Source organism: Photobacterium sp., from assembly GCF_033720175.1.
In the GTDB taxonomy this organism is placed as follows: domain Bacteria; phylum Pseudomonadota; class Gammaproteobacteria; order Enterobacterales; family Vibrionaceae; genus Photobacterium.
In genome coordinates, this window is the sequence record NZ_JAWWDA010000024.1 from 1 (window position 1) to 51,628 (window position 51,628).

Annotated in this window: 48 protein-coding genes and 1 tRNA gene; 12 read left to right on the forward strand and 37 right to left on the reverse strand. The window is 47.7% G+C overall.

The window, feature by feature from the left end:
• Positions 1-721 precede the first annotated feature (721 nt).
• From cysQ to cysG, 6 genes are read right to left on the reverse strand one after another with little or no spacing between them, the layout of a single operon-like run.
• Positions 722-1,465: a 3'(2'),5'-bisphosphate nucleotidase CysQ gene (cysQ, locus tag R3289_RS19335; RefSeq protein WP_413466726.1), complete on the reverse strand. Its 744-nt coding sequence runs from the start codon at positions 1,463-1,465 to the stop codon at positions 722-724.
• A gap of 15 nt (positions 1,466-1,480) precedes the next feature.
• The gene (gene cysC, locus R3289_RS19340; RefSeq protein WP_318927517.1) at positions 1,481-2,101 is read right to left on the reverse strand and encodes an adenylyl-sulfate kinase; all 621 of its coding nucleotides are present in this window, start codon (positions 2,099-2,101) and stop codon (positions 1,481-1,483) included.
• 40 nt (positions 2,102-2,141) lie between these two features.
• Positions 2,142-3,869 (reverse strand): SLC13 family permease, encoded by a 1,728-nt coding sequence (locus tag R3289_RS19345; protein WP_318927590.1) that lies wholly within the window; start codon positions 3,867-3,869, stop codon positions 2,142-2,144.
• Between the two features lie 5 nt (positions 3,870-3,874).
• A complete protein-coding gene (cysN, locus tag R3289_RS19350; RefSeq protein WP_318927519.1) occupies positions 3,875-5,302 on the reverse strand; it encodes a sulfate adenylyltransferase subunit CysN in 1,428 nt (475 codons plus the stop codon).
• Between the two features lie 10 nt (positions 5,303-5,312).
• Positions 5,313-6,221 (reverse strand): sulfate adenylyltransferase subunit CysD, encoded by a 909-nt coding sequence (gene cysD / locus R3289_RS19355; RefSeq protein WP_318927521.1) that lies wholly within the window; start codon positions 6,219-6,221, stop codon positions 5,313-5,315.
• A gap of 13 nt (positions 6,222-6,234) precedes the next feature.
• Positions 6,235-7,644, reverse strand: a complete 1,410-nt coding sequence (gene cysG, locus R3289_RS19360; RefSeq protein ID WP_318927523.1) for a siroheme synthase CysG — start codon at positions 7,642-7,644, stop codon at positions 6,235-6,237.
• 403 nt (positions 7,645-8,047) lie between these two features.
• Here cysG and R3289_RS19365 point away from each other — a divergent pair, with 403 nt between their 5' ends.
• The 3 genes from R3289_RS19365 (at position 8,048) to R3289_RS19375 (ending at position 11,232) form a co-directional block, all read left to right on the forward strand.
• A complete protein-coding gene (locus R3289_RS19365; protein WP_318927525.1) occupies positions 8,048-10,012 on the forward strand; it encodes a bifunctional 2',3'-cyclic-nucleotide 2'-phosphodiesterase/3'-nucleotidase in 1,965 nt (654 codons plus the stop codon).
• Between the two features lie 102 nt (positions 10,013-10,114).
• The gene (locus tag R3289_RS19370; protein ID WP_318927527.1) at positions 10,115-10,681 is read left to right on the forward strand and encodes a Crp/Fnr family transcriptional regulator; all 567 of its coding nucleotides are present in this window, start codon (positions 10,115-10,117) and stop codon (positions 10,679-10,681) included.
• Positions 10,682-10,770: 89 nt separating this feature from the next.
• Positions 10,771-11,232, forward strand: coding sequence for a GNAT family N-acetyltransferase (locus tag R3289_RS19375; protein ID WP_318927591.1), 462 nt, complete (start codon positions 10,771-10,773; stop codon positions 11,230-11,232).
• An 85-nt stretch (positions 11,233-11,317) separates the two neighbouring features.
• Here R3289_RS19375 and R3289_RS19380 read toward each other — a convergent pair whose 3' ends face one another.
• Entirely contained in the window at positions 11,318-11,974 is a 657-nt protein-coding gene (locus R3289_RS19380; protein ID WP_318927529.1) for a LysM-like peptidoglycan-binding domain-containing protein, read from the reverse strand.
• Between the two features lie 125 nt (positions 11,975-12,099).
• On the opposite strand from R3289_RS19380, the gene R3289_RS19385 reads away from it, so the two are divergent.
• Complete coding sequence (locus tag R3289_RS19385) at positions 12,100-12,720, forward strand: FKBP-type peptidyl-prolyl cis-trans isomerase (protein WP_318927531.1); 621 nt, start codon at positions 12,100-12,102, stop codon at positions 12,718-12,720.
• Positions 12,721-12,884: 164 nt separating this feature from the next.
• The gene (locus tag R3289_RS19390; protein WP_318927533.1) at positions 12,885-13,382 is read left to right on the forward strand and encodes a DUF2780 domain-containing protein; all 498 of its coding nucleotides are present in this window, start codon (positions 12,885-12,887) and stop codon (positions 13,380-13,382) included.
• A 175-nt stretch (positions 13,383-13,557) separates the two neighbouring features.
• Here the strand turns inward: R3289_RS19390 and R3289_RS19395 are convergent, their stop codons facing one another.
• From R3289_RS19395 to dusA, 7 genes are all read right to left on the reverse strand, one after another.
• Positions 13,558-14,319: a phosphoadenylyl-sulfate reductase gene (locus R3289_RS19395; protein WP_318927535.1), complete on the reverse strand. Its 762-nt coding sequence runs from the start codon at positions 14,317-14,319 to the stop codon at positions 13,558-13,560.
• On the reverse strand, positions 14,312-16,003 hold the full coding sequence (gene cysI / locus R3289_RS19400) for an assimilatory sulfite reductase (NADPH) hemoprotein subunit (protein ID WP_318927537.1): 1,692 nt from the start codon (positions 16,001-16,003) through the stop codon (positions 14,312-14,314). Before cysI ends, R3289_RS19395 begins: the two co-directional genes overlap by 8 nt.
• Positions 16,003-17,814, reverse strand: a complete 1,812-nt coding sequence (locus R3289_RS19405; RefSeq protein ID WP_318927538.1) for an assimilatory sulfite reductase (NADPH) flavoprotein subunit — start codon at positions 17,812-17,814, stop codon at positions 16,003-16,005. The genes cysI and R3289_RS19405 overlap by 1 nt, the downstream gene beginning before the upstream one ends.
• Positions 17,815-17,979: 165 nt before the next feature.
• Positions 17,980-18,213, reverse strand: coding sequence for a thymidylate kinase (locus tag R3289_RS19410; RefSeq protein ID WP_318927539.1), 234 nt, complete (start codon positions 18,211-18,213; stop codon positions 17,980-17,982).
• 118 nt (positions 18,214-18,331) lie between these two features.
• Positions 18,332-18,961: a TIGR04219 family outer membrane beta-barrel protein gene (locus tag R3289_RS19415; RefSeq protein WP_318927541.1), complete on the reverse strand. Its 630-nt coding sequence runs from the start codon at positions 18,959-18,961 to the stop codon at positions 18,332-18,334.
• A gap of 146 nt (positions 18,962-19,107) precedes the next feature.
• On the reverse strand, positions 19,108-19,350 hold the full coding sequence (gene pspG / locus R3289_RS19420) for an envelope stress response protein PspG (protein ID WP_318927542.1): 243 nt from the start codon (positions 19,348-19,350) through the stop codon (positions 19,108-19,110).
• A 196-nt stretch (positions 19,351-19,546) separates the two neighbouring features.
• Positions 19,547-20,587 (reverse strand): tRNA dihydrouridine(20/20a) synthase DusA, encoded by a 1,041-nt coding sequence (dusA, locus tag R3289_RS19425; protein WP_318927544.1) that lies wholly within the window; start codon positions 20,585-20,587, stop codon positions 19,547-19,549.
• 819 nt (positions 20,588-21,406) lie between these two features.
• Here dusA and zur point away from each other — a divergent pair.
• The 3 genes from zur to R3289_RS19440 all read left to right on the forward strand — a co-directional run bounded on the left by zur (position 21,407) and on the right by R3289_RS19440 (position 22,870).
• Positions 21,407-21,853, forward strand: a complete 447-nt coding sequence (zur, locus tag R3289_RS19430; RefSeq protein WP_318927545.1) for a zinc uptake transcriptional repressor Zur — start codon at positions 21,407-21,409, stop codon at positions 21,851-21,853.
• Positions 21,854-21,891: 38 nt separating this feature from the next.
• Positions 21,892-22,353 (forward strand): chemotaxis protein CheX, encoded by a 462-nt coding sequence (locus R3289_RS19435; protein ID WP_318927547.1) that lies wholly within the window; start codon positions 21,892-21,894, stop codon positions 22,351-22,353.
• Positions 22,354-22,660: 307 nt separating this feature from the next.
• Positions 22,661-22,870: a cold-shock protein gene (locus tag R3289_RS19440; RefSeq protein ID WP_318927550.1), complete on the forward strand. Its 210-nt coding sequence runs from the start codon at positions 22,661-22,663 to the stop codon at positions 22,868-22,870.
• Positions 22,871-22,936: 66 nt separating this feature from the next.
• On the opposite strand, the gene pgi is transcribed toward R3289_RS19440, so the two are convergent.
• Entirely contained in the window at positions 22,937-24,589 is a 1,653-nt protein-coding gene (gene pgi, locus R3289_RS19445; protein WP_318927551.1) for a glucose-6-phosphate isomerase, read from the reverse strand.
• Positions 24,590-24,870: 281 nt separating this feature from the next.
• On the opposite strand from pgi, the gene R3289_RS19450 reads away from it, so the two are divergent.
• The gene (locus R3289_RS19450; RefSeq protein ID WP_318927553.1) at positions 24,871-25,290 is read left to right on the forward strand and encodes a secondary thiamine-phosphate synthase enzyme YjbQ; all 420 of its coding nucleotides are present in this window, start codon (positions 24,871-24,873) and stop codon (positions 25,288-25,290) included.
• Positions 25,291-25,368: 78 nt separating this feature from the next.
• On the opposite strand, the gene alr is transcribed toward R3289_RS19450, so the two are convergent.
• Positions 25,369-26,448, reverse strand: a complete 1,080-nt coding sequence (gene alr / locus R3289_RS19455) for an alanine racemase (protein ID WP_318927555.1) — start codon at positions 26,446-26,448, stop codon at positions 25,369-25,371.
• Positions 26,449-26,476: 28 nt separating this feature from the next.
• Positions 26,477-27,874 (reverse strand): replicative DNA helicase, encoded by a 1,398-nt coding sequence (locus R3289_RS19460; protein WP_318927557.1) that lies wholly within the window; start codon positions 27,872-27,874, stop codon positions 26,477-26,479.
• A 239-nt stretch (positions 27,875-28,113) separates the two neighbouring features.
• On the opposite strand from R3289_RS19460, the gene R3289_RS19465 reads away from it, so the two are divergent.
• A complete protein-coding gene (locus tag R3289_RS19465; protein ID WP_318927559.1) occupies positions 28,114-28,869 on the forward strand; it encodes a DUF481 domain-containing protein in 756 nt (251 codons plus the stop codon).
• Between the two features lie 77 nt (positions 28,870-28,946).
• On the opposite strand, the gene rplI is transcribed toward R3289_RS19465, so the two are convergent.
• From rplI to nsrR, 7 genes are all read right to left on the reverse strand, one after another.
• Positions 28,947-29,399: a 50S ribosomal protein L9 gene (gene rplI / locus R3289_RS19470; protein ID WP_318927560.1), complete on the reverse strand. Its 453-nt coding sequence runs from the start codon at positions 29,397-29,399 to the stop codon at positions 28,947-28,949.
• Between the two features lie 38 nt (positions 29,400-29,437).
• Positions 29,438-29,665 (reverse strand): 30S ribosomal protein S18, encoded by a 228-nt coding sequence (gene rpsR, locus R3289_RS19475; protein ID WP_006233798.1) that lies wholly within the window; start codon positions 29,663-29,665, stop codon positions 29,438-29,440.
• Positions 29,666-29,668: 3 nt separating this feature from the next.
• Positions 29,669-29,983 carry a primosomal replication protein N gene (priB, locus tag R3289_RS19480; RefSeq protein ID WP_318927568.1) on the reverse strand — a complete coding sequence of 105 codons (315 nt, stop codon included), beginning with the start codon at positions 29,981-29,983 and terminating at the stop codon, positions 29,669-29,671.
• Positions 29,984-29,992: 9 nt separating this feature from the next.
• Positions 29,993-30,412 carry a 30S ribosomal protein S6 gene (rpsF, locus tag R3289_RS19485; RefSeq protein ID WP_107285306.1) on the reverse strand — a complete coding sequence of 140 codons (420 nt, stop codon included), beginning with the start codon at positions 30,410-30,412 and terminating at the stop codon, positions 29,993-29,995.
• Between the two features lie 320 nt (positions 30,413-30,732).
• Positions 30,733-31,473: a 23S rRNA (guanosine(2251)-2'-O)-methyltransferase RlmB gene (gene rlmB, locus R3289_RS19490; RefSeq protein ID WP_318927570.1), complete on the reverse strand. Its 741-nt coding sequence runs from the start codon at positions 31,471-31,473 to the stop codon at positions 30,733-30,735.
• Entirely contained in the window at positions 31,473-34,025 is a 2,553-nt protein-coding gene (gene rnr, locus R3289_RS19495; RefSeq protein WP_318927571.1) for a ribonuclease R, read from the reverse strand. Before rnr ends, rlmB begins: the two co-directional genes overlap by 1 nt.
• Positions 34,026-34,159: 134 nt before the next feature.
• Complete coding sequence (gene nsrR / locus R3289_RS19500) at positions 34,160-34,594, reverse strand: nitric oxide-sensing transcriptional repressor NsrR (RefSeq protein WP_318927573.1); 435 nt, start codon at positions 34,592-34,594, stop codon at positions 34,160-34,162.
• Positions 34,595-34,695: 101 nt separating this feature from the next.
• On the opposite strand from nsrR, the gene hmpA reads away from it, so the two are divergent.
• Entirely contained in the window at positions 34,696-35,880 is a 1,185-nt protein-coding gene (hmpA, locus tag R3289_RS19505; RefSeq protein WP_318927575.1) for an NO-inducible flavohemoprotein, read from the forward strand.
• A gap of 99 nt (positions 35,881-35,979) precedes the next feature.
• On the opposite strand, the gene motX is transcribed toward hmpA, so the two are convergent.
• The 12 genes from motX to R3289_RS19565 form a co-directional block, all read right to left on the reverse strand.
• On the reverse strand, positions 35,980-36,606 hold the full coding sequence (gene motX, locus R3289_RS19510; RefSeq protein WP_318927576.1) for a flagellar protein MotX: 627 nt from the start codon (positions 36,604-36,606) through the stop codon (positions 35,980-35,982).
• 282 nt (positions 36,607-36,888) lie between these two features.
• On the reverse strand, positions 36,889-38,187 hold the full coding sequence (locus R3289_RS19515) for an adenylosuccinate synthase (protein WP_318927577.1): 1,299 nt from the start codon (positions 38,185-38,187) through the stop codon (positions 36,889-36,891).
• A gap of 122 nt (positions 38,188-38,309) precedes the next feature.
• On the reverse strand, positions 38,310-38,504 hold the full coding sequence (locus R3289_RS19520; protein WP_318927578.1) for a DUF2065 domain-containing protein: 195 nt from the start codon (positions 38,502-38,504) through the stop codon (positions 38,310-38,312).
• 113 nt (positions 38,505-38,617) lie between these two features.
• On the reverse strand, positions 38,618-39,613 hold the full coding sequence (hflC, locus tag R3289_RS19525; protein WP_318927579.1) for a protease modulator HflC: 996 nt from the start codon (positions 39,611-39,613) through the stop codon (positions 38,618-38,620).
• Positions 39,614-39,615: 2 nt separating this feature from the next.
• Positions 39,616-40,773 carry an FtsH protease activity modulator HflK gene (gene hflK / locus R3289_RS19530; protein ID WP_318927580.1) on the reverse strand — a complete coding sequence of 386 codons (1,158 nt, stop codon included), beginning with the start codon at positions 40,771-40,773 and terminating at the stop codon, positions 39,616-39,618.
• A 54-nt stretch (positions 40,774-40,827) separates the two neighbouring features.
• The gene (gene hflX / locus R3289_RS19535; RefSeq protein ID WP_318927581.1) at positions 40,828-42,117 is read right to left on the reverse strand and encodes a ribosome rescue GTPase HflX; all 1,290 of its coding nucleotides are present in this window, start codon (positions 42,115-42,117) and stop codon (positions 40,828-40,830) included.
• Positions 42,118-42,143: 26 nt separating this feature from the next.
• Complete coding sequence (gene hfq, locus R3289_RS19540; RefSeq protein ID WP_318927582.1) at positions 42,144-42,413, reverse strand: RNA chaperone Hfq; 270 nt, start codon at positions 42,411-42,413, stop codon at positions 42,144-42,146.
• 87 nt (positions 42,414-42,500) lie between these two features.
• On the reverse strand, positions 42,501-43,436 hold the full coding sequence (gene miaA, locus R3289_RS19545; RefSeq protein WP_318927583.1) for a tRNA (adenosine(37)-N6)-dimethylallyltransferase MiaA: 936 nt from the start codon (positions 43,434-43,436) through the stop codon (positions 42,501-42,503).
• Complete coding sequence (gene mutL / locus R3289_RS19550; protein ID WP_318927584.1) at positions 43,429-45,618, reverse strand: DNA mismatch repair endonuclease MutL; 2,190 nt, start codon at positions 45,616-45,618, stop codon at positions 43,429-43,431. The genes miaA and mutL overlap by 8 nt, the downstream gene beginning before the upstream one ends.
• Before the next feature lie 2 nt (positions 45,619-45,620).
• Positions 45,621-47,378 carry an N-acetylmuramoyl-L-alanine amidase gene (locus tag R3289_RS19555; protein ID WP_318927585.1) on the reverse strand — a complete coding sequence of 586 codons (1,758 nt, stop codon included), beginning with the start codon at positions 47,376-47,378 and terminating at the stop codon, positions 45,621-45,623.
• Positions 47,379-47,383: 5 nt separating this feature from the next.
• Complete coding sequence (gene tsaE, locus R3289_RS19560; RefSeq protein ID WP_318927586.1) at positions 47,384-47,848, reverse strand: tRNA (adenosine(37)-N6)-threonylcarbamoyltransferase complex ATPase subunit type 1 TsaE; 465 nt, start codon at positions 47,846-47,848, stop codon at positions 47,384-47,386.
• An 8-nt stretch (positions 47,849-47,856) separates the two neighbouring features.
• Positions 47,857-49,344 (reverse strand): NAD(P)H-hydrate dehydratase, encoded by a 1,488-nt coding sequence (locus tag R3289_RS19565; protein WP_318927587.1) that lies wholly within the window; start codon positions 49,342-49,344, stop codon positions 47,857-47,859.
• Positions 49,345-49,523: 179 nt separating this feature from the next.
• On the opposite strand from R3289_RS19565, the gene queG reads away from it, so the two are divergent.
• Positions 49,524-50,657: a tRNA epoxyqueuosine(34) reductase QueG gene (gene queG / locus R3289_RS19570; protein WP_318927588.1), complete on the forward strand. Its 1,134-nt coding sequence runs from the start codon at positions 49,524-49,526 to the stop codon at positions 50,655-50,657.
• Between the two features lie 851 nt (positions 50,658-51,508).
• On the opposite strand, the gene R3289_RS19575 is transcribed toward queG, so the two are convergent.
• Positions 51,509-51,585, reverse strand: a tRNA-Met gene (locus R3289_RS19575).
• Between the last annotated feature and the right edge of the window lie 43 nt (positions 51,586-51,628).

A 51,628-nucleotide genomic window follows, 5' to 3' on the forward strand; every position in this document is an offset into this window, starting at 1 on the left:
AAGTTGAAGCATAAATTGACTGTGCCAATATCATTCCTCTGCAGGAATCATACTGTTCGGTCACTCAGTTCATTGATAAATCTTTCGACTTAACTTTTTCACGAGTGCCCACACAGATTGCATGGTCAAATTGTTAAAGAACGTTGACTAACACATTGTGTCAGTCAGGCAGCGAATCTTACGCGCCTTTAATTTTAAGTCAAGAAGTTTTTTTAATTTACTGAAAAACCCTTCTTAACCTACCCCCGCGAACTTAAAGTTAAAACTTTAACGTTTTCACCTTCATCGCTGAGCAGGACGGCCATTCTAGACAAAAACAGTAGCGTGTCAAGCACCCATTTTAGCTGTTTTTGTTAACCTTCCTATTTACCTACAAGTTATACACAGCTTATAAATAACTTACTAAGCTCGCATACTCCCTGCTGGTGTGGCGGCATTATAGGGAACCATTCAAGCATGGCAACTCTTTTTTGTTGTTTATATCCCACTTGATGATATTTCCAGCCAAACAGGCCAAAACCAACAAAAAACCATCAAAGTTAGAGTCGGGTATTCTGGAGCTCAGGAGAATCGTCGTTAATACCCGATTTAACTACGTGGATTATGGTATCCAAGCTCAGAACAGCACTTAAGCTTAGTCTATTATCGGCAGGTTGTTTCTTAATAAAGAGACATACAAGAAAAAGTAGTAGTCAGAAAGCTCCTGACTACCTAAAGAAGATCAGTCAATGGCGACAATAAAGAAAGGATTCAGTAAATCTTCACGGTGATAATACAGCGGTTCACCCGTTAATTGATTAACAGTCGCTCCCGCACTTTCAGCCACGCATTGACCCGCAGCGGTATCCCACATCATTGTAGGACCTAAACGAGGGTAGTATTGAGCCCGACCTTCAGCAACCAGACAGAACTTCAATGATGAGCCGACTTCTGTCATTTTGTATTCCCCGAGCTGTTCCAGATAACTCGCCATATCCTGACTTGGGTGAGAGCGGCTACCCACAACGGTTGGCACTGTTGCTGGCCGCACTTTGATCTGATCTCGACCCGCTTTAGTTTGGAGCCATGCATTTTTTCCATCAGCCAACCAGCTTTTGTCTAGCGCTGGAGCATGAACAATCGCCAGAACCGGTTTACCTTCTTTTATTAGGGCAATATTAACGGTGAACTCACCATTCTGACGCAAGAACTCTTTTGTGCCATCTAATGGATCCACCAGCCAGAATGACGACCAGTGTTGCCGTTCCGGCCAAGGAGTATGAGCTGACTCTTCTGATAAGATAGGGATATCAGGGGTTAGCGACATGAGTCGCTCTACTATAATAGTATTTGCCGCAATATCAGCTTCAGTCACCGGACTGCTATCCGCTTTTTCTTCAACCTGAACATTTGCATGGTAACGATCCATGATCGCTTTTCCGGCATCTAAAGCAATGCCATAGATAGATTCGAGCAGTGCACTCACCAGCGGCTCCTTTTATTAGCGGATAATTTGACGTTCTTTCAATGAACACAAGGACAATTCAACCAACTCTGTTACCGACTTATCACCCGCCTGCAAATGAATTTCCGGATGTTCTGGTGCCTGATATTCAGAATCAATCCCCGTGAACTGCTTAATTTCACCTGCTCGGGCTTTTTTATACAACCCTTTGGGATCACGCTTCTCACATTCACCTAATGGAGTATCAACGAAGACTTCAAGAAACTCCCCTTCAGGGAGTAATTCACGCACTAACTGACGTTCTTCTCTATGAGGTGAAATGAAAGCTGTCAGTACAATCAATCCCGCATCAGCCATTAATTTAGCGACTTCGCCAATCCGGCGGATATTTTCACGGCGATCTTCTGATGAGAATCCGAGATCACGGCACAAACCATGACGTACATTATCACCGTCTAATAGATAGGTATGGTAACCCAGCTCAGCTAAACGGCTCTCTAACGCTCCGGCAACCGTTGACTTACCGGCACCGCTTAAACCGGTAAACCACATCACACAGGGTTTCTGTTTTTTCTGATCAGAACGATATGCTTTATCAATATTATGGCTGTGCCATACCACATTTTCATTGTCTTGAGGTTGAATAATGGCGGTCATAACAAACTCCGTTCCATGACGCTGTATTTAATAATAGGATTTAAAATGGAAATAATAGTGGGATTAACGTGAGAACAACCACGGAGTACACCACTGAAATCGGGAAACCGATACGCAGATAATCTTTCAGTCTGTAATTCCCGACACTGTAAACCAGCAAATTCGTCTGATAGCCATAAGGAGAAATAAAGCTCGCACTGGCACCAAATAAAACGGCCATAATAAAAGGCATAGGATCTGCACCGTACCCCATCGCCAGGCTGTAACTGATAGGAAATGATAACGCCGCGGCGGCATTGTTCGTCACCAGCTCAGTTAATACCAAGGTCAACAGATAGACGGCAATTAAAGCACCATACATCCCCCAACCATTAAATGAGGTCATCAACAGGTTACCCATACGTTCAGATAACCCGCTGGAGATCATTAACTGTGCCAGTGATAACGCAGATCCGACAATAACGACTATATCTATCGGGAATTGACGCCTTAGCTCAGTAAAAGAGATAACACCGGTTGCTAATAAAAGTAAGATGTAAGCTGTCAGGCCCTTAATGATTGGAAGTACATCCGATAAAGCAGCAAGGATCACGGCCATAAATCCTGCCAGCACAGCCAGGCTTTTCGTACTATCAAGACGTGCACTGGAATCTAGACCATTGACCAGAACGAACTCACGGTTCAGCTTTCGCCTTTTCTCGTGAAAGCTCTTGCCCGGCACGATAATTAATGTATCACCAGCATGTAATTCAATATTTCCCAAACCGCCAGCCAGACGTTCATGGCCACGTCGAATAGCCACTACGACCGCATCGAACTGTTCCCGAAACTTAACACTCTTTAACGTCTTGCCCCGGATACCCGCAGAATGACTGACAATCACTTCCATCATGGTCTGGCCATTAAGGTGGTGCTGACCAAATAGTTGCAGTCCTTTGATTTCTTGCAATGTTGTCACGCTTTCCACATCACCGCAAAACAACAAAGTATCACCAGCCTGGAGCTTGGTATCCGGACATACCGGTGCAATCGTCTTCCCGTCACGCAGTAATTCAGCCAAAAACAGGCGACGAAGTGCCCGAAGGCCATTTTCCGTGACGGTTTTACCCACTAATGGAGTCCCTCCCTCAACTCTGGCTTCCAGAAAATAGGGTAATTCATCCTGGGCGCTGTCATCGTAGCTGGGTAAAAAATGGCTTAACGGGATTAAGATAGTCAAACCAATCAGTAACACTGCCAGGCCAATGCCTGTGGGGGCAAAGAAGCCCAGGCTGGGTAAGCCGACATCTTCTACGAAGCTATTTATAATGAGGTTGGTTGATGTACCAATCAGGGTCAAAGTGCCACCTAAAATAGCGGCATAAGAAAGCGGGATCAGCAACTTAGACGGAGCATGACGCTGATTGCGTTTAACCGCGCCAATTAACGACACAACAACGGCGGTATTATTGGTAAACGACGAAAGAAAAGCCGTTGATAAACCTAATTTTGCCACCACTGATGAGTGCCCGCCCTCAGAAATCTGCCGCCCGACCCAGCTGATCAGGCGCGTTTTTTCAAGAGCAATGGAAGCAAGGATCAGTAATACCAGTGTTAACAGTGACGAATTAGTAAAATTGCCTGCCAGCGCCGGCAGATCAATCATCCCGGTCTGGAATCCAACAAACGCCGCCCCTGCAAACAAATAAGCGGGTTTGATCCGTGTGGTTAATAGACAGGTTACTATCACCATCAACATGGCGAGCACCATCCCTTGCTCCCAGCCCATGTTCATTACCCCAGTAACCTACTGATATCGTTCGTACCCCAATGTGGGAAATGTTTACGAATTAAGGCATTAAGTTCTAGCTCAAAAGCACTAAAGTCATGGTGTTTCGCCGTTGATTCAGCGAGTGCTTCACAGACCATGCCAGCACCAACCGTCACATTCGTTAAACGGTCAATGATAATAAATCCGCCGGTATCCATGCAGTTTTTATAAGCATCAACAGCAATGGCTTCATTAAGGACAACTTCACACAAGCCAATACCATTCAAAGGTAAAGCCTCAACTGCAAAGGTCTCAAGATTATTGATATCCACCTGGTGGCGAATAGTCTGTACCGAGCCGACCGTTTTTTTGCCAGCAACTTTTATATCGTACTGGCGCCCGGCTTCTAATGGCGCTTCAGCCATCCAGACAATATCGGCTAACAGATGATTACTCAGCGGTACATCGTCATTAATCGCGACAATGGTATCGCCACGGCTGATATCAATTTCATCGTTCAGCGTAAGCGTCACCGCCTGACCGGGATGAGCTTCAGGCAGATCGCCATCAAAAGTAACGATACGGTTGATAGTTGACGTTTTACCTGACGGCAGCGCTTTGATCTCATCACCTACTTTCACTACGCCAGAGGCAACAGTGCCGGCGAAACCACGGAAATCTAAGTGAGGACGATTGACATATTGCACCGGGAAACGAAAATCACCGGATTCGCGTTCCTGACCGAAATCCACGTTTTCTAATAGCGCCAGCAGGGAATCCCCCTCGTACCAAGGTGTTTTATCACTCAGGTTTACCACATTGTCGCCATCGAGTGCCGAAAGCGGCACTAACTGAATATCAAGGTCGGCATTAAGCTTATCGGCAAATGCCAGGTATTCCTCGCGGATCTGCTCATAGCGAACTTGATCAAAATCAACCAGATCCATTTTGTTAATCGCAACAATAAAATGGCGGATCCCCAGCAAACTGGCGATATACGAATGGCGGCGAGTCTGATCCAATACCCCTTTACGCGCATCAATTAAGATCACTGCAACATCACAAGTCGATGCACCCGTAGCCATGTTACGGGTATACTGCTCATGCCCTGGCGTGTCGGCAATAATGAATTTACGTTTTTTGGTCGAAAAATAACGGTAAGCAACATCAATGGTGATGCCCTGCTCCCGCTCCGCCTGCAGGCCATCGACCAGCAGAGCCAGATCCGGCTTATCGCCCGTTGTACCTATTTTCTGGCTGTCCGTATGAATTGCCGCTAACTGATCTTCATAAATTTGATGAGAATCATGCAGCAGACGACCAATCAGGGTACTTTTACCGTCATCCACTGAGCCGCAGGTTAAAAATCTAAGTAGAGATTTGTTGTGGTGCTGGTCAAGATACGCTTCAATGCCTAACTCAGCGACTTGTTGTTCTATCGTACTGTTCATTTGTCTTTCCTTAGAAATAACCCTGACGCTTCTTCAATTCCATCGATCCAGACTGATCATGGTCAATCGCCCGCCCCTGACGCTCACTCGATGTCGCCACCAGCATTTCTTCAATAATACCCGTTAAGGTATTCGCTTCCGACTCGATAGCACCGGTTAGCGGATAACACCCCAGCGTTCTGAAACGAACACTTTTATGCTCTATTTTCTCGCCTGGCAGCAGTGTCATGCGATCATCATCAGCCATGATTAACATGCCATCACGATCGACCACCGGACGCACAGCCGACAGATAAAGCGGGACGATTTCAATATTTTCTAAATAGATGTATTGCCAGATATCCAGCTCGGTCCAGTTTGATAACGGGAAAACACGGATGCTTTCACCTTTATTGATCTGGCCGTTATAGGTTTTCCATAGCTCCGGACGCTGGTTTTTCGGATCCCAGGTATGGTTCTTATCGCGGAATGAATACACCCGCTCTTTGGCACGGGATTTCTCTTCATCACGACGGGCCCCGCCAAATGCCGCATCAAAACCATACTTGTCCAGAGCCTGCTTCAATCCCTGAGTTTTCATGATATCGGTATGCTTCGACGATCCGTGCTCAAAGGGGCTGATCCCCATAGCTAACCCTTCAGGGTTTTTGTGAACCAGCAGGTCAAAGCCATATTTCTTGGCGGCGTGATCGCGAAACTCAATCATTTCGCGAAATTTCCAGTCAGTATCAACATGCAGCAAAGGAAATGGGATCTTGCCCGGATAGAATGCCTTTCGCGCTAAGTGCAACATGACCGATGAGTCTTTCCCGATGGAATACATCATCACAGGGTTATCAAACTCAGCAGCTACTTCACGGATAATATGAATACTTTCCGCTTCAAGTTGCTTGAGGTGAGTTAATCGTTTTGGATCCATTACTCTCTCCATGCTATGCCAACCTTACTACTGCTGATTGCTGTAGTTGCTGTTCCTGCTTTCCGAACCAATGTAATTTTTCTGATAATTTCACCACTTCTCCCACAACAATAAGCGCAGGTGATGCGGCATTCTGCGCCAGCTGCTCAAGTTCACTCAGCTGACCTTTGAGGACTTTCTGCGTTTTCTGCGTCCCCCTTTCAATAATTGCAACAGGTGTATCGCTGGCCCGGCCATGTTCCAGTAGCTGTTGCTGGATATGACCGGATTTCATCAGCCCCATATAAATGACCAAAGTCTGTTTGCCACGAGCTAACGTCGACCAGTCAAGCTGATCGCTATCAGGTTTAAGATGCCCGGTTATGAACAGTGCGCTCTGGGCATGATCGCGATGAGTCAGCGGAATACCCGCATAGGCTGTTGCTCCGGCGGCGGCAGTAATGCCAGGTACCACCTGGAAAGGAATGCCAGCGTCAAACAACACTTCAAGCTCTTCGCCACCGCGGCCAAAAACAAAAGGATCACCGCCTTTCAGCCGCACAACACGTTTGCCCTGCCGGGCATACTGAACAATCAATTGATTGGTTTGTTCTTGCGGCACACTGTGAAAGCCCGCTTTTTTCCCGACACAGACCTGCTCGGCATCACGACGCACTAAGTCCATCACTTCGTCTGAAACTAAGTAGTCGTAAAGCACGACATCCGCCTGCTGCATCAGTTGCAGTGCGCGCAGCGTTAGCAAGCTTGCATCACCAGGACCGGCACCAATCAGTGCCACCTGGCCCTGAGGAGCATCCGACGTCGAAAGCTCAACCAGCGCCTGTTCGGCTTGCTGTTCTTGTCCCGCAGCCACTAACTCGGAGAAACGCCCATCAAAGGCTTTTTCCCAGAACTGTCTGCGGGCAGAGAAAGAGGTAACGGTCTTGGCGAGTTGGTTACGAAAACGTCCGGCAATGGTTGCCATTTTGCCGAGGTGCTGCGGCAGTATGACTTCAAGTTTTTCGCGAATTAAACGCGCAAGCACGGGGGCTTTGCCTGACGACGAGATCGCCACAATAATGGGTGACCGATCAACAATGGACGGGACAATGAAACTGCAGCGCTGCGTATCGTCGACTACGTTTACTAATACTTGGCGCTGATTTGCCGATTGATAGACCAATGCATTGACCGATTTACGTTCAGTCGCCGCAATAGCCAGAAAAATGCCATCAAGGTGTGACGGTTCAAATTCATCGGCGACATGGGTAATTTGGTGTTGCTGAACAGCTTGCTGGAACTGGTTATTCAATACTGGCGCAATTACGCGAACATCGGCTCCCGCTTTCAACAACATTCGGGTTTTACGCCATGCCACATCATTACCCCCTACAACGAGGCAGGGACGACGTTTCAAATCCGCAAAAATTGGCAAGTAATCCATTTCCAGTGCTCTCAATATTATCAACTTCACTTGCACTATAGATGGAGCGGGATATTACTTGAAATTCTAAAATATCATTTTTTATTCCAAAAAGTTTGAGCGATTGAAAAACCAGTCAATTGTGCAGGAGGAAACTTAATGGACAGAGAAAAGAAGCCAGAATAACGATGATCACAACAGAATGGGGCAAGGCATAGCAATGAACCAGACTCATCAGGATTAACTTAATGCCCTTTTAGATGAAATATCGACAAGTAAATCCTCATCAACGTCGACTTAAAGACAGCCAATGAGCCTAAATACGCGATTTAAAGCACAATAAATTAAGAAGTTACCGTCATCACCCACATATTTTTGATACCTTTAGCACACTTTCCCGTGTCTATTTTCCCTGGAGAAAATCATGAAATTATCTGCCAAGCCACTGTCAATTGCAGTACTGGGTGGTCTGCTAGCGCTGGCGGGTCCGGCCACTGCAGAAACCATCAAATTACGGATTCTGGAAACCACCGATATCCATACCAATGTGATGGATTATGATTACTACAAAAATAAGCCAACGCAAAAAACAGGTCTTGTCCGTACCGCAACATTAGTAAAACAAGCCCGAGCTGAAGTGACTAACAGCGTATTAGTTGATAATGGTGATCTGCTTCAGGGCAGCCCGATGGGCGATTACATGGCAGATAAAGGGATCAAGCCTGGTGAGGTTCATCCTGTTTATAAGGCGATGAACTTATTAAACTACGATGTCGGTAATCTGGGAAACCACGAGTTCAACTATGGTCTGGCTTTCTTAAAAGAATCCCTTAATGACGCGGCATTTCCTTACATCAATGCGAACGTGATTGACCTGAAAACAGGTAAAAACATGTTCACGCCTTACATCATCAAACCTCATACCTTTAAAGACACTGATGGGATGGCGCATGAAATAAAAATCGGTTATATCGGTTTTGTTCCTCCGCAAATCCTGATTTGGGATAAGAAAAACCTGGAAGGCAAAGTAGAAGCCAGAGATATCAAACAAACGGCTGAGAAATTTGTTCCGCAAATGAAAGCTGAAGGGGCTGATGTTATCATCGCTATTCCGCATTCCGGGGTGTCGGCAGACCCATACAAAGTCATGGCCGAAAACTCAGTGTATTACCTCACCGAAGTGGAAGGCATTGATGCCATTGCCTTTGGCCATTCCCATGCCGTATTCCCAAGTAAAAGCTTCGAAAAACTGCCCAATGCCGACATTGAAAAAGGCACGATTAATGGTGTCGCTGCCGTTATGCCCGGCCGCTGGGGCGATCATCTGGGGGTGATGGATCTGGTACTGGATAAGCAAGGTGATACTTGGGCAGTCACCAACGCACAAACTGAAGCTCGCCCGATCTATGATAAATTTGATAAAAAGCCATTAGTTGAAGCGGATGAAGCGCTGGTTAAAGCAGTCAGCGGTGAGCACGCGGCAACCCGTACATTCGTTAACCAGCCAATTGGTAAAGCCAGCGATGTGATGTACAGCTTCTTGGCACTGGTCCAGGACGATCCAACGGTTCAGATTGTTAACCTTGCACAAAAAGATTATGTCGAACGCTTTATTCAGGGGGATCCGGATCTGGACGGCACTCCGGTACTTTCTGCTGCAGCCCCCTTTAAAGCCGGCGGTCGAGGTAACGATCCAAGCAACTTTACGGAAGTAGAGGCTGGCCAGCTGACTTTCCGTAATGCCGCCGATCTCTACCTTTACCCGAATACCTTAGTGGCAATGAAAGTCACCGGCAAAGAAGTGAAAGAGTGGCTGGAATGCTCTGCCGCCCAATTTAATCAAATCGACCTGACCAGCACCGCCCAACAAGGCCTTATTAACTGGGAAGGTTTCCGCACCTACAACTTCGATGTTATGGAAGGGGTTGAGTACGGTATCGATGTCTCACAACCCGCACGTTATGATGGCAACTGTAAGCGTATTAATGGCCAGGCAGAGCGGATAAAAGGCTTAAGCTTTAACGGTCGGCCGGTTGATCCTCAGCAGCCATTTATCATCGCAACCAATAACTACCGCGCTTATAGCGGTAAGTTTGCCGGTACTGGTGAGCAGTTCGTCGCTTTTGCTTCTCCTGATGAAAACCGCACGGTCGTTGCTGATTACATCAGCCGGATCAGCAAAGAAAAAGGCCAGGTTGTACCCAATGCTGATAACAACTGGCACTTCACTCCACTGAAGAGTGATCACAAGCTGAACATCACTTTTGAAACCTCGCCAAGTGAAAAAGCAGCTAAGTTCATCAAAGAGAAAAGCCTGTATCCAATGACACCAACAGGTACCGATAAAGTTGGCTTTGCCATTTATCAACTGGATCTGCAGACAAAATAAGGCCTCATTCAGCCTGATAATGATACAGATAAAATACCGTAGCCTAGACTGCGGTATTTTTTTGCTATGATGCCAGTAAGGCTAATTAACCAGATCTCCAAGATGAAAGATGTACTGAATCATTTTCTCCAGCAGTTAGGGGGCAGCAGCGATGCCACCCAAATGGCAACAGATCAAGCCAAACTGCTCGAACTGCCGACTCGTCACATACTGCTTAATCAAGGCGAAACCCCCAGCGAGTGTTATTTCTTATTAGAGGGTGTTTGTCATGCCTGCTATCTCACCGAAGATGGACGTCAGTACAGCAAGGAATTTTACTGGGATCAGGATGTGCTGATTGGCTTTGATAGTCTGATCACCGAGCAGCCTTCCCCCTATCTATTGGAAACACTTTCTGCCAGCCAGCTACTGGCACTTCCTATTGAGTTGCTACAGCAATGGCGCGAACAGGGCGATCCTCTCTATATCAAATTACTGGAACGTCAGCTGGTACATAAAGAACAAAAAGAACGTTTCATGTTACTGCATTCACCAGAAGAACGTTTTCAGCTATTTAGCGAAAGCTTTCCCGATTTACTCAAACACGTGGCGGATCACCAAGTGGCTTCTTATCTTGGTATTCCTCCCATTAGCTTAAGCAGGCTCAAAAAACGACTCGGTGAAAAATAATTAACAATTGTTAAGGCGTCCTTCTCTTCGAGCCGCTATGTTAGGCCCAATTATACGAACTGGTTTACACCAAACCCAAGGAGCAATATATCATGCAGTGGCTATGCCTTCCTTTCAGCCAGTTATCAACCGATCAGCTCTACGACCTCATGAAATTGCGTGTCGATATTTTTGTGGTCGAGCAAAACTGTCCGTATCACGAATTGGATAACCATGATCGAAAAGACGGGGTTCATCATCTGCTAGGCTATAAAAACGATAAACTGGTGGCCTATTTACGCCTGTTACCGCCCGGGACAACTTACGACAATGTCAGTCTTGGCCGCATAGCGATCGCGCCATCGACCAGAAGCCTTGGCCTAGGCCACAGCCTGCTCCAACAGGGTTTACAGCAAGCTGAGTTATTGTGGTCAGGAAAAACGATTGATATTGGCGCGCAGGCACATCTGCAGGATTATTACCGGCAATATGGCTTTACCGCGTTCTCAGAGACCTACCTCGAAGATGACATTCCTCATATTGATATGCGCTTAACCAAAAGCGCACAGTGAAAACACTGTATAAAAAACGAGAAGGTAGAAAAAAGAAGGCCGCATGATGCGGCCTTCTACAAGCTTAGATCAGGCATGAAGCCCGTTACTGGCCACGCGCAAAGCTGCCGTCTGAACGGCGGAAGAACATCACCGGATCACCATCACTGCTCTCGATCTGCAGCGCATCCAGCTGACCATTCGCGGTTTGCTTATAACGCAGCCACTGACCGGATTGTATCTGGCTCAACGGTTTCCCTTTTCCTTCAATCGCCGCGACCGCATACAGATCTGACAATGGCAGCGCTTTCTCACGGAAAATATGCGCCAGCGTTTCTCCCTTCTGCACTTGGTACTTAAACCATTGTTCCGCCACAACCGCTTTGACCTCCGTCGTCGCTGCCGGTTCTGTAACCTCAGCAGCGAGCTGACTCGGACGCTTCGGAGACACCGGCTCAGCACGCTTGTCTACCGGTTCCGGCGTATTATCAATATTCAGCTCAATATCACGGCGTACCGTCTGTTCCGGTATAGAGCTATCCGCCTTCTTGCTGGCGGGAAGCAATACTAAAACCAGCACCAAAGGGATCAGTACCGCCAGAGCACGACGATGTAATTTCGGCAGGCGTTGCCACTTGGCTTTCAATGGCGCCAATTTTTCCAGCCAGGCTTGCTTACTGCCAGTCAAGCGAATTTGACTAAAGGAAAAATCCGGCAGTTTAAATCCATTATTTTTCTTTGAACGGCGTTTGGCCTGTCCCATATACAACACTCCAGAGCTTTTTTAAGCCACGCAATCAAGGAATACTATTTACAAAAGTTTACCCCTTGGGGTCGAAACTGTTATCCTGCCTGCTTTAATTCACTCTACATTAAGAGATGACAAAAATGTCTGACGTTAAACTAGATACAGTTGAAACTAAAGCAAGCTACGGTATTGGTCTACAAATGGGCCAACAACTAGCGCAAAGCGGTCTTGAAGGCCTAAACGTTGCTGCTATTGCTAAAGGTATCGCAACTTCTCTAACTGGTGACATGCCAGAAATCGAAGTGGATGACATCAACAATGCACTTCGTGAACTTCACACCACTGCTGAAACAGCTCGCCAAGAGCAGGCTAAAGTTGCAGCTGCTGACGGTGAAGCTTTCCTAAAAGATAACGCACTACGCTCAGAAGTTACAGTAACGGAATCAGGTCTTCAGTACGAAGTACTTGTTGAAGGTAACGGCGAAATCCCTTCATCTGACAAGCAAGTACGTGTTCACTACCACGGTGAGCTAACTGACGGTACGGTATTCGACAGCTCTGTATCTCGCGGTCAGCCAGCTGAATTCCCAGTAACTGGCGTCATCGCTGGTTGGGTTGAAGCTCTGCAGATGATGCCTGTTGGTTCTAAGTGGAAACTGTACATCCCTCAGGATCTTGCTTATGGTGAGCGTGGCGCAGGTGCTGCTATCCCTCCATTTGCAGCACTAGTCTTCGAAGTAGAACTTCTAGACATCCTGTAAGTTACCTTTAGGTAGCGTAAGAAGGCGAAACGGTGCAACCGCGCTGTTTTGCCTTCCTGAAATAACGCACACACACCGCGCAGTTAATCACATTTTTTCAATTTTATTTGCTACTTACACCACATTCTCCACTACGCTTAGTAAACGCGCAAAAGGAGAATGACATGGATAAAGTTCAACTAACCCGCCGTTTTTTCAGCCTCTTCACCCTCATCGGTATTCTTGCAACCAGCCCTTCGAGTTTCGCCTTCAGTCTGCCAGATCTTTTTGGTGGCGATGATGAGCCCGCGGCAACGACAACCTCAATAGCAGCCAATCCGCTCACTGATTTACTCAGTAGCCAGCTAGGCGTCTCCCCGGAACAAGCCGCTGGCGGAGCAGGGGCTTTACTGTCTATGGCAACCAGTCAACTCTCGGGCGATCAAGCCAGTGAATTAACCCAAATGATCCCGGGCTTAGATACCTTAACGAATGCAATCCCATCCGGGCTCAGCGGCATGCTTAGCACCATGAATGGACTCAATCAGGTCTTCACCGCACTGGGTATGGATGCTGGCATGGTCAGCCAGTTTATTCCGGTTGTGATGCAATATTTAGGCGATCAGGGAGCCAGTGCCGGATTAATGGAAACATTAGGCCAAGTGTGGCGTTCGACAAGCTAAGCCAATCTCATCGACAAACTCAATTTTTGGCCATAACCATACAGGGTCGCCCGTGCCGCCCTGTCAGCATAAGGTAAATTAGTGAAAATAATGAAAAAGCCTTATCTTCATCACCCTTGCAGGCCAGATAAGGCTTTCATGTTATTACGCAATATTGGATATGTGAGTTAACCTATTAGATACCGGACCCATCAGATTCGCCATCATCTTCATGCAACCCACATTCGCGTTTAAGACCAAAGAAACGGGTTTCTTCCTCTTTCATCCCCGGCTCCCACTTACGTGTGGTATGGGTATCGCCAACGGATAAATAACCTTCTTCCCGTAATGGGTGATAAGGCAATTCATGCTGGGTCAGGTAGTGGTGAATATCCTTATCACTCCAGTCAATCAGAGGCAAAAATTTGAACACACCATTTTGAATCGCCAGTACCGGCAGCGATGCCCGTGAACTCGACTGCTCGCGACGCAAACCCGAGAACCAGGCACTCACATTCAGCTCATCCAGCGCCCGCCGCATCGGTTCGACTTTATTAAGCCGGTTATATTGCTTAATACCGTCGACGCCCTGCTTCCATAACTGACCATGGCGGGCTTCCTGCCATGCCGCACTGGTCTCAGCACGGTAGACATGCAGATTCAGCGATAACCGATCTGTCAGCTGATCGATAAACTGATAGGTTTCCTTAAACAGGTAACCGGTATCCGTCAGGATCACCGGAACATCGGGCGCTTCCTGAGTCACCAGGTGCAGCATCACAGCAGATTGAATACCAAAACTTGATGCAAGAGCAAATTCACCGTCAAGGTTTTCCAGTGCCCAGCGCACCCGGTCAGGTGCAGAAAGGGCCTCTAGCTCAGCATTAATCTCGGCTAATTGAAGGATCTGCTCAACCTTCGTTTTTTGCAGCAAATCCGCTAATGCGTATTTAGGCATGGAAATCCCTCTTTGAGACGAGCACAGGTTCAATAATACCGGCTCGGATGGTGAAATCACCAAAGCCTTCACCGTCTTCACGCTCAGTAGCCCAGCGGCCAACCAGCTGATCGATCTCATCCATAATTTGTGGCACCGTGATATTTTCCCGGTACATTTTCGGTACCCGGGTACCATTACGGTTACCGCCTAAATGGACGTTATAGCGACCCGGCGCTTTACCGACTAATCCGATTTCGGCCAACATTGCACGTCCGCAACCATTAGGACAGCCCGTTACCCGCAGAATGATATTCTCATCTTTCGCTAAACCATGCTTTTCCAGTACCGCCTCAACATCCGTCACAAACTGAGGCAGAAAACGCTCAGCTTCGGCCATTGCCAAAGGACAGGTGGGGAAAGAGACACAGGCCATCGAGTTTTTACGCTGCTCGCTGACGCCATCATCGATCAAGCCATGATCCCGAGCGATCTTCTCGATCCGATCTTTTTCCTCTGCCGATACCCCCGCCACAATCAGGTTCTGATTGGCGGTCATACGGAAATCGCCTTGATGGACTTTGGCAATTTCCGCGACACCGGTCTTGAGCGGTTTGCCCGGATGATCCAGCAAACGACCATTTTCAATAAACAACGCTAAGTGGTGCTTGCCATCAATGCCTGCAACCCAACCGATACGATCGCCCCTTTCGGTAAATTCGTAGGGGCGACTTGCTTCAAATTGCACGCCGGCCCGATTTTCGACTTCCGCCTTAAAGACATCAACACCGACACGATCCAGGGTATATTTCGTTTTCGCGTTCTTACGGTTAGAGCGGTTACCCCAGTCACGCTGGGTAGTAACCACCGCAGTCGCCACATCCAGGGTTTTGTCTAACGGGATAAAGCCAAAATCATCAGCCTTGCGCGGATAGGTCGATGTGTCACCATGGGTCATCGCCAGGCCACCGCCTACCAGCACATTAAAACCAACTAATTTTCCGTTGTCAGCAATGGCGACAAAGTTGAGATCATTGGCATGAACATCGATATCGTTCTGCGGCGGAATAACCACCGTGGTCTTAAATTTTCGTGGCAGATAAGTACTGCCCAGAATGGGCTCTTCATCGCCACCTTCAATCTTTTCACCATCAAGCCAAATTTCAGCATAGGCGCGGGTTTTCGGCAGCAGATGTTCACTGATCTTTTTCGCCCACTCATAGGCTTCCTGATGCAGCTCCGACTCTACCGGATTGGAGGTACACAGCACGTTACGGTTCACATCACCCGCGGTGGCAATGGAATCGATACCGATCTTATTTAACGTCTGGTGCATCAATTTAATATCAGGCTTCAACACCCCATGAAACTGAAAAGTCTGACGGGTGGTCAGGCGAATACTCCCGTACAGAGTGTGCTCTTCGGCAAACTGGTCAATCGCCAGCCACTGCTTAGGGGTAATAATGCCCCCCGGCATACGGGCACGCAGCATCACATTGTATAAGGGTTCCAGCTTTTGCTTGGCACGCTCGGCACGGATATCACGATCATCCTGCTGGTACATACCATGGAAGCGAATTAACTGGAAATTATCGGCCGTAAACCCTCCGGTGGTACGATCTTGCAAGTCTTCAGCGATCGTACCCCGAAGAAAATTACTTTCTCGCTTCAGGCGTTCGTTATCTGATAATTTTTGTTCAGTCATTAGTACACATCCCTCTGGTAACGCTTATTCTTTCGCAGATCATTAAGATACTGTTCTGCCTGTTCCCGGTCCTGATGACCTTGTTGTTCGATTACCGTGATCAAGGCTTCATGGACATCTTTCGCCATATGGGTCGCATCACCACACACATAGACATGCGCTCCGTCCTGCAACCACTGCCAGACTTGCTCAGCCTGCTCCAGCACCCGATGCTGAACATACACTTTTTCTTTCTGATCGCGACTGAACGCCACATCAAGCTGATTAATCACTCCCGATTTCAGGTACTTCTGCCATTCCACCTGATAGAGAAAATCTTCAGTAAAGGTACGGTCACCAAAGAACAACCAGTTTTTCCCTTCTGCGTCGCGATTTTCACGCTCCTGAATAAAGGCACGGAATGGGGCAATACCGGTGCCCGGGCCAATCATGATCACCGGAGTATTATCATCGGCAGGCAATTTGAAGTGATTGTTAGGTTCAACAAACACCTTGACGCTATCACCTTCTGCAAGGCGATGAGACAAGAAGCTGGATGCGCCACCCAGACGGCTTTCGCCCTCCTTTTCATACTCAACCACCCCTACGGTCAGGTGAACTTCCTCCCCCACCTCTTCCTGACTGGAAGCTATAGAATACAAACGGGGGGTCAGGCGTCGAAGTAAACCGGTAAGCTGCTCTGCACTGAGCTGAGTTTTCTTTTCCGCCAGCACATCTATAAGCTGGGTATTAGCCGCGTATTCACGAAGCTTGTCTTTGTCTGAGACCAGCTTCTCCAGCTTTTTACTGCCAGACAATTGAGCGAACTTGGTGACCAACTGCGGGTTGGCCGCCGTAATTTCATACTTACTGATCAGGGCTTGTTTTAAGCTCAGCTTATCACTATCGACTTCTACCGTTTCCTCTCCGCTCAATCCGGCTTTAGCCAGAATGGCTGCCGCCAAAGTAGCATCATTTTCATACCAAACGCCCAGCGCATCGCCTGGTTGGTAGGTTAACCCGGACTCTTCCAGATCAATTTCAATATGGCGTACATCTTTGCCCGAACGACGACCCGTAATTTTCTGGCTGGTCAGTAAGGTAGCCGAATACGGTTTTTGCTTGGAATACGGTGATGGCGCCTGCTGCGTCTGGCCAACAGGCAGCTGCACCACTTCAGCCTCACCGCTCGCTAGCGTTTCCCGGACTTTATCCAGCGCCTTCGCACGCCATGCAGCAACAGACGCATCATAGTCAACGTCACAGTCAAGGCGTTCTAGCATTGGCTGAGCGCCAAGCTGGGTAAGGAAACCATCAAAATCCTTTGCTGTCTGACAGAAGAACTCGTAGCTCGAATCACCCAGGCCAATGACGGCATATTTCAGGTTCGGTAATTTCGGGGCTTTCTTCGACTGTAAGAACTCGTGCAATTCAATGGCATCATCCGGGGCTTCCCCTTCACCGTGCGTTGAAGCAACAATGATGACATGAGTGGCTTTCGCCAAATTCTTCCCTTTGTAATCACCTGCCGAGAACAGCTCAACAGACATACCCGCAGCGCTCGCTTCTGCTTTCAGCGTTTCTGCAACGCCTTTGGCATTCCCCGTTTGTGAAGCATAGATAATGGTTAACTTACCAGCCGGGGGCGCGGCAGCTGCTGGTTGTGTGACCGACTGCAGATGGCCTGAGGCCTGAGTCTGGCTCAGCCCCCAGAAATAGCCACTGATCCACGCGAGTTGCTGCGGCGATGATTCAGCGGCTGCTTGCTGCAGCTGCTCGATTTGTTGATCATTGATGGGGCTGGCTATAGCCGAGAGTTCCTTAAGTAACATGACACGACGATCCCTATATATTGCGTCATGTTAGATTAGCCACTTAAGGCCATAACAAGAAAGAATAGATAAGAATGTTTTATAACTTTTAGTATGAACGAGGCGCGAGGACGTCTGACTCAGTCAGCTATTAAGTCAAAAAAACTCTCAACAGGAAAGATGGCATCAGAAAGTATCGGCGATACGCACCTGATGAAAGCCCACTTCAAATGCCCTTTCGGTAGCAGTATCAATATCGTGATAGCACTTTTCACTGCCAGCGCTATCCGTTAAAGGTACCAGCCCGCCTCGGCGGTGACGGAATTCAACAATCCATCCATTCTCCTGGATCGATGGCTCAATGACAGCTTCAACTAAATCGCTGGCAGCATATAAACGTTGTAATTCGGTTAATGTCATGAGACCGCTTCCTGATAAATACCCTACTTATTAAAAATGGTACAAAAGCAGGAGAACAGGCAACAAAAAAGCCACGAAAATCGTGGCTTGTTTCAATCAATCACTCTCGCAGAGTGGCTTAGATATCGATTTCGATACCCGCAAACCAACCGTCTAGCTTCACTTTGCCATCAGTATTTTTAATGAAGTCAAAGTCATAGTCCATCACACGATAGCCTGCACGCAGGTTAAGATCGGCGGCGATTAAAGGAAGAGTCCACTTAACACCAGCCTGGCCATCAACCGTGCTTGTACTGTCATAGCTGCCAACGTTCAGATCACCGAACACCGAGACTGGCGTCATAGGAATGCCAACTTCCACGTTTCCGTACAGACTTGGCTGCCACTCGCTGAAGCTCTCGCCTTCAAACTTACCCGCATTGAACTTTGACAATGAGAAGCCAACATCAAAAGCAACGGCGTCATTGTCCAAAATTTCATAGTATGCGGTGTAATCTGTCTGGCCGAACGCCACTGATCCCGTATCAATATCGTTATAACGAATACGCAGATTTGGCACTAGAGGGATAAAGTGCTCGACAGCAACATACAGCGACGTCGCGGTATCATCACTATGACGTGTGTCGTTCACTTTTGCATCTGCAAACCATGCATCCGCCCCGACTTTAGCCCCTATCAGGGTTGCAGCTTGTGCAGGAACAGCAAAAGCTACAGCAACCGCTGCAGCGGAAAGAATGAGTTTTTTCATGCCGAGTCTCCGCTCTTATTAGTATTTAAAAAATTGGCGAAGACTATACCAGATGCGGTATAAGAAAACCGCACTTCATTCGCATTGATGAAATGTTAAGCACAAAAAAATCAATGCTATATGTCAACAACACAACATGGGTACCATTAATAACGACGTCGATAACGCGGCGGCGTGCGGTGACATTGCTCGGCTTTTCTTTTCCGGTAAAACCAGACCACAACGGCAATCAAAATGATCCAGGGCAACAACTTGAACACCACGCCGATCATGCCAGCCACTGCCATAATGGCAAAACCGGCCATTACCGCTATCACGACCCCCATCATACTGATGCCGGTAAAGACCAGCACCACCGCAAAAACGATTAGAAATAGAAACTCAATCATACCCTTTCCTTTATATTATCGGCTCTATGAGAGATGTGCACAAAGCAGGCCAGAAATATGAAACAGGCCAATACCATATAGATCAGACAGATATAAAAAAACGTGACCTTTGATTAAGATCACGCTTCAATTTATTGGTCAAATTCACCATATCGAATGGTGTGGCTGACCACACCCAAACAGTTAGCAATCTCAGTCAGACATCTAAATGCGCCGGGATTTTATCCAGAGCCTGCTGCAGCACTTCTATCCCTGCGCCAGGCTTGTGGGCATTTTCGCTAATATGACGACGCCATTGACGGGCACCCGGCATACTCTGGAACAGGCCCAGCATATGGCGAGTAATGTGCCCCAGGTAGGATCCATCAGCCAGCTGGCGCTCAATATACGGATACATGGCTTCCACCACTTCACGACGTTTTTTCACCGGCTTATTGCTGCCAAACAGGCGCTGGTCAAGCTCTGCCATCATATAAGGGTTTTGGTATGCTTCACGGCCAACCATCGCCCCGTCAAGGTGTATCAGGTGAGCTTCAATTTCTGCCAGTGTTTTTACGCCGCCATTAACGGCCATGGTCAGGTGAGGGAAGTCTTGCTTTAGCTGATAAACACGCGGGTAATCCAATGGCGGGATTTCACGATTTTCTTTCGGGCTCAACCCCTTTAACCAGGCTTTACGGGCATGGATGGTAAAGTTATCACAGCCGCCTTTTTCGCTTACCGTACCGATAAAATCGGTCAGGAACTGGTAAGAATCCTGCTCATCAATACCAATCCGGGTTTTAACCGTCACTGGAATATCAACCACTTCACGCATAGCTGAGACACACAAGGCCACCAGCTCCGCTTCGCCCATCAAACAAGCACCAAAACGGCCATTCTGTACACGATCCGACGGACAACCCACATTCAGATTAACTTCATCATAACCGCGATCTTGGGCCAGCTTGGCACAATGTGCAAGATCTGCCGGATTCGAACCACCCAGCTGCAATGCCAACGGGTGCTCTTCGTCGTTATACGCCAGATAATCCCCTTTACCGTGAATGATCGCGCCGGTTGTCACCATCTCGGTATAAAGCAACGCGTGCTCACTCAGCAGACGATGAAAATAACGGCAATGGCGATCCGTCCAATCGAGCATCGGGGCGACGGAGAAACGACATGAGGGGAACTCACCCTTAAGTGTTTGTTCTGATCGTAAATCGTCGCAATTTGCAACAGCACTATTTGGCATCGAAAACCTCATTCTGACCCGTTTTTGCCTGTTTTTTGACCCCTTGGGTTCACAACAATGACCCAAAAAATCTTCCTTCAGCATCCTATTTGAGCGCCGATAACCGTCGCTTCAATCCGCCGAATATCCATCCAGCGATGGTTAGCTTTATCAAAGAGAGCGGATTCTACCCCATTACGGACACAAGCCCAAATAAGGAGAGCATCATAGGGGCTATGGCGATGACACATCTCAGTATTAGAAATGTGTATAAACAAAGCAACCCTAGGCTAACTGACACATATGAAGCGGTCATAAAACGAATAGCAGCAAAGGCTTGAAGGTGAAAAAATGCGCCGTCAGAGGCAAGAGTAAAAAGTAAAAAGTAAAAAGTAAAAAGAACATTGGCTTCTTTTTCCTTTTTAATTTAATAGATTGTTATTTAAGTATTTTACTTCCCAACCCTTACCACCTGTACAGCATTTCAAGCTTTTAGACACCAGTAGGCAAAAAGCTGAACGGTCGATGTAAACTTTAAAGATTCAATACGTTAGAAATATGACTATCGGTAAATCATTAACGAACGACGACTTTTAGGTGAAAATAAGGCAAAAAGGTGTACGGAGTGAATTATCTGCATAAAAGCCCCATCCCAGTACGAAACGCGCACATATGATGGCAAAAACAAATCCCAACAGATCTTCAACGGACTATAGCCAACTGGCTTCATTTTCCAGCCCTCGAAATGTCCGCCATATCTTCGTAGAATTCATCGAACCGAGATACGTTTATCGAATGCTATGGTAAACTACTGGACTTACCACCGTTTTTTGAGGTTTTATGGCAAATCAAACGCAACTGCTGGATAAAGCGCGACAGCTTTGCGAGCAACGTGGAGTCAGGCTTACACCTCAAAGACTAAAAGTACTTGAGCTAATTATTGACCACCACTGCTCTATCAGTGCTTACGAGTTGTTAGATTTGCTCAGAGTCACAGAGCCGCAAGCAAAGCCACCAACGGTATATCGCGCACTGGATTTTCTCTTGACTCAAGGGTTTGTTCATAAAGTAGAATCAACTAACAGCTACATTGCCTGTTGTGTTTTAGGCCATGCGGATCACTGTTCACAGCTGCTTATCTGCGATGTGTGCAGTACTGTCGAAGAGTGCCATGACGATGATCTGGCAAAATGGCTTCGCCAGAGGGCGGAAAAGCACGGCTTCAGCATTGATCATCATGTCGTAGAAAGTCACGGTATTTGCCACAAGTGTCAAAACAGCAAATAATCATTTTTTAAATCTTCAGATACAGTCATAAAGTAACTATGCGAGCAGAATTCGTAAACCCTTTCTTAGCTTCACTCCTGAATGTATTAAAGACCATGGCGTCGATGGAGCTGGCACCACAAAAACCACGCATCAAGAAAGATGAGGTGGCACGCGGCGACGTATCGGGGTTAATAGGCCTGATAGGACCTCAAACCAAAGGTTCTATGTCGATAACCTTTGATGAGGGCTTAGCGCTGGAAATTATGCAGCGTATGCTGGGTGAGCGCCCCAATGGTATCAATGAAGAAGTCACTGATATGGTGGGGGAAATTACCAATATGGTCACCGGCGGCGCGAAACGCATCCTGGCCGATAAAGGCTATGATTTTGAAATGGCCACCCCCGCAGTCGTCTCTGGCCGGAGCCACACCATCACTCATAAATGTGATGGAGCCATCATCATCATGCCTTTCGATTCTGAATACGGTAAAGCATTTATCGAAATCTGTTTCGATTAATACTTTTCTTCATTTATCTTTGTAATCGTTCCAGTCAGAGTTTTTCTGGCTGGCGATTAACCCTTGTATATTAAGCCACCCTCTGAATTACCGCTGCAATTTATCACGCCAATTATACCTTTCGGGATAAGGTGTACCTACATCAAAAAACGGCAACAAAACACTTCAAACTGGCATATTTTCGTTCTAGACTCGACACACGGAATACGCATCAACACACTTATGGTTGATTCTTTTTCCGCTCCTTATTTTGCTTTCCACCGGGTAAAGCAAGGGCATCTCCCTCATTCAAAGGAAAGAACGTAACATGAGTAAACTGACTGGAACCGTAAAATGGTTTAACGACGACAAAGGCTTTGGTTTTATCTCTGCGGAAAATGGCAAAGATGTTTTTGTTCACTTCAGTGCAATTCAGGCTCAGGGCCGCCGTACTTTACGTGAAGGGCAATCTGTTGAATTTATTGTCACCGATGGCCAGAAAGGCCCGCAAGCCACTGAAGTGGTCACCCTGTCTTAGTTCACTATAACGAAACGAAAAAAACGCCGCATAGTGCGGCGTTTTTATACTCTCAGTCACAAAGACTTAGCTGCGCCACTGTTTAAACGCATTAATCAGGCCATTGGTAGAGCTGTCATGGCTTGAAATACCTTCTGCACTGTTAAGCTCAGGTAAGATCTGGTTAGCCAGTTGTTTGCCTAGCTCAACGCCCCACTGATCAAAACTGAAGATGTTCCAGATAACGCCTTGAGTGAAAATCTTCTGCTCGTACAGTGCAATCAATGAACCCAGTACGCTTGGCGTCACTTGCTTGACCAGAATTGAGTTGGTTGGGCGGTTACCGTCAAAGACCTTGAATGGCACAAGATCTTTCACTTCATCCAGCGACTTACCGGCTGCGACAAACTCCGCTTCCACCTGCTCTTTGGTTTTACCAAAGGCCAGTGCTTCAGTCTGCGCAAAAAAGTTCGCCATCAGTTTTGGATGGTGATCGCTCAATGGATTGTGGCTAACAGCCGGTGCAATAAAATCGCAAGGGATCAACTTAGTACCCTGGTGGATAAGCTGATAGAAAGCATGCTGACCATTAGTACCAGGCTCCCCCCAGATAATGGGACCGGTCTGATAGTCAATAGGGTTACCGCCACGATCAACACACTTACCGTTTGATTCCATATTGCCCTGCTGGAAGTAAGCAGCAAAACGGTGCAGATACTGATCGTAAGGCAAAATTGCTTCTGACTCGGCACCATGGAAGTTGTTGTACCAAATACCAATCAGCGCAAGGATGACCGGCAAGTTCTCTTCAAGTGGTGCCTGTGCAAAGTGCTGATCCATGGCATGTGCACCATTCAGTAGTTCAACAAAGTTGTCGAAGCCAACTGAAAGACAAATAGACAGACCGATTGCTGAACATAGCGAATAACGGCCACCGACCCAGTCCCAGAATTCGAACATGTTGTCAGTATCAATACCAAACTCTGACACGGAACCCGCGTTCGTTGACAGCGCGGCGAAGTGCTTAGCGACGTGCGCCTGCTCTTCGGCCGTCGCCAGGAACCAGTCACGCGCAGAATGTGCATTGGTCATTGTTTCCTGAGTCGTAAACGTCTTCGATGCGATCAGGAATAGGGTTGTCTCCGGATTCAGATCTTTTAGCGTTTCAGCGATGTGCGTACCATCAACGTTCGACACAAAGTGCATGTTAAGACGTGTTTTATACGCCGCCAGTGCTTCAGAAACCATGTAAGGGCCAAGATCAGAACCACCGATACCGATGTTGACAACATCGGTAATTTCTTTACCGGTGTAGCCTTTCCAGTCGCCATCCACAATGCGGGCAGTAAAGTCTTTCATCTTCTCCAGCACGGCATTGACTTTAGGCATAACATCTTCACCATCAACCATGACGGGAGTGTTGCTGCGATTACGCAGCGCCGAATGCAAAACGGCACGGCCTTCAGTCTGGTTGATTTCTTCACCACTGAACATATCAGCAATCGCCGCTTTAAGTTCGGTTTGCTCAGCAAGGGCAAATAACTTGGCTAAGGTTTCTTCTGTGATAAGGTTTTTTGAATAATCAAGCAGGATGTCAGAGCCGAATTTAGCAGAGAATTTAGCAAAACGGTCGCTGTCATTGGCAAACAGATCGCTCAATTGCAGATCTTGAGCTTCTTCATAGTGTGCAGTCAGTGCTTTCCACGCTTGAGTATGCGTTGGGTTGATGTTTTTCAACATGGTGAAGTTCCTGATTTTTTAGATTTTCAATCCATTAAGCGTAGCTTGACCTAAAGCCCAATGGATCCCCGATATTCGAATGTTGTGAATTGTGCGCTGTCTGTTTTAGTCAGACCTTTTTTTGTAATTTTACAACTTATGACAGATTATGACTTGAAGCATCCTCTACCTTCATTGCGTCAGGTCACGAAAACCAAGAGTAAATAATAGACGCTATTATCACTAATGATTACAGTAACTCCCTCTGATTGCAGCAGAGCTTTAACCAAGAGGCAAGCACTATGTGGTACCAAAAGACAATTCAGCTGAAAGCCAGGCCACGAGGGTTTCATCTTATAACCGATGAAATTGAACAACAAATTCCTGAAATTCTCCCGCTCTCGATAGGTCTGGTTCATCTTTTTATCCAACACACTTCAGCCAGTCTGACCATGAATGAGAATGCCGATCCGACGGTTCGCAGTGATATGGAGGCGCACTTTAATCATTATGTCCCAGAGTGCGCGCCATATTACCAGCATACCTATGAAGGCGATGATGATATGCCGGCTCACATTAAAGCATCGACACTGGGCAGCAGTATCAGCATTCCAATATCACAGGGCTTGCTGGCATTAGGTACCTGGCAAGGTATTTATCTCGGGGAACACCGTGATCACGGCGGGCGGCGCCGAGTGGTGGTGACCATTCAGGGGGAATAGAATAACTCAATATAATAAAGCCGCAGCGGCCGCTACGGCTTTTAGATAATCATGCCAACTACAAGATACTGTTTTTATTTACAAGTAGGACATGGCAACACGGGAGGTCAGCTTCGTCACTAATTCATAAGCGATCGTACCGATATGTCCAGCCACCACTTCTGCTGGCAGCCCCTTCCCCCACAAAATCACTTCATCACCAACTTTATCTTCCGCATCCGGACCAAGATCGACAGTCAGCATATCCATCGACACGCGGCCTGCCATCGGCACAAGACGCCCGTTCAGCAATACCGGTGTACCGTTGGGTGCAGTCCGGGGATAACCATCACCATAGCCAATGGCGATCACTCCCACCTTGGTATCGCGCTCGCTGGTCCAGATCCCGCCATAGCCGACCATTTCTCCTTTCTTCACATCACGTACTGCAATGAGGCTGGAGGTTAACGTCATTACCGGTTGCAGGTTAAAGGCTTCGGCTGAACGCTCAGCACCGGTAAACGGTGATACGCCATACATAATAATGCCGGGCCGAATCCACTCTAACTGGCTTTCAGGCCAGGCTAAAATACCGGCAGACGCCGCTAATGAACGTTCGCCGCGACAGCCTTCCGTCAGCGATAAAAACGTATTGATTTGTTGACGGGTCACGTCGCTGTTTAGCTCATCGGCGCAGCCGAAGTGGCTCATATAACGCAGTGGCTTGGCAACATTGGGACAGGCATGAAGGCGCTGTACAAAATCAGACTGCTGCTCAGGACGTACCCCTAAGCGATGCATGCCGGTATCAATCTTTAACCAGACAACCGCCTGATTATCTAACTGAGCCTGTTCTAATGCTTCCAGCTGCTCGACGGAATGCACGACGGTGTGGATATTATTGGTGACCAGAACAGACAGGTCCGATGCGCCATAGAAACCTTCTAACAACAAGATAGGTTTAACCACCCCGCCGGCACGTAACGTCAGGGCTTCTTCCATTCGGGCCACACCAAAGGCATCGGCATCAGGTAAACTTTTTGCTACATGCAACAGACCATGGCCGTAGCCATTTGCCTTTACCACTGCCAGAAGTTTACTGTTCGGCGCCTGTAAACGGATCTGACGAATGTTGTGTGTAAGAGCTTCAGTATTGATATAGGCTGTTGCCGCTTTCATCAGAAATCCCTCGTTATTATGCTTAAAATCACTCTTCGTCGAATGCTGGGCCTGCGTAGTTGTCAAAACGCGAGAACTGGCCTTGGAAAGTCAGGCGTACCGAGCCGATAGGGCCATTACGCTGCTTACCAATAATGATTTCGGCAATCCCTTTCAGGGCACTTTCTTCGTTATACACTTCGTCCCGGTAAATGAACATGATCAAGTCAGCATCCTGCTCGATCGCACCCGATTCACGCAAATCTGAGTTGATAGGGCGTTTATCAGCACGTTGCTCCAAGGAACGGTTAAGCTGAGAAAGCGCCACCACCGGCACATTCAGTTCCTTGGCCAGCGCTTTAAGCGAGCGGGAGATCTCCGAAATTTCCAGAGTACGGTTATCCTGCAGTCCGGGTACTCGCATCAGCTGAAGGTAATCGATCATGATCATACTCAGGCCACCGTTATCACGGGCGATGCGGCGGGCACGGGAACGGACATCGGTCGGCGTCAGGCCGGAGCTGTCATCAATGAACATATTCTTCTTCTGCATCAGAATACCCATCGTTGACGAAATACGTGCCCAGTCTTCATCATCCAGCTGGCCGGTACGGATTTTAGTCTGATCGACCCGCGAGAGCGACGCCAGCATACGCATCATGATCTGTTCGGCGGGCATCTCCAGCGAGAAGATAAGGACCGGTTTTTCCTGATCCATTGCCGCATTTTCGCATAAGTTCATCGCAAAGGTAGTTTTACCCATTGATGGACGGGCCGCGACGATGATCAAATCAGAGCCTTGCAGACCCGCGGTTTTCTTATTCAGATCACTGAAGCCGGTTGAAACCCCGGTTACCCCGTCTTGCGGCGATTGATACAGGAGCTCAATTCTTTCTAAGGTTTTTTCCAGAATGGTATCTACATTCTGCGGGCCTTCGTTTTCATCAGAACGCTGCTCAGCGATGGCGAAAACCTTACTCTCTGCCATATCGAGCAGATCTTCACTGGTTCGCCCTTGCGGATCATACCCCGCATCAGCAATTTCATTGGCAACGCCAATCATCTCGCGGATCAGAGCACGCTCACGCACAATCTCTGCATAAGCGGAAATGTTTGCCGCTGATGGTGTATTTTTCGCAAGCTCTGCCAGATAAGCAAATCCCCCGACACCTTCAAGCTTATCGGCGCGTTCCAGATGCTCAGATAAGGTGATCAGATCGAGCGGCTGGCCACCATCGAGTAAAAACGACGTCGCTTCAAAAATAATGCGGTGGGGGCGGCTGTAAAAGTCTTTCGCAACGACTTTACCTGCGACTGTGTCCCACTTTTCATTATCCAGCATCAAGCCACCAAGCACGGACTGCTCGGCCTCCAATGAATGCGGAGGCATTTTGATGGCTTCCATCTGGGTATCTCTGGGTTTACTCGGTTTGCTTTTATCTGCCATAGGAATTGCGTGATTGCCGGAAACTAAGCCGACTAGTATACCTTATTCATGCCACATCTACTTATCGATAAATAAAAAGATGGGGCTTCACTCAGGTGATTATTATGACGCTTTTCTGGCTGCAAGACGTACGCCTCAGCGATCCCTGACCAAACGCTGACATTATTAAGGTAAACTGCGGGGCCAAAAATATATCGAACTATTAACCATCAGCTATGTCACGAACAAAAGGAAAACTCTTGGCAAGATATTTATTCGCCCTGCTACTGCTTGCCAATACCGCCGCCTATGCTGATGAAGAGGACGATGCACCAAACCTCCCTCCCTCACCTTTATCGACTGAAGTCGAACTGGGTTATCAGTCTCTATCTGGCAACTCTGACTCACAATCACTGAACAGCCGTCTGGGGCTGACTTATGTCAAGAATCAATATCGTTATCAGGGCGAGGCAAAATACCTGCTGGTTGATAAGGATGGCGAAGAAGATAAACGCAAAGGTGAGTTAGAGCTGCAAAGCGATATGAAAATCAATGAACGGGCCTACATCTTAGGCAACGCCAATTATGTTGATGATAAATACGGCCCATACTTTACCGATTTTACCCTCTCAACCGGTTTGGGTTACCAGTTATTGCGACGTGAAACTTTTTTACTCGAAGTGGAAGCCGGCCCGGGTTACCGCCATCAGGAACCAAACATTGATGAAATTGACGATGACGATATCGTCGTACCGGAAACGGTCGATGAACCGATCATCAGGGGCAGTACGAAATTCACCTGGAAGCCAGCCAAAAACGTCGAATTGAATGCACGCTTCACCGGCATTGCCGGCAATAGTAACAGCACGCTGGAAAGTGAAATAAACCTGACCAGCTCGATCACTGAACATATCGCGATCAAATTCAGTAATACCCAGAAATTTAACAGCTGGGTGCCAGAGGGACTGGAAAAACGCGATTCCACCATGACGATCAATTTGCTGTTTAAGATCTAATACCGAACAGCCCCCTAGATTACAGGCATAAAAAAACCAGCCCGAAGGCTGGTTTTTTCTATTAACGCTAAACGCTATTACTCTGCAGCAACGATGTTTAGGTTAACAGTTGCGAATACTTCAGAGTGTAGCTGAATGCTAACTTCGAATTCGCCAGTAGTACGTAGTGCACCTTCAGGTAGGCGAACTTCGCTCTTCACTACTTCAACACCTGCCGCTGTAATAGCGTCAGCGATGTCGCGAGTACCGATAGAACCGAATAGCTTACCTTCGTCACCAGCTTTAGAAGCGATAACTACTGCTTCCAGAGCGTTTAATTTCTCAGCACGTGCTTGTGCAGCAGTCAGTTGCTCAGCAACTTTAGCTTCTAGTTCTGCACGACGAACTTCGAACATTTCTACGTTAGATTTAGTTGCCATAACAGCCTTACCCTGTGGGATAAGGAAGTTACGAGCGTAACCAGACTTAACGTTTACCTGATCGCCTAGGCCACCAAGGTTACCGATTTTATCAAGTAGAATAACTTGCATTATCTTGTCCTCTATATAAGTCTAAAAACTACTACGGCTTACAGATGCTTATCTGTATACGGTAGAAGTGCTAGGTAACGAGAACGCTTGATAGCGCGAGCTAGCTGACGCTGGTATTTAGCGCGAGTACCAGTGATACGGCTAGGTACAATTTTACCAGCTTCAGTAATGTAGTTTTTTAGAGTAACTACGTCTTTGTAGTCAATCTCTTGTACGTCTTCTGCAGTGAAACGGCAGAATTTACGACGACGGAAGAAACGTGCCATGGGCTAATCTCCTGAACAAAATATTTCAATGTGGTCGGCATGTAACACTAATTTACCGATACCATTTCGGCCGGTTTGGTATGAGATAAATCCCGCTACCTTAATATGACTGCCAACAGCTAAATCTTGAGTGAGCATTTGTTGACCTTTACCACTGACAACGACGTTGATGTAACAATACACCTGTCGAGGTAAGCCAGCTTCCCGCTGGTAAGAACGATGCTCAAGCACAAAGTGACAATGAGGCACGCCTGCCGGGGATTGGCTCCGTTTGGGGTCTTTGGCAATAACGCCAGATAACTCCAGACGATTGGTCATGGTTACAAATTACTCAGCTGCAGCTTCACCTTCAGCTTCCGCTGGAGCTTCTGAACGCTCTGAACGATCTGAACGCTCTTCGCGGTCGTCACGTTTAGTGAAACGCTCTTCTTTAGCCTTCATCATTGGAGATGGCTCAGTAACAGCGTTTTTCGTGCGCATGATCATGTTACGGATCACAGCGTCGTTGAAACGGAAAGTAGACTCAAGCTCGTCAATTACAGCCTGCTCAGCTTCAACGTTCATAAGAACATAGTGTGCTTTGTGCAGTTTGTTGATTGGGTAAGCCATTTGACGGCGACCCCAATCTTCTAGACGGTGAATCTGGCCACCAGAATCTTTGATTGAACCAGTGTAACGTTCGATCATGCCTGCAACCTGCTCGCTTTGATCAGGGTGCACCATGAATACGATTTCGTAATGACGCATTGGTTGCTCCTTACGGATTAATCAGCTTCCTGAGTTGGCTCGGTTATCCAGAGGAAGCAAGGAACTAAAAAAAGAACCGAGAATTTGGACGCTGAATAGTACAGAGAATGGCCAATCGACGCAAGGGGTTTTTATGGTTCAACGGGAAGTTATGTGGTTCGAGTCGCGAGGCAGGTAAGCTGGAGACTTTTGCCGGCCGGGTCCAGCAGGCAGGATAGACAGGCAAAATGAAGCCCCAGCCAACCATAAAAAAGCAGAAGCGCCATGTAAACTCCGCTTCTGCTCTTTCCAGGACCTAGGACCGGCTTAAGTCTCCGCGGTTAAACGTCCTGACGCTGACGTACCGCTTCAAACAAACAAATGCCCGTTGCGACCGATACGTTCAGACTCGATACTGAACCTGCCATCGGAATTTTGATCAGATCATCACAGGTTTCGCGAGTCAGCCGACGCATACCTTCACCTTCAGCCCCCATCACAATCGCCAGCGGACCGGTCAGCTTGCTATGATAAACATCATGGGTCGCTTCACCAGCAGTACCCACCACCCAAATTCCCTGCTCTTGCAGTGCACGTAAAGTCCGGGCCAGGTTAGTCACGCGTACCAACGGCACCACTTCTGCGGCACCACAGGCCACTTTACTGGCTGTTGCACTCAACTGTGCAGAGCGGTCTTTCGGCACAATCACGGCCACTGCACCAGCGGCATCAGCATTACGCAGGCAGGCACCCAAATTATGCGGATCGGTTACCCCGTCCAGGACCAGCAGAAGTGGATTTTCCTTACCCGCTAAAAGGGTATCCAGATCATTTTCATTATACTGCTTGCCCGGCTTCACCCGTGCAATGATACCCTGATGAGAAGCCCCACAGGATTTATCATCCAACGCTTTCCGGCCTGCTTCCTGGATAGTAATACCCAAGGTTTGCAATTCCATCAGCAAAGGCATTAAGCGATCGTCTTGGCGTCCTTTCAGCACGAAAACTTCAATAAAGCGCGCAGGATCTGACGCTAACACGGCTTTCACGGCGTGAATGCCGAAAATCATTTCATTACTCATTACTTAGTCTTCTTTTCTGCCCGTTCTTTTTTGCCTGCACGCGACTTAGTCTTGCGTGCCTTAGACGATTTCTTTCTCGGTTTCTTAGCCTTGCCATCGGCACCATCAGCCGCTGACGCTTTATCGCCCTCAAGCTTCGGTACCGCTCCTGCTTTCAGCTTCTGACGAACAGACGACCGGACTTTCTTCGACTTAGCACGGTGTTCGGCCTTGGCTTCACCTTCTTCAACGCGGAAGACTTTCTTATTATGGCTCGATGTGCGCACACCTTCCGCCTTACGCATCCGTTGCTGCTTCTCACGCTGCTTGTCGGTTTTACCCGCACCACGCGGTTTACGATCACTGCCGACAATATCAAAATCGATTTGGCGATCATTGAGGTTAATCGATGCCACTTTCACATGCACCGTATCGCCTAAACGATAGATCTGACCCGAGCTGTCACCGATCAAACGCTGGCCAATCGCATCGAACTGATAGTAATCATTGGCTAAGTTGGAAATATGCACTAAGCCATCAATATTCAGTTCTTTAAGACGAACGAAGAAACCAAAGCCAGTAACATTGGCAATCACCCCTTCAAATTCATCACCGACATGATCTTGCATGTATTCGCATTTTAGCCAGTCTGCCACATCCCGGGTGGCATCATCGGCACGGCGTTCCGTCATTGAGCATTGATCGCCGATGGCATCAATATCGTCATGCGAGTAGTGATAGCCGCCAGTCGGTGTCGAGCGATCCGTGTTTTTGCCTTCCCGTTTGGCAATTAAATACTTCAGCGCACGGTGCAACGTCAGATCAGGATAACGACGAATTGGCGAAGTAAAGTGCGCATACTGCTTCAGCGCCAAGCCAAAGTGACCGCCGTTGTCAGCCTGATAGAGAGCTTGCTTCATCGAACGCAAGAGCATTGTCTGGATCAGCTCTTTATCCGGACGATTATGGATAGCGTGTGCTAAATCGGCATAGTCACGTGGCGACGGTTCAAGACCGCCACTCAAATTCAGCCCCAGCTCGCCCAAGAAATCGCGGAAACCCGTTAAGCGTTCTTCGCCCGGTACATCATGGACACGGTATAACGCGGGTTCTTTCATCTTCTCGACAAAACGGGCAGAAGCAACATTGGCCATAATCATACATTCTTCAATGATCTTATGGGCATCGTTACGCTCTGCAGGCTCAATACGCTCGATTTTACGGTCGGCGTTAAAGATAAACTTAGTTTCGATGGTTTCAAATTCAATGGCACCGCGCTGATCGCGTGACTTTTTAAGCACCTTGTACATCGCATACAGTTCTTGCAGATGCGGTACCAGAGGCTGATATCGTTCACGCAGCTCTTCATCGCCATCGAGCATCTTGCTGACTTTGGTATAAGTCAAACGGGCATGGGAATTCATGACCGCTTCATAATGTGTGTAACCCGAAAGCTCACCCTCATCAGAAATGGTCATTTCACACACCATACACAAGCGATCAACCTGGGGGTTCAGTGAACATAAGCCGTTCGACAGGACCTCCGGCAACATCGGGATCACCTGAGAAGGGAAATACACCGAGTTACCACGCTTGACTGCCTCTTTATCTAGTGCTGAATCAGGGCGTACATAGTGGCTTACATCTGCGATTGCGACCCATAAACGCCAGCCACCGGATGTGTTGCGTTCACAATAAACTGCATCATCAAAGTCACGGGCATCTTCACCATCGATAGTCACCAATGGCAGGTCACGCAAATCGACACGTCCCTGCTTCGCCTCTTCCGGCACGTCTTCAGCTAAGCCTTTGATCTGGCCTTCGACTTCGACAGGCCACTCATTCGGAATGTTATGAGTACGCAGCGCAATTTCGATTTCCATGCCCGGTGCCATGTTTTCACCCAGCACTTCGACCACTTTCCCCACAGCATTGTACTGGCGGGTGGCGCGCTGGTTAATTTCAACCACCACCACATTGCCCATCCGTGCGCCCATGCGCTGCTCGTTTGGAATAACAATATCCTGGGCGATACGAGAGTCATCCGGGACGACAAACCCCATGCCCTCTTCGATAAAGAAGCGACCGACAATCGGTGCGGTATTTTCTTGTAAAACACGTACCACACGGCCTTCACGACGGCCGCGCTTATCGACCCCGGCAACTTGCGCAAGAATATAGTCACCATGGATCACACCACGCATCTGGTGGTGCGGTAACATTAAATCTTCTTTTGTTCCCACGCCTTCAGGGCGAACAAAGCCAAAGCCATCACGATGGCCAATAACATGGCCTTTGATCAAATCAAGACGTTCTGGCAGGGCATAACACTGGCGACGAGTAAAAACGAGCTGGCCGTCACGCTCCATCGCACGCAGGCGACGACGCAAGCCTTCATATTGATCGTCCCCTTTTAGCTGTAACTCAGCAAATAACTGATCACGGCTAACCGGGGCAGTAAAGCCTCGGATGACTTCCAGCAGAAGCTCGCGGCTTGGAATAGGGTTTTCGTAATTTGATGCTTCGCGATCGCGGAAAGGATCGACCGGTAAATCGGTAGTACCTTTGGACATAAACAGATCCATGTTGGCAGGAATATCCATTAATTATATCAATTAAATAGATTCCGGCCATTGGTGAACAGATGGGAGCAAAGAATAACGTTCTCTGCTCCACTAATTAGGCTGGAGGTTATTGGCTTTACGGATTATTCCGTTACCGGACTGTCAAGCAACACACGCAACGGCTGATTATCCTCAATCAAGCTCGTTAATGTATGCTGGTCTAACTCAGTCAAGAACGCACTTCTTGCCGCGCTTAAAATACCTTTCAAACGACAGGCAGGCGTAATATGACAAAAGCTTTCGCTGCAATCAATAATCTGAAGCGGCTCTATAGCACGCACAACATCACCTAAAATTATTCTATCGGCAGGCATACCTAAACGGATACCACCGTTTTTACCCCGTACCGTTTCAACGTAACCCAACTGACCTAGTTTATTGATGATCTTAACCATATGGTTACGCGACACACTATAAACGTCAGTGACTTTACTGATACTGGCTAATTCGCCTTCAGGTAAGGTGGCAAGGTATATCAAGGCACGCAGGCCATAATCGGTAAAACTAGTTAACTGCACAATAACTCCTCCTGCCGCTATTTTAATCTTGTTCTTGACTAAAAGATACAGATCAGATAGATCTTATAAGATATATAATAAATACAACTTAAGAGAAAGTCATGCTCAATCAACAAACAATTAACACTATAAAAGCAACTGCACCATTATTAGCCGAAACCGGACCGGCACTGACTGCACACTTCTATGAGCGCATGTTCAGCCATAACCCTGAACTCAAAGATATTTTTAACATGAGTAACCAGCGTAATGGGGATCAGCGTGAAGCCTTGTTTAACGCCATTTGCGCGTATGCGAACAATATCGATAATCTCTCAGCACTTTTACCGGCCGTCGAAAAAATCGCTCATAAGCACACAAGTTTCATGATCACTGCCGAGCAATACCAAATTGTGGGCAGGCACTTATTGGCAACCATTGATGAACTATTCTCACCAGGGCAAGACGTTTTAGATGCTTGGGGAGCCGCATATGGTGTGCTCGCCGATGTTTTCATTACCCGTGAAGAAGCCATTTATCAAGAGAATGAAACTAAAAATGGCGGCTGGCGTGGTACTCGTGAATTCGAAGTCGTCGGAAAAAACCAAGAAAGCAGTGTTATCACTAGCTTTACGTTTAAGCCTGTCGATGGCCGCTCAGTTGCGACCTTTAAGCCCGGCCAGTATCTCGGTATTTACCTAAACCCGGAAGAATTCGAGAATCAAGAGATCCGTCAATACAGCCTGTCATCAGCACCTAATAATAATAGTTACCGCATCTCTGTTAAATATGAAGAACAAGGCCGCGTATCCAGTTATCTTCACCGCCATTTAGAGGTAGGAGATACAGTACAACTTGCAGCCCCTGCAGGAGATTTCTTTCTCGATGTTGAACCAACCACGCCTGTGACTCTCATTTCTGCAGGCGTTGGATTAACACCGACCCTATCAATGCTCGAATTTTTAACTGAGCACCAAGCCACGGTACACTGGTTACATGCCGCAGAAAACGGCGAGCAACACGGATTTAAAGATCACGTAAAGACGCTGGCAAAACAGTATGAACACATCAACACAGCTATTTGGTATAGCCGACCACTTGCCGCGGATCGCCAAGCAGAAGATTTCAATTATGAAGGTTTGATTGACTTAACGAAACAACAGACTCAACTGACCGTACCGGCAATGCATTTTTACTTCTGTGGCCCTATCGGTTTCATGCAGCACGTTGCCAATCAGTTGATCGAAATGGGGATTACTGAAGATCGTATTCACTACGAATGCTTCGGCCCGCATAAAGTACTCTGACAAACACAGAAGTATCTGGAGATTCCAAGCGTAACCCAATAGGTTGCGCTTTTTTATACGTCGGAAAACAAAAGGGGGAAAGTGATCGTACCAAGATCACTACCAGAATGTATCCCGGCGTTTCGCACGCGCTATCACATTCGCTGGCATCCGCCGTTCAAGGCCCACCCGCAAGCGAGTAATTTTACTATGGGTGTTTTTACTGGGTGTCACGGTGTTGTATAACCAGCGATAGGCTTCTTCAAAATCAAGCGGGCTGCCGTAGTTGCTCAATAGCAGTTCCGCTAGCTGAATTCGTGCATCGACATTTCCCATCGAGGCCGCTTCACGCAAGTAGGGAACCGCACGCTCCTGATCTTGCTGGACCAGCGTACCCTTGGCGTAATAACGGCCAAGCTGCTCTAGCGCCGCGGGCGATCCCTGATGAGCTGCCGACTGCATGTAATAAACTCCCAGCTCGACATCACGCTCAACACAGATCCCCCATGCCAGCATGTCCCCATAGAGGAATTGATAAGAGGGTGACTCTACTCGGCGTGCACGCGCTTCAATATCCTGAACTAACTGACAATCATCAGCCTTCACTTGTTGCAAGTGGGTATTGGTCTCAAATAGCTTGATCAGCTCTGAATCGGAATACACCGGCACGGCCTCACCGACACTTTCCAATGCATAGGCAGGAGTTACAACCAGCAATGTTGAAAGCAGTAAGGTACGCAGATCCATGAACTCATCTCTATTAAACCGTAGATAGCATATCGGCTAAGACGTTCCAGACTTTAGGGCATTTAACAAAAAACGGCAATTATTTGCCGCAGAGCTCCATCACGACAAAGAGGATTTGACACAATATTTTTTGCATCAGTTTGAGGTCGGTCATATTGAATAACTTAGAAAGCAATGAGTTAAAAAACACTTAAACAGCAGCAATAAAAAAGCCAACCGAACGGTTGGCTTTTTTTATCACTGACTCACAGTAGAGGGCGATGACTCACCATACAGCGGCAATTATTCACCGTATGGGTGAACCTTGATAATAGTTTCATTACGGTCAGGACCCGTCGAAACGATGTCGATTGGCACACCCGTAAGCTCTTCGATACGAGCGATATAGTCTAATGCCGTTTGTGGAAGCGCATCCAAAGACTTCGCACCAAATGTACTCTCAGACCAACCAGGCATAGTTTCGTAAATCAGCTCAATGTTCTCGTAAGCGTCAGCCGCCATTGGTGATACTTCAAGCACAGTACCGTCAGCCATTTTATAGCCAGTACAGATTTTGATCTCTTTCAGGCCATCCATAACGTCTAGCTTAGTTAGGCAGAAACCAGAGATTGAGTTGATCTGCACTGCACGGCGCATTGCAACCGCATCGAACCAGCCACAACGGCGCTTACGGCCAGTCGTTGCACCAAACTCGTTACCTTTAACGCCAAGGTGTTCACCGACAGCATCATCAAGTTCTGTTGGGAATGGACCCGCACCAACGCGAGTACAGTAGGCTTTCGCGATACCCAGGATATAACCCAGGTGACGAGGACCAAAACCTGAACCCGAAGCAACACCACCAGCAGTCGTATTTGAAGACGTTACATACGGATATGTACCGTGGTCGATATCCAGCAGCGTACCTTGCGCCCCTTCGAACATGATCTTATCGCCACGCTTGCGCGCGTCATCCAGTTCTTGAGTTACGTCGATAACCATAGAAGTCAGAATATCAGCCTGTGCCATGATATTTTCCAGAACTTCTTCGTAGCTTACTGGTTCAGCATTGTAGTAATGCTCAATCTGGAAGTTATGGTAAGCCATAACTTCTTTCAGCTTCTCAGCAAATGTTTCTTTATCGAATAGATCGCCAACACGCAGACCGCGACGAGCAACTTTATCTTCGTAGGCAGGACCGATACCACGACCCGTAGTACCAATGGCTTTTTTACCACGAGCGATTTCACGCGCTTGGTCAAGAGCGATATGATACGGAAGAATTAGCGGACAAGCTTCTGACAGGAACAGGCGCTCACGAACAGGGATACCACGTTCTTCTAGCGGGCCCATTTCTTTCATCAGTGCATCTGGAGAAAGTACAACACCGTTACCGATGATGCATTTAACGTTGTCACGCAGGATACCTGATGGGATCAGGTGAAGGACAGTTTTTTCACCGTCAATGACAAGGGTGTGACCTGCATTGTGGCCACCCTGGTAGCGCACTACGTATTTTGCATCTTCGGTCAGCAGATCAACGATCTTACCCTTGCCTTCGTCACCCCATTGGGTGCCAAGAACGACTACATTATTTGCCATCTTTCTTCGTCTATCAGTAGTTAAAAAAGGATTCTAGCACCTTACAGAACCGCTTGCAGTCATTTTTTGACCATACGAAATTATTCTGAAAGAAGAGTATCACGATACTCAGCTAGGGCGATTTACATACTATAGTACATCATGTAGGCAATAATACTGCCGGCCACAACCAGACAACCGCCGATTCGGCGCAAAGCGTTGTCATTCTGCTGACTTAGCTGACTGACCATTTCACGCCAGCCGCGAGGTGCCAATAACGGACCTAACCCTTCAACCACCAGCACAAGGCCGATGGCCATCCAAACTGCTTTATTCATGCTAATTCCCGTCATATCAAATTGAGTAATACTGCATCCATTCATTATTTCCCACTGACAAAAAAAAAGACAAGGCCTTCTGGCCTTGCCTTTCGATTTTCAATTCAGCAGGCTTATTTTACGCCACTGGCTTCTTTCATATACCGGAAGAAGTCACTGCTAGGATCGACAACGAGAATATCGTTTTTCGAGTTAAAGCTATTTTCATACGCTTTTAATGAACGTAAAAAGCTATAGAACTCCGGATCCTGGTTGAACGCATCAGCGTAAATTTTCGCGACTTGCGCATCTGCAGTACCACGTACAACACGCGCTTCTCGGTCGGCTTCAGCCAGTATTTTCGCCACTTCCAGTTCAGACTGGGCGCGAATAACTTCGGCTTTTTCTCGACCTTGCGAGCGGTGCTTACGAGCAACCGATTCCCGCTCGGCACGCATACGACGGTAGATAGACTCACTGATTTCATCAGGCAGGTTGATTTTTTTCATACGAAAATCAACAACTTCAACACCCAAATCTTTCATTGCACTGACTTTAATTTCAGCAAGAACATCAGCCATAATTTGATCACGCTGACCTTCTACTTCTTTACGAGGTGCAACTTCAGCCACAATCTCATTGACCACCGCTTCTGCCGCTGCTGGTGCTTCTGTATCTTCAACAGCAACTTTACGCTCTGGTCCTGAAACGATTTGCTTGATTTCTTTCGAACCAATTTCAGCCCGCAGGTTATCAACCACTTTACGTTTCAAGAGTGCTTCAGCAGTCAACTTATCACCACCACCCGTCGTTAGGTAGTACTGACCATAATCACTGATACGCCACTTAACGTAAGTATCGATGATGACATCTTTTTTCTCTGCTGTTACAAAACGGTCTGCCTGATCATCCATGGTCTGAATACGAGCATCCAGCGTTCTTACACGGTCAAACAGCGGTACTTTAAAATGCAAGCCCGGCTTATATATATGGACTACTTCAGTATTCGCATCTTTCAGAATACGACCGAAACGGACCACAATACCGCGTTCACCTTCACGCACCACAAAGACTGACATCAGCAGCAAAGCAATAAAGATGACAACCACTGGGATCATTAATTTACGCATGATTAATATCTCCCTTGACGACCGGTATCAGTACGCGTTGGCGCCGATACAGGATTTTGGGTTTCAGCTTTTTCAAGTTCAATACCATAAGAGCTGCTTGATGTACCCGTTTTCGGTTTTGCCTGTGTTGATTGATTAATCAGCTTATCCAGCGGTAAATAAAGCAGATTACCACTTGATTTAGAATCAACCATCACCTTGCTGGTGTTGCTGTAAACACGCTCCATCGTTTCAATGTACAAACGATTACGCGTAACGTCTTGCGCAGCAAGGTACTGAGGAAGCAACTTCTCAAACTGAGAAACTTCACCCAATGCACCGTTGACGGTTTTTTCTAAATAACCTTGCGCTTCTTTCTTCAGACGTTCAGCACGACCGGTTGCCTTAGGCAAAATATCATTGCTGTACGCTTCTGATTCACGGACAAAACGCTCTTCATCTTCTCGCGCAGCAATGGCGTCATCAAAGGCATCTTTAACAGCCTCTGGCGGACGCGCCGACTGGAAGTTAACGTCAACGACCAAGATACCCATATTGTAATTCTGGATGATCTTGTCGATCGCTTGCTGGGTATTGGCACGAATTGTCTGACGGCCTGTGGTTAAGGCTTCATCCATCTTCGAATCACCGATAACCGCACGCAGGGCAGAATCCGTTGCCTGACGCAGGCTATCGTCAGCATTCGTTACGCTAAACAGATAGTTTTTTGCATCAGAAACACGGTACTGAACATCCATCTCAACTTTCAATACGTTTTCATCTTTGGTCAGCATTAGACCAGAGCTACGCAGTGAACGAATCGCCTGAACGTTTACGGGTTCAACCTCATCGATAAAAGTCGGCTTCCAGTTCAGACCCGGCCCCACCATCTCGTAAAACTTACCGAAGCGTAATACCACGCCTCGTTCAGCTTCGCCGATGGTATAGAAACCAGAAAAACCCCAAACTGCAGCAGCCAGCACTGCAATCACCCCTAAACCAACAGCACTGCCACCGGTTGAAGGGCCTTTTTTATTACCAAAAATACCACCAAATTTACGACTCAGTTTTGAAAAAACCTCATCGAGATCTGGCGGTCCTTGTTCACGTCCGCCGCGATTATTACTACCCCAAGGGTCTTTATCACGGCCGCCGTTGTTTCCAGGCTCATTCCACGCCATTATAGAACTCCATCAATATGATATGACGACAGTTTTTATTACTGTAGCAGTCCATTAAGCAACGATAAAGTCATCTAATGAAGTACTTTCTCTTTTTTGTAATCGTGACCAGTCTGCCAACGGTAAACGAATATCAATAATTAAACAGCCATCTGATTCATATTCTTCACACAAAATACAACCGAGCTGATAAAACATACTGCGATACCGGCCAATCAATGGCGGCGGTAAACGCAAGGTGTGCTTCACCATAGTACCAGACAAACGTGCCGTTAAGGCTTCGAACAGCAGGTCAATGCCTTCCCCTTCGATTGCCGACACCCAAACTCGTACCGGCATTCCCTCATCGTCACGTTCAATACGAGGCTCACACCCATCCAGATTGTCGATTTTATTCATCACAATCAGAGTCGGTATTTCATTGGCCTCGATCTCTTCCAGCACTGTATCCACTGCATCAATATTTTCACGGTAGCGCTCATCACTGGCATCAACCACATGAAGCAATAAGTTCGCTTCCTGGGTCTCTTTCAGTGTTGCTTTAAATGCCGCGACCAAATCATGAGGCAGGTGACGAATAAACCCGACGGTATCAGCCAGAATAGATGTTCCGACATCGGCTACATTAATCTTACGCAATGTAGGATCCAAGGTCGCAAACAGCTGATCAGCGGCATACACTCCAGCATCGGTAATACGGTTAAACAGCGTCGACTTGCCGGCATTGGTATAACCGACCAGTGAGATTGTCGGAATATCGGCGCGATTTCTCGCTCGACGTCCCTGATCCCGCTGCTTCGAAACCTTCTCTAACCTTCGCAAAATAGTTTTAATGCGATCACGCAATAAACGCCGATCCGTTTCCAGCTGAGTTTCACCCGGACCTCGCAGGCCGATACCACCTTTTTGACGCTCAAGGTGAGTCCAGCCACGGACCAATCGAGTGGAAAGATGACGTAACTGAGCAAGCTCAACCTGAAGCTTACCTTCGTGGGTACGCGCTCGCTGAGCAAAGATATCGAGAATTAAGCCCGTTCGGTCTACTACCCGACACTTGCACAAATGCTCCAGGTTACGCTCTTGCGCTGGAGAAAGAGAATGGTTAAATATTACGATCTCGGCCCCTTCGGCCCGAACCGCATCGGCAATTTCCTGTGCTTTACCTTCGCCCACGTAATACTTAGGGTGGGGAGTCTTACGGCTACCTGTCACGACACGTAGCATATTGACTCCCGCAGAGGAAACCAGCATTTCACATTCGCTGAGATCTTCCCATTCCCCTTCTTGCGTGAAGTTGATATGAACAAGAATCGCCTGCTCACCAGCTTCATAACGGTCAAACAAGCAATCAACTCCTTAATTGAAGAATCTTATTCTTCGGTTTGTTCTTGGGTACGCTCAGCTCCAGCCGGACGATCACTCGCATGATGATGATTCACCGGGCGAGCAGGAACAACTGTAGAAATAGCATGCTTATAAACCATCTGGTTGACGGTGTTTTTAAGTAAGATCACGAACTGATCAAAGGATTCAATCTGACCTTGAAGTTTAATGCCGTTCACCAGGTAAATAGAGACCGGAATTCTTTCACGACGCAGCGCATTCAAAAACGGGTCTTGCAGAGATTGCCCCTTAGCCATTATTTCTTTTCCTTATTTGTTTGTAGTTGTATTTAGCAACGAACAAAAACTAAAAATACGCAAAACAGTTCAGAGTATACACTTTATTCAAACATCACAACTAACTGAGTTTGTGACTGTTTGTAACGCTGTATCCCCGTTACTGCTATCTAACCACGTCAAATCTTTCCAGCTACGTAACCAGGTAATTTGACGCTTCGCCAATTGACGGGTTGCACAGATACCACGGAAAACCGCTTCATCTAAATCACACTTCCCGTCCAAGTAGTCCCACATCTGTCGATAACCGACACAACGGATTGATGGAAGATCGGGGTGTAAATCACCCCGCTCGTATAAAATACGCACTTCCTGTTCAAAACCGGCATCGATCATTTTCTCGAAACGTTGCTCAATTCTTTGATGTAGAACAGCCCTATCCTTGGGTGCTATTGCAAATTGGTGGACCTTGTACGGCAATGATTCACCCTGAACTTTCGTCAATTCGGTTAAAGTTTGACCCGAAATGCGAAAAACTTCCAACGCACGAGATAATCGCTGTGGATCATTAGGATGGATACGAGCCCCGGAAACCGGATCAATCCGCACTAATTCCTCATGTAAACCTTGCCAGCCTTTCTCTTGTGCTTCTTGCTCTATTTCAGCACGGATTTCACGATCCGCGGCTGGTAAGGGCGACAAACCTTCAAGTAAGGCTTTGTAGTACAACATAGTACCACCAACTAACAAGGGGATGCGCCCAGCTGCAACTATATCAGCCATTTCTTTCAGTGCATCAGCACGAAAGTCTGCAGCTGAATAACTTTGCGCTGGATCACGAATATCGAGAAGACGATGGGGAGCTAATGCTAATTCCCGAGCATCTGGCTTTGCCGTACCGATGTCCATCCCTTTATAGATAAGGGCGGAATCGACACTAATCAACTCTACCGGTAACTGTTCACGCAAACGGATAGCAAGATCTGTTTTTCCCGATGCTGTTGGCCCCATTAAAAAAATGGCCTGAGGTAATGACTTACTCATATTCAAATGCTTCTATTGCTGCGCAAACATCTACGGGACGCAACAAATATTGATAATACTGTTCAAGATCGTCGGCCCATAGTTGCTCGACTTCTGTCACTAATTGGATCGCCTGAGACAAACTAAAGGCATCCGCTGGCACCGTACATTGCAATGACAGCCAATCCAGTAACTTACTCCAGCCCTGAGCGTCAGGATCGTCGGCGACTGATACCAGATAGGTTAACAAATTTGGAATAAGCTGTTGTAAGTTTTGCTGCCTTAACGGCATACAAACCGACAAAATGATCAATCCCGTCTTGCCTTTGGCCTTTAAAGTGATCCCCAGCTGCTTTAGTAGCTGAGCATGCAGCTCTGCACATGCTATCAGCTCAGGCTCGACCGGAACGGAATGCGGGATCAGTAGTGGCTGCGGCTTTAAGCCTTCAGTGGCAGCCCGACGTAATTGCCCCTTGTGACGTAACCCCTGAGCATAATCGAGTGACAGCACATAAATACCGGCATTTCGGCTAAGTAACAAAAAACGATCGCTAACCAGACCAAGGGCTTTACCTAATCCCCCCCCAGGCTTGGTATCAATCACATTTTGTCGTGTTGGTTGAATGGGCTTATTGTCTTGCCGAGATGGTGGGGCATGGCTGTTATCTGTCTTAATGGCACGACCAGACGGCTCATACCGATGAGACGGATTCTCGACCGAACCAGCCGCTGAGCGGGAAGATTCCGACGCCGTTTGCATTAAACGCTGATAAACGGCCACTTCCTGTCTGGATGGACTGTCACTACCGAACTGCCGCTGAGCACGATTCGCCCCATCGGATGAAGAAGGGCGACGTGAATCAATTGCCGGGTAATCGGAATCTCTGCCACTCTTGAGATTATGGGAACTGGCGCCGCTTGGGCCTGCGTGACGATCATTATCCCCCTCCTGCACTTCACCCTCTTGGCAGGCATGGTCAGGGGCTGGTCTTTCTTCCTCGACACGCGGTGTCTGTGGACGTAGCCATTCCGCAGGCTGTGCTTTGTTCGGATAATCAGGCGTACGTGCTATCGCCTTCATCACAGGCCGCGGCTCTGCAATATGATGTGCCGTGCTTTCTGCTGATGTTATGGCCGGTTCTGCATAAGGAGCAGCAATCGCACTGGCTCGCTGCGGGGCGCTGTAGATCTGTTCGTCATCAACGGCGCTTTGCTGCAATGCGCTCTGAATGCCCTGATAGATGAAATCGTGAACCAGACGGGCCTGATGAAAACGTACCTCATGTTTAGCCGGGTGCACATTGACATCGACCTGATGCGGGTCGACTTCAATAAACAGGACATAAGCGGCATATTGAGCGGGCGCAAGGCTGGACTCGTAGGCCTGACGGATCGCATGATTGATCAGTTTATCTTTCATCATACGGCCATTGACATAACAATATTGAATGTCATTTTGCACCCGAGCACCTTGCGGGCTACAAATCCAGCCCGACAATTTCAAATCACCATGTTCAAGCTCAACCGCCAATGCATGCTGCAAAAAGCCCTGCCCGCAAGCCGATGCAAGACGGCGCTCTTTCTGGATCTGAGTTTGTGAACTGCGATACTGGCGAATGATTTTGCTGTTATGACGCAGGGTGATCGAGACATCGAACCGACTAAGTGCTATTCGCTTTAACAGTTCATCAATGTGGTTAAATTCCGTCTTTTCAGTTCGAAGGAATTTACGGCGGGCCGGGGTATTAAAGAATAAATCGAGCACTTCAACCGTGGTACCGACAGGGTGTGCCGCAGGCTTAAGCTGCACGTCCATATCCCGCCCTTCAGCATAAGCCGACCAGGCTTCCTCCTGCCCTTCAGTACGCGATGTCAGGGTCAGACGGGAGACGGAACTGACACTTGCCAGCGCTTCGCCGCGAAATCCCAGACTGACAATCGCCTCTAAATCATCCAACGACGATATTTTGGACGTGGCATGACGGCTAAGCGCCAGACCGAGCTCTTCTTTTACGATGCCTTTACCGTTATCACGAATACGGATCGTGCGGCTGCCCCCTTTATCGATATCGATATCAATTCGGGTAGCTCCGGCATCCAGGCTATTTTCGACCAGCTCTTTGACAACAGAGGCAGGCCGTTCAACTACTTCACCGGCAGCAATCTGGTTAGCCAGCCGAGCGGGTAAAATCTGAATCGGCATAATTAACTTCTGGGTATGGTTAAAGTCTGGCCTACGGCCAATGTATCTGAGCTTAGCTTATTCATAGTTCGGATGCTATCAACACTCACCCCATAATGCGCGGCAATCTTACCAAGAAACTCACCGCGCTTAACGGTATGTTGCTTGGCTGCTGGCACCCTCACCTCAATTTTTAGCTTTTGCCCGACGGCCAGATCATCTGAACGTAACTTATTCACTTTTCGGATACTGGCAATCGTCACGCCATAGCGTGCGGCAATTTTACCCAGAAATTCACTGCGCTGTACCTTATGCACCAGGGTTTGAGTGACAGTTGCATTTGAGGCTGATGCCTTCGGTTTTGACGCCGAGATGATCGTGTTGGCAGCAGCCTTGTTTGTAACCGCCCGATGAGTAAGAGCAACAGGCGCAGCGCTCGGAACAACCAGAACCTGTCCAATTTTCAGCGAACTCGATGTTAAACTGTTGGCTGATTTAATGGCTGATATCGACGTACCGTATTTCTTGGCAATGATACTCAGCGACTGGCCAGGTGTGACTTTATGCTTAATGCCATTTTTCCTGGCGGCAAACAGCGTCCCTTCCGGCGGGTTACTGTCAAAGTAGGCCAGAATGCCTTTATAGATAGCACCGGCTAACTTGTTTTGATGGGACCGTGAATTCAGCAACCGCTCTTCTGTAGGGTTAGTGATAAACCCGGTTTCCACCAGTAATGACGGAATATCCGGTGATTTTAAAACGGCCAAGCTGGCATGCTCGGGTTTGCTTTTGTGCAGCGTGGTGACTTTACTGATCTCTTTCAGCACTTTCGATGCCACCTCATAGCCTTCTTTCTGGGAATGGCTGAATTGCAGATCGAGCACTGCCATACTGAGGTATTGATCGTTGTTGTCACCCGACAAGACATCTCCGCCACCCAATAATTCAGATTGCTTTTCGTGTTGCTCCAGCCAGCGACCAATTTCGCTATTGGCGCGGCGGGTATTCAACACCCAGACCGATGCTCCTCGCGGCTGCGGTTTATGGAAACCATCCGCATGAATAGAAACAAGCAGATGCGCTTTATTCCGGCGGGCAATGTCAGAGCGTTTATTAAGATTTACAAAGTAATCACTATGGCGGGTCATCACCGCTTTCAGCCCTGGTGTCGCATCAATTTTTGCCGCCACTTTTTTCGCTACTGCCAACGTGACATTTTTTTCGTACTTTTTAGCCGGCCCGATAGAGCCGGGATCTTCCCCGCCATGTCCGGCATCTATTGCGATAATGATATCGTCACGCCCAGACGGTAACTGGGCTTGTTGGTTAGTGGTTACTTTTCCTTCAGGCTGCGTTTTTTTGCTCTGCCCAATGTTGTTACTATGCGGTAAATCTAACACCAAACGGTGGCTGTGATGCCCGTCAGGTGACGGCGCCAGGCTAAATATCTTAGGGCTGGTTTTCGCTTTAGTTTCAAACACCAACCGAAAGGAGCCTTTTTCAGGCGCACTGCTACTGCGGATTTTCTTCAATACGTCACTGTGACTCACCCCAATCGGAAGCTGGGTCTTAAGTGTTGTTTGTTTTAAGTCCACAACTAAGCGATCAGGTTTGGTCAGCGTAAAATAACTGTACGTTGCCTTATCTTTTAGATCTAAAACAACTCGGGTTTCGTCTGGCGCCGGCCAGACACGAACCCCTTTCAGCTCATTGGCAATGGCCACAGAACTAAATAGCCCTACCCCTAATAAAAGAATATTAAAAAAAGCCCGCGTAGACATTTTGATCAACACAACTCCAAACTTTTGATCAACGCCATACCATAATCATTATTGGCGATTATCGTAACCTTACGCTGTTCACCGTGATAGCGCATTTCTAATACCAGATCCGGCGCAGGCAGCAAACCTTCCCCCTTTTCCGGCCATTCCACCAAGCAGATCGCATCGTCAGTGAAATAATCACGGATCCCCATAAATTCTAATTCTTCCGGATCTGCCAAACGGTACAGATCAAAGTGATACACATGCCAGGGTGGCAATTCATAGGGTTCAACCAATGTATAAGTTGGGCTTTTAACATTCCCCTGATGCCCTAACGCACGGATAAAACCACGGCTAAACGTGGTTTTTCCCGCACCGAGATCACCATGAAGATGAATTGTAGTCTGGCGCTTACAGGCTGTCGCAAGTCGCAGGCCTAGATCTACTGTTGCTTGCTCGTCGGCAAGTATGGTTTCAAATGTTTGCATTATTATCTTTATCTTGGGTTTACTAATTGTCGAATATACGGAAACAAATCACCCGCCAGCATACCACGCTCTCCGTCTCTGGCGCACAAATCGGCCGCTTTACTGTGAATCCAAACACCCGCGCAGGCTGCATCAGGTAAGGATAAGCCTTGTCCTAACAAGGCGCCGATAATGCCAGACAGCACATCGCCCATTCCGCCGGTTGCCATTCCAGGGTTACCTTCAGAGCAAATCCAAAGCTGGTGTCCGTCATAAACCAGGGTTCCCGCCCCTTTCAATACCGCCACTCCGCCATATTTTTGCTGTAATGACCGCACCGCACGGAACCGATCCGCTTCTACCTCTTTCACGGTCGTCTTCAGCAAACGGGCGGCTTCGCCCGGGTGCGGGGTAATTATACGGTTATTTTTATGGTCTGGTGAAAATGCTAATAAGTTCAATCCATCAGCATCGATAACCGTCTTTTTTTCACAACCGTTAAGATAAAAGAACAGCGCCTGGCTCCAGTCGCTCTGTCCAAGCCCCGGCCCGATCACCACCACATCAGCCCAATCCAGCCGCTGACTGATCTCATGGGCTTTTTCCTGCCAGCCTTGCACCATTATCTCTGGCCGGGCCGTCACAATTGACAAGACATTGTCAGGTTGTGTGATAACAGCCGTTAATCCAGCCCCCGTGCGCGCACTCGCTTCCGCCGCTAAACGGATAGCACCAGCCATACCTAGGTCGCCCCCGACACATAATACCCGGCCATGATCCCCTTTATGTGCCGTACGAGCACGCCTCGGTAGATGACGTAATACCTGACCTTCATCAACTCTGACACTGGCAGGTTCGGTGATCTGCTGAAAGGCATCAGCCACCTCTAAGCCTGCAAACTGGATTTGACCACAATAACGAGCCGCCAGGCCGGTGCACAAGCCTTGTTTAACACCAATAAAAGTAACGGTGATATCGGCCTCTACAGCTTCGCCGGAAGAAGCCCCCGTGTCGGCGTATAAACCCGAAGGTACATCAACGGCAATAACAGGGCTAGTTGCCCGATTGATTGCCTTAATCAAGACTGCACAATCAGAGCGTACTGAGCCCTTAAGCCCGGTACCCAATAGCGCGTCGATGATCACCTCAACCTGCTCAGGGACGTCGGCATGCGGTACTCCTATCTCACCACCGGCAGCTAACCAGGCATCGCGCGCTGTTGCCGCATCACCGGTTAATTGAGAGGCGTCCCCTAAATGCCATAGCTGAACGTTCAAGCCATGCTCTTTGGCAAGTCGGGCTGCCACATAGCCGTCGCCCCCATTATTCCCACTGCCGCAACAGACCAGCACAGAAGTCGCATCAGGATACTGTTCTAACAATGTAGAAAACACCGCATGACCGGCCCTTTCCATCAGCTGATACATCTCCAGCTGCATCGCCTGTGCGGCAGCCCTTTCTCCGACTCTAACCTGCTCTGCCCGATATAAAGAAATAGGCAGCGATGGCATAACCATACTCATTCCTTACTGTGTTGTTCTTGCTAACAGAAAACAATTTCTCCCAGACAAAACATAACACATTGAAAAAACCTTCCGACGCTTTTTTCCTTTTCACTGACGACGACGGCGATTATTGTCTGCCAGGTTATGTGGTACACTTCGCCCCCATTATTTAACGGCCTCCCATTGACACCATGAGCATTGATTACACCGCACTCACCCAGAAAATTAAACAATGGGGAAAAGAGCTAGGGTTCCAACAGGTTGGGATCTGCGATATCGATCTCAAGCAGCATGAAGCGCAATTACAGCGCTGGTTAGACGCGGGCTATCATGGAGATATGGATTGGATGGCTCGTCATGGCATGATGCGTGCGCGGCCCGCTGAGCTACTGCCAGGTACCGTAAGGGTGATCAGTGTCAGAATGAACTATCTGCCACCGGATGCGGGTTTTGCCCAAACCCTTAAGCAACCGCTGAAAGCCTACATTAGCCGCTATTCATTGGGCCGTGATTACCACAAGCTTATTCGCAACCGCTTAAAACGTTTAGGCCAGCTGATTGAAACCGAAGTCGGTCAATTTGGCCACCGCCCTTTTGTCGATTCAGCACCTATCCTGGAACGCCCGTTAGCGGAAAAAGCCGGACTTGGCTGGACGGGGAAGCATTCACTGAACCTCAACGATAATAGCGGTTCGTGGTTTTTCCTTGGCGAGTTACTGATCGACCTGCCGCTCCCCGTTGATACCCCGGTTGAAAATCAATGTGGTAAATGTGTCGCCTGCATCACCAGCTGCCCGACTGGCGCGATTGTCGAAGAAGGTGTCATTGACGCCAGGCGTTGTATTTCATACCTGACAATTGAATTTGCAGGGATCATTCCCGAAGAATTTCGAGAAAAAATCGGTAACCGTATTTACGGGTGTGATGACTGCCAACTGGTTTGCCCGTTCAATCGTTTCTCTGAGCTGACGGAAGAAACGGATTACCACTGCCGTGATACCTTATATCAGCAGGATTTGCTGACACTTTTCCAATGGGATGAACCATCTTTCCTGAAATACACTGAAGGTTCGGCGATTCGCCGTATCGGCCATATCCAATGGTTGCGCAACCTGGCGATTGCCATCGGCAATGCACCTTATGATGCGGAGCTTCTTGATGCCTTAGACAAACGTGCGGGGCTCAGTGAACTGCTAGACATCCACATCCGCTGGGCGATAACAAAACAACAAGAAAAACGTGCCGAACTTGTTATTGATGTACTACCATCTAAGACAAAAAGGCTTATTCGCATTGTAGAAAAAGGCCTTCCTCGCGACGCCTGATCCTCCTGTGTACGGCAGTGATCAAGCATATAAAATGAGAGCTAAGTCTGTATTCTATATGAATGTGGAAAACATTTTCAGTGATTGGATTTCATACCTCGCCCCAAAACATTAAACACAGGTGGTGGATAACAGCATTAAGATATTTATCCAGCCACACCACATATTGATCAAGCTGTATATAAAAACTGAATAAGTCGATAAAACAAATTAAAAGCAACAACTTAAGACTTAGGGGAGTTTTGTGGATAAAGTGAGATCAGTTGATTATTTTGTGAAATATAAAGTTATTCACACCGTACTGGCACACGTAATCAACTGACTTACCCACAACGGAGAGTATGTGGATAACTCTGTGAACTAAGAGCATGGTTTTGACTGGCCACATGGCTACAAAGCCTGAAAACACAAGCTTTCATGCTGTTTCAAGATCTGGATAAAAGAGAGCAGGTACGGATCATAAGCATTCAGTCACTGGCTGGTAGCAATAATGCTACCGGCTGACAATCACAACGAACTGACTAACACTTACATCGTAGTATGACGCCAATGCTTCACAGCATTGGTATTCAGGCCACCAGGCCGTTACAGAGCATCTTATTGATTTTTTCAGAAGACAAAAAAGCCCACCCTAAGGGAGGTTATCTGAATAAACATTAAGATGATGTATCGAAGCTGATTGCTTCAAATGACCCTTTAAAACCAACGTAATAAAGGTACTTTGAGGCAACACACTAGATTGTCGTTAATCGATAAATCCAGGAATGCTGCATTGAGACTATTACTTCACAGTAGTAGGTCAGCTCAACTAGCAGTGCTAGTCTCGCATGCTTGTCTCTCAACAAGTAAATTGGTTGCGGGAGCTGGATTTGAACCAACGACCTTCGGGTTATGAGCCCGACGAGCTACCAAACTGCTCCATCCCGCGTCCGATTTATATCTCACCGTTAGAGTACGGTAACAACTACTGC

Excerpts from the sequence above, each read along its gene's own strand:
- R3289_RS19390 (WP_318927533.1), top strand. The coding sequence starts at position 12,885 with ATGGATAAAGTTCAACTAACCCGCCGTTTTTTCAGCCTCTTCACCCTC.
- rnr (WP_318927571.1), bottom strand. The coding sequence starts at position 34,025 with ATGTCCAAAGGTACTACCGATTTACCGGTCGATCCTTTCCGCGATCGC.
- R3289_RS19410 (WP_318927539.1), bottom strand. The coding sequence starts at position 18,213 with ATGACATTAACCGAATTACAACGTTTATATGCTGCCAGCGATTTAGTT.
- R3289_RS19385 (WP_318927531.1), top strand. The coding sequence starts at position 12,100 with ATGTCTGACGTTAAACTAGATACAGTTGAAACTAAAGCAAGCTACGGT.
- R3289_RS19555 (WP_318927585.1), bottom strand. The coding sequence starts at position 47,378 with ATGTCTACGCGGGCTTTTTTTAATATTCTTTTATTAGGGGTAGGGCTA.
- R3289_RS19435 (WP_318927547.1), top strand. The coding sequence starts at position 21,892 with ATGCGAGCAGAATTCGTAAACCCTTTCTTAGCTTCACTCCTGAATGTA.
- R3289_RS19450 (WP_318927553.1), top strand. The coding sequence starts at position 24,871 with ATGTGGTACCAAAAGACAATTCAGCTGAAAGCCAGGCCACGAGGGTTT.
- miaA (WP_318927583.1), bottom strand. The coding sequence starts at position 43,436 with ATGAGTAAGTCATTACCTCAGGCCATTTTTTTAATGGGGCCAACAGCA.
- queG (WP_318927588.1), top strand. The coding sequence starts at position 49,524 with ATGAGCATTGATTACACCGCACTCACCCAGAAAATTAAACAATGGGGA.
- hflC (WP_318927579.1), bottom strand. The coding sequence starts at position 39,613 with ATGCGTAAATTAATGATCCCAGTGGTTGTCATCTTTATTGCTTTGCTG.
- rplI (WP_318927560.1), bottom strand. The coding sequence starts at position 29,399 with ATGCAAGTTATTCTACTTGATAAAATCGGTAACCTTGGTGGCCTAGGC.
- hflK (WP_318927580.1), bottom strand. The coding sequence starts at position 40,773 with ATGGCGTGGAATGAGCCTGGAAACAACGGCGGCCGTGATAAAGACCCT.
- hmpA (WP_318927575.1), top strand. The coding sequence starts at position 34,696 with ATGCTCAATCAACAAACAATTAACACTATAAAAGCAACTGCACCATTA.
- pspG (WP_318927542.1), bottom strand. The coding sequence starts at position 19,350 with ATGATTGAGTTTCTATTTCTAATCGTTTTTGCGGTGGTGCTGGTCTTT.
- mutL (WP_318927584.1), bottom strand. The coding sequence starts at position 45,618 with ATGCCGATTCAGATTTTACCCGCTCGGCTGGCTAACCAGATTGCTGCC.
- R3289_RS19460 (WP_318927557.1), bottom strand. The coding sequence starts at position 27,874 with ATGGCAGATAAAAGCAAACCGAGTAAACCCAGAGATACCCAGATGGAA.
- R3289_RS19395 (WP_318927535.1), bottom strand. The coding sequence starts at position 14,319 with ATGCCTAAATACGCATTAGCGGATTTGCTGCAAAAAACGAAGGTTGAG.
- pgi (WP_318927551.1), bottom strand. The coding sequence starts at position 24,589 with ATGTTGAAAAACATCAACCCAACGCATACTCAAGCGTGGAAAGCACTG.
- R3289_RS19565 (WP_318927587.1), bottom strand. The coding sequence starts at position 49,344 with ATGGTTATGCCATCGCTGCCTATTTCTTTATATCGGGCAGAGCAGGTT.
- cysI (WP_318927537.1), bottom strand. The coding sequence starts at position 16,003 with ATGACTGAACAAAAATTATCAGATAACGAACGCCTGAAGCGAGAAAGT.
- tsaE (WP_318927586.1), bottom strand. The coding sequence starts at position 47,848 with ATGCAAACATTTGAAACCATACTTGCCGACGAGCAAGCAACAGTAGAT.
- R3289_RS19440 (WP_318927550.1), top strand. The coding sequence starts at position 22,661 with ATGAGTAAACTGACTGGAACCGTAAAATGGTTTAACGACGACAAAGGC.
- R3289_RS19365 (WP_318927525.1), top strand. The coding sequence starts at position 8,048 with ATGAAATTATCTGCCAAGCCACTGTCAATTGCAGTACTGGGTGGTCTG.
- R3289_RS19520 (WP_318927578.1), bottom strand. The coding sequence starts at position 38,504 with ATGAATAAAGCAGTTTGGATGGCCATCGGCCTTGTGCTGGTGGTTGAA.
- alr (WP_318927555.1), bottom strand. The coding sequence starts at position 26,448 with ATGAAAGCGGCAACAGCCTATATCAATACTGAAGCTCTTACACACAAC.
- cysD (WP_318927521.1), bottom strand. The coding sequence starts at position 6,221 with ATGGATCCAAAACGATTAACTCACCTCAAGCAACTTGAAGCGGAAAGT.
- R3289_RS19415 (WP_318927541.1), bottom strand. The coding sequence starts at position 18,961 with ATGAAAAAACTCATTCTTTCCGCTGCAGCGGTTGCTGTAGCTTTTGCT.
- priB (WP_318927568.1), bottom strand. The coding sequence starts at position 29,983 with ATGACCAATCGTCTGGAGTTATCTGGCGTTATTGCCAAAGACCCCAAA.
- rlmB (WP_318927570.1), bottom strand. The coding sequence starts at position 31,473 with ATGAGTAATGAAATGATTTTCGGCATTCACGCCGTGAAAGCCGTGTTA.
- hfq (WP_318927582.1), bottom strand. The coding sequence starts at position 42,413 with ATGGCTAAGGGGCAATCTCTGCAAGACCCGTTTTTGAATGCGCTGCGT.
- R3289_RS19380 (WP_318927529.1), bottom strand. The coding sequence starts at position 11,974 with ATGGGACAGGCCAAACGCCGTTCAAAGAAAAATAATGGATTTAAACTG.
- motX (WP_318927576.1), bottom strand. The coding sequence starts at position 36,606 with ATGGATCTGCGTACCTTACTGCTTTCAACATTGCTGGTTGTAACTCCT.
- cysC (WP_318927517.1), bottom strand. The coding sequence starts at position 2,101 with ATGACCGCCATTATTCAACCTCAAGACAATGAAAATGTGGTATGGCAC.
- dusA (WP_318927544.1), bottom strand. The coding sequence starts at position 20,587 with ATGCCAAATAGTGCTGTTGCAAATTGCGACGATTTACGATCAGAACAA.
- R3289_RS19370 (WP_318927527.1), top strand. The coding sequence starts at position 10,115 with ATGAAAGATGTACTGAATCATTTTCTCCAGCAGTTAGGGGGCAGCAGC.
- cysG (WP_318927523.1), bottom strand. The coding sequence starts at position 7,644 with ATGGATTACTTGCCAATTTTTGCGGATTTGAAACGTCGTCCCTGCCTC.
- R3289_RS19515 (WP_318927577.1), bottom strand. The coding sequence starts at position 38,187 with ATGGCAAATAATGTAGTCGTTCTTGGCACCCAATGGGGTGACGAAGGC.
- rpsR (WP_006233798.1), bottom strand. The coding sequence starts at position 29,665 with ATGGCACGTTTCTTCCGTCGTCGTAAATTCTGCCGTTTCACTGCAGAA.
- cysN (WP_318927519.1), bottom strand. The coding sequence starts at position 5,302 with ATGAACAGTACGATAGAACAACAAGTCGCTGAGTTAGGCATTGAAGCG.
- zur (WP_318927545.1), top strand. The coding sequence starts at position 21,407 with ATGGCAAATCAAACGCAACTGCTGGATAAAGCGCGACAGCTTTGCGAG.
- R3289_RS19405 (WP_318927538.1), bottom strand. The coding sequence starts at position 17,814 with ATGTTACTTAAGGAACTCTCGGCTATAGCCAGCCCCATCAATGATCAA.
- rpsF (WP_107285306.1), bottom strand. The coding sequence starts at position 30,412 with ATGCGTCATTACGAAATCGTATTCATGGTGCACCCTGATCAAAGCGAG.
- R3289_RS19345 (WP_318927590.1), bottom strand. The coding sequence starts at position 3,869 with ATGGGCTGGGAGCAAGGGATGGTGCTCGCCATGTTGATGGTGATAGTA.